Source organism: Sphingomonas xinjiangensis, assembly GCF_014199255.1.
Taxonomy (GTDB): domain Bacteria; phylum Pseudomonadota; class Alphaproteobacteria; order Sphingomonadales; family Sphingomonadaceae; genus Sphingomonas; species Sphingomonas xinjiangensis.
In genome coordinates this window covers 1-54,687 of record NZ_JACIJF010000011.1, presented here as the reverse complement: position 1 = coordinate 54,687, position 54,687 = coordinate 1, and the positions used below count along the sequence as shown (strand labels likewise).

Sequence of the window (54,687 nt, the reverse complement as noted above, 5' to 3'; positions counted from 1 at the left end):
CGGGCGCGCAGGCGCTAGTGGCGCTCGAGGACCGGCTGCTGCGCTTCCCGGTCGCCGCTTAGTCGGTCAGCTGCAGCGCGCCTCCCCGGGACCAATCGCACGGGTCTTGCATCGTGCACCGCCAGTCAGTTCGACATCGCCCGGCCCAAGTATCTCGACGGTAGCATCGCCGCGCGCTTGCCCGCGCAGGCTGCCGGTGCCGGTAATCGAAATGGCTCCGCTCGTGGCACTCAGGCCGCTGGCGTCGATATCGTCGCTGCCGGCGATCGATGCCTTCAAGCGTTGGGCGCTGCCTGCGACCCGCATGTCGCCTGCGCCGGCGATCGAGAGTTCGGCGTCGTTAGCCTTCATGCTGCGCAGGATGAGATTGCCTGCGCCAACGATGGAAAGGTCCACATCGCCGTCTACGCGGTCGACGCTCAGGTTGCCCGCACCAGTGATGGTGGCATCGCTGATGTGCGGTGGCACCACATGGATGCGCGCGGCGCCGCCGCTGCCGCTCTTCTGCCGCGCGATGCGCAAGTCGCCTTTGACTACGCGGATGTCGAGCTTGTCGAGCGCCGTGGGATCGCCTTCGGCGGTCACCGAGTAGCTGGTCCGGTCTTTACATCGATCTCGTCCGGGCCGCGCAGATCGACGGTGTCGAACCCGCTCGCCGCGAAGCTGCGGGTGGCACCGCGGCAGGCAGCACCTTCGTTGCGCTGGGTGTTCGAATGGCAAGCAGCGAGCGGCAGCATTGTGACATCAGCAACAGGCGCATGGTTTCTCCAGAACTGTATTGATGAGGCAATACACTGGCTCTGAGGCAAAGAAAAGGGCGGCCGTCGCCGACCGCCCTCCCACTATTTAAAACGCAGATCAGGCCGGAACCTTGTCCTTGTTCCAGATCGCCGCGGACTTGCGCAGAATATCCAGGATCTTATTGAGCGCGGCGGGTTCGTCGGTTTCCTCCATCGCCGCGAGTTCGCGGGCGAGGCGCGATGCGGCACCTTCGAAGATCTGCCGCTCCGAATAGCTCTGCTCGGGCTGGTCGTCGGCTCGGAACAGGTCGCGGACCACTTCGGCGATCGACACCAGATCGCCCGAATTGATCTTGGCTTCATACTCCTGGGCCCGGCGCGACCACATGGTGCGCTTTACTTTGGGCTTGCCCTTCAGCGTCTCAAGCGCTTCCTTGAGCGTCTTGTCGCTCGATAGCTTGCGCATGCCAACGCTCTCGGCCTTGTTGGTCGGCACGCGGAGCGTCATCTTTTCTTTTTCAAAGCGGAGCACATACAGCTCAAGCTGCATGCCCGCGATTTCCTGCTTCAACAGCTCAACCACACGGCCCACGCCGTGCTTAGGGTAAACGACATAATCGCCGACATCGAAGGACAGCGCCTTGGCAGCCATGTGCGAGGAACCTTTCGTGTAACCGGCCCCGAACTGTTGCGGTGTCGGCCCCCCGCGCTCGAAGGCAAGGGGCAGGCGTTTCCGGGGCGACTCGTATTCTTCTCCGGGCGGAGGCGGATTTCGCCTACGTCGTGGTCCCTTTAACACGCTCGTAATAAAATTACCAGCCAAACGTCGCCGTCCGCGCCCGAAAATGCGCGGTTTTCGGCGGTTCGACCGGTACGGTCGCTGCCAGTGCTGACGGCTTAGGAGCCGGTGCCGGGCTCCGAAGAGAAATACTTGTCGAACTTGTCGGTTTCGTTCTTCATCGCGTCGGCGTCGGCCGGCGCTTCACCCTTCACTGTGATGTTGGGCCACTGCTCGGAATAGGTGCGGTTGAGCTCCAGCCACTTTTCCAGGCCGTTCTCGGTGTCCGGCAGGATGGCCTCGGCTGGACATTCGGGCTCGCACACGCCGCAGTCGATGCATTCGTTGGGATTGATGACGAGCATGTTCTCGCCTTCGTAAAAGCAGTCGACCGGACAGACTTCGACGCAATCCATGTACTTGCACCGGATGCAGGCGTCGGTGACGACATAGGTCATGGGAGTGCGGGCCTCTGATCGAACGTCTGGAAAGCCGCCCTGCTATGCGTGAGCGTCTGCCCCGTCAATCGGATGCAGCATCCTGCGACACGTTTGCAGGGTTGGGCGCGAGGCTTTGGACCCCATCGGTGGCAAGTTCCTGATAACAGGCACGGCCTTCCGCAGGTGGGCCGCGGCGCGCGGGAAACTGTTCGACGCGCACGACGCGAATCTTGCCGTAAAGAGGAAAGGCGAGGACCGATCCAATGCGTACCGGCGCCGCCGCGCGTTCGACACGGCGCCCGTCGATGCGCAGCGTACCCTTTTCGGCGATCGCCTGCGCGGCGCTGCGCGTCTTGGCCAAGCGCGCAAACCACAGGAAGCGATCCACCCGCATGGGGCCGTCCTTATCCATCACGGAGGCCGGCAAGGGCTGCAAAGGCGTTGTTGCTAGGGGGCGCTTTCGGCTTTGCCGCCGGCGTGAGCCCCTGCCAAATCCATCGCGGGGGTTCGCCTTCCTGCGTGCGGGCGGTGCGGAACCCGAGTTGCGCCATGAGCCGCGCCAGCGTTTCAGGGTTCAACCCGATGGAGGTGGCGAGCGCGGGGTCAGGAGTGAAGGGCTTGCGTCCCTGCCGGCTGTCATGCGCGGCGCGCGCAATACGTTCGACCAGGTCAACGCGTACCGCCTGAGGTCCTAGGGGGCGGAAGCCATGGGGAAGATCGGCGCCGGGAGTGCCACGCGCAAGCACGGAGGCACCGTCGCGCGGTGCCTCTGCCAATCCCATCAACTCGCGGCGCCAGCGGGCAGCGCCGGGCTTGAGCAGGGCCGGCGCGAACAGATCGAGCGTGCCAATCGTCACCCCAAGCTTGCGCAGCCGCTTGCGCGCGTCACCATCAAGCGCTTCGACCAGATGCGCAGCCGCGCGACGCGGCATCAGCCCACCCGCGTCGAGCAGGGCATGGGCAAGCGCTCGCAAAGGCCCCCCGGCGTGTGGGTCGCGCAACGTCACGTCTAACTGCGCAAAGACGGGCAGGTGCTTGGCGAGCTGAGCGGCGAACCATTGATCGAGCCGCGCCTGCACCGCGATGCGTACGCGCGCCTCCAGTACATCGAGCGCGCGGTCGAGGACGATCTTCGGCCGCGCGATGCTCGTGCCCGCAGTGAGCCGCGCGACCGGAACTTCGCCCCAGAACACTGTTTGGTTCAAGGCTTTGGAACCGCCGTTCATCGCGCCGGCCTGGAGATTAATGGAGACCTGCCCGTCGACAGGCACGGGGCGGACGGGGGAGAGAGAAAGTTCGGTGTCCGGCGCCTCTGCCAGTGCCTCACCGCGGCGGCGATATTCGCTGGATAGGCGCTTTTCGGCCGCAGCGAGCAGCATCCGCTTGTCGGCCGCCCGGGCGTCCGGCGACACGCTGAAGTGGAAGCCGCTAAGCGTGCCCAGCGGATGATCCTCAACGCTGACCCCTCCTTCCGGCCCGATGGTGACGGGCAGGTCAGTGGCGTCCGCGCCGATCTGGCGCAGGAGCACGGTGGTGCGGCGGTCGACGAAGCGCTGGGTCAGGCTGGCGTGAAGCGCGTCCGATAGCTTCTCCTCGACGGCGCGAGTGCGTTCGGCCCAGTGGGTCGGGTCTTGGAGCCAGTCAGCGCGGTGCGCGATATAGGCCCAGCTGCGCGCTGCGGCGATACGCCCGGCAAGCACCTCGACATCGCCGCCCATATGGTCGAGCCGCTGTAGCTCGTCGGCGAACCATTGGTGGGGCAGATGACCGGCGCCTTCCGAGATGTGGCCGAAGACACGACCAACGAAGCGAGCATGCGGATCGACGCCGAGTTTCCGGAAATCGGGCAGGCTGCAGGCGGCCCAAAGCCGCGCAACCATGCGCGGAGAGCGGACGCGGGCACGGATCCAATCCTCCTCGGCCAAGCGCTTGAGAACGGCCAAGTCAACCGCCTGCGGTGCTGCGCGCAGCACTTCGGCTTCCGGCTTGGCTTGCAGGCTGGCGACCAGCGCGTCGATGCTGGCGAAATCGGGCTCCCCTTGGCGCCAGAACAGATGTTCAAGGCGGGGCACCTGATGCCCTTCGATCGCGAGCACTTCCTCGGGCGTGAAGGCGCTAGGGCCTTCCTCGCTCAACGCGCCGAACGTACCGTCGCGCTGGTGCCGTCCGGCGCGGCCGGCGATCTGCGCCATCTCCGCGATTGTCAGCCGGCGCTGACGGCGGCCATCGAACTTGTTGAGCGAGGCAAAGGCGACATGCGCCACGTCCATATTAAGGCCCATACCGATCGCGTCGGTGGCTACCAAATAATCAACTTCGCCCGCCTGAAACATCGCGACCTGCGCATTGCGCGTGCGGGGTGAAAGCGCGCCCATCACCACGGCAGCACCGCCGCGCAGGCGGCGAAGCGCCTCAGCGACGGCATAGACCTCTTCGGCGCTGAACGCGACGATCGCCGAGCGGCGAGGCAGCCGCGACAGCTTCTTGGCGCCAGCATAGCTCAGCGTGGAAAAGCGGGGCCGCCCGATCACCTCGGCATCGGGCACCAACGCTTTCAGCATCGGCTTCAGGCTTTCCGACCCAAGAATCATGGTCTCCTCGCGCCCCCGCGCGCGCAACACCCGATCGGTGAAGACATGGCCGCGCTCCGGATCCGCCCCCAATTGTGCCTCGTCCAGGCCGACGAACGCCACGTCGCGCTCCAGCGGCATGCTTTCGGCGGTGCATAGCAGCCAGCGCGCCTTGGGCGGCAGGATCTTCTCTTCGCCCGTGATCAGGCCGACATGTTCGGGGCCCTTCATCTTGACGACGCGGTCATAGACTTCACGGGCAAGCAGCCGCAGCGGGAAGCCGATCATGCCGCTGGCATGGCCGCACATCCGCTCCACCGCGAGATGGGTCTTGCCGGTATTTGTCGGGCCCAGCACCGCCGTGATGGGAGAACGCGCGAACTGGCTCATGTCAGGCACAAGATCGTTCCGAGTCAGCCCTTAAGCAACACCCCCTGATTGTTCATTTTCCTTAACCATGTAGCTTTTACGCAGAATTGTTGTGTTGTTTTCCATTCGCCGCGGACCCGAAACGGACCATCGCAGGGGCGAATCGAGGGCAGGCTGCTTAATTTGACTTTAAGCCCGTTGCTCCACAGTGATTCGCCTTGAGCCGGGGGTTGCGGCTACAGCGTAACAAATGGGGGCATCACGCCTTGTTCCTGCGGAACGACCATGGAATGGATCTAGGTGGCGGCGGCACGTCCACGCTGGCGCGCCCGCCTGTAGCTGCCACCCCGAGCGCCGCGCTGGCGCTGCGTCCGCGCCGCTTCGACTTCGACCCGGCACCCGATCTTGGTGCGCGGATCGGATCGCTCACTTGGTTTCGCGGGGCAGCAACCTGCGTCGGCCTTTGCACGCTGACGTGGCTGCTCGCGCCGGGGCTGGAAAACCCGATTTACGGTACCGTTCCCGCTCCGCTCAAAGGCGCGGAATGGGAGGCCGCTCGCGCCCAGGCAATCCGGCCGCTCGGTCAGGGCGCCACTACCGGGTACCGGGTCGCGGCGACCCGGCTAGTTGCGCCCCTGGCGGATACGCCGGAGCGCCCGATCTTGGAATCAACCGCTAAGCTCGCCTCGGGCGACGCGCTACTTGGGGTGCTGCAACGCTCCGGCGTTGGCGCCGCTGATGCTGCACGCGTAGGTAGCTTGGTCACTCAAGCACTGGCGCTCGGCGAGATTCAGCCCGGCACCATGCTGGACCTAACGCTGGGACGCCGCGCCGATAAATCACAGCCCCGTCCTCTCGAAAAGCTCGCCTTCCGGGCCAAGTTCGATTTGAAATTGGAAGTCGCGCGCGGCGGCGGCGATCTGGCGCTGAAGCAGATTCCCATCGCGATTGACCATACCCCGCTGCGTATCCAGGGTGCGATCGGGTCGAGCCTGTACCGCTCGGCGCGGGCGGCCGGAGCGCCGGCAAAGGCGGTGGAAGCTTATATCAAGACGCTTGCCAGCCGCGTGCCGGTGTCGCAGCTCGGATCGGGCTGCACGTTCGACATCATCGTCGGTCAGGCGCGCGCCGAAACCGGCGAAGTGCGGCTGGGCGCTCTGATGTATGCCGGGCTCTCGGGGTGCGCCAAGAAGGTGCAGCTGCTGCCCTGGGCGAATAACGGCAAAACCGAATGGTTCGACGGATCGGGCCGGGGCAACAGCACCGGGATGATGGCAATGCCTGCGCCGGGCCGTTTCTCCTCAAGCTTCGGCATGCGCCGGCATCCAATCCTAGGCTATGTCCGCATGCACCGGGGCGTCGATATCGCCGCGCCCTGGGGCTCGCCGGTTTTCGCTGCCAGCGATGGCACCGTGCAGATCGCCGGGCGCAGCTCCGGTTATGGGAACCTGATCAAGCTGAACCATGGCAATGGCTATGGCACCGGCTACGGCCATCTCAGCCGCATCCTGGTGCGGCCGGGCCAGCATGTTCGCAAGGGGCAGCAGATCGGCGCAGTGGGGAATACTGGCCTGTCGACTGGGCCTCACCTTCATTACGAGATGTACAAGAACGGCGTAGCGGTGAACCCGCGGTCCGTTTCGTTCAATTCGATGCGCCAGCTAAGCGGCCAAGATCTGGGCGCATTCAAGGCCAAGCTGAGCCAGCTGCTGGCGGTCCCGGTCGGGCATGGTGCGCAGACGGACGAGGATTGAGGCTTAGCGGCTGGCTATCGGTCGGCTGATCTACCTGCAAAGTTGCAAGCAAGTCAGGGCAGCGCTGAATAGGTGTGGGCCGAACGTTCCTTGTTCCAGACGCCAGCCCATGCCGCGAAGCATGCTCGCTCGATGCTCCTGCTTGCGAGAGAGCTAAACCAGGCCGAGCGGGTGCCTACTTGCCCTGCGAGCGCCACCGACGGATCGTGCGTTCCAGCATCTGATCCTCGCCGCCTGTCTCGCGCCACAGCTGCGAGAAGAGCGGGTCTTCGGAAGCCGGACGCTTTGTTTCTTCAAGTCCATCGAACAGCAGGCGGACGGGGGTGGCGACGCCCTCGCCGACTGCAATGCACTCTCGGTTGCGTAGCGCGGGAATCGAATCGAGGAAGCCGCGCGCACCTTCGGGCATCGCCGCGCGGACGAAAGCCTGGTCCCGCTCGTTATTGAGGCGCATCGACAGGATGGTGCCGCACTGCGAAAGCACGCCCTCGGCCAGGTCGGACGGGCGCTGGGTGATCAGGCCGAGCGACACGCCGTACTTACGGCCTTCCTTGGCAATGCGGCTGAGGATGCGGCCGACCGAAGAGCCATTGGCGTTGCGCTCGTTGGGAACGTAGCGGTGCGCTTCCTCGCAGACCAGCAGCACCGGTCGTTTGTTCTCGCCGCGCGACCATATCGCGAAATCGAACACCATACGGCTGAGCACCGCCACCACTACCGACGTGATTTCGCTGGGCACCCCCGACACATCGATGATCGAGATTGGCTTGCCTCCGCCAGGTAGGCGGAAGATTCGCGCGAGGAACGCCGTCATGGTGTCGGCGACCAGCATGCCCGAGAACATGAAGGCATAGCGCGGATCGGACTTGATCTCGTCGATCTTGCTGCGCAGGCGCAGATAGGGCGCGGTGTCCGTCGCCTTGTCCATCTTGCCCATCTCCAATTGCAGGATCTGTGTAAGGTCGGACAAGAGATAAGGGACCGGCGCGTCGACGGTAAGCTTGCCGATCTCGGCGGCAAGGCGGTTCTTTCCCTTTGCGAGCAGCAGGCACTTGGCCAGGATGTCGGCATCGACCTGGCGATCGCCGCCGCTGGCAGTGAGGAAGACCTCGCAATGCTCCTCGAAGTTCATGAGCCAATAGGGCATTTGGAGGTTCGAAACGTCGAACAGCGCGCCCGTCGTTTTGAACGCACTGGCATATTCGCCGTGCGGGTCGATCATGACGATATGACCCTGCGGCGCCAACTCGCAGATGCGGTGCAGGATCAGCGCCGCCGCGGTGGACTTGCCGGTGCCGGTCGAGCCGAGCAGTGCGAAGTGCTTGCCGAGCATCGCATCGATATAGAGGGCGGCGCGGATGTCCTTGGTTGGGTAGACGTTGCCCACCTCGATGTTGGCGCGGTCATCGGCGGCGTAGATCTGCTTGAGGTCGGGCGTGGAGACCGGGAAGATCGGGCAGCCTGGTGTCGGATAGCGCGTGACGCCGCGGCGGAATTTGTAGAGCTTGCCGGTGAGGCGTTCCTCGTCGCCTTCGCCCAGGAAATCGATGTCCGCCATGATGCGGTCGCCGCTGTCGAGCTTTAGTGAGCGGACATTGGCGATTAGCCAAGTACCGCCGACGCGCATCTTAACCTGGCTGCCCATCTGGCCCGCATGGGCGACGGCGGCGTCGCTGCTGTCAGCCAAAGCGTCTAGTTCGACGGGATCGAGCATCACCCGGCTGGCAGCACCAGCGACTTCGAGGACGGCGCCGATCGGCTTCAATGCGGCGCGCCCTACCAGCGCATCGCTGGCCGGGAATGCGTTCGCCGGATCAAAGACACGTCCGCCGAAATGGCCGTCCATTGGATACTCCTACACGATTCGGCAGGAATATAACTAACGGAGGTAAATATTGCGTATGATCCAGGCGCTTAGAAGCGCCGCCACAAAGCCCCTGCGCCCCAACCGAGTAGCACCGACAGCAGCACCGCTGTCACACCGTAGATCAGTGCGTGACGCTCGGCCGAACGCGCAACGAAACGTTCAAAGCCCGATTTTCGGATGTCGATGGGCCGCACTGCCGCAGCGAGCACGCGGCCATCGCGGATCAGAAAGGTTTCGGCAGTGAACTTGCCGACCGGAACGCGTGCAGGAATCTGGAGGCGGGCGCGATACAAGACCCCGCCGGTGATTTCCACTGCGCGAGGCGCTTCATAGTACAGGCCACCACGCGTGCGCAGGTCCACAAGACCTGCGTCGAACCGTGCTTGGACGTCGGGCGACGCACTGGACGCGGGCGAGAGCTGAAGGCTGCTCACTCCCAGTTCGTAGATCGCGCGAGTGCGCTCGTCGACTAGCTGCTGAATCGGTCGCGATGACGCGACCGCATAGAAACTGGGCGCCGACCGGTAGCGCATACTGTCTGAGTTGACCCAAATACCGGCTAGCTTCTCCTTTTCGCGGACCAGCACCGATTGCGTCGGTCCTTTCACAACCACGACGATGTCCGTGCCCTCGCCCGATCGCGCAGGCGGCGGGTCCGGGTACAGGATCGCGCCGAACAACAGGAGCTCGGCTCCGGTGAAGCTGTAGGCGATCTCGATAGAGCGTTCGGAGACGTCGGGGACCAAGACGGGCTGGGCCTGCCCCATCAGCAAGGGCGCGGCGGCGAGCGCAAGCCAGACACGCTTCATGACAACTCGACCGAGTAGATCTCGTCGGGCCGCCACACCAGGCCGAGGAACATGCGCGACGCGACAAGCAGTACCATAACCGCGAGCGCCAGGCGAAGATACTCGGGACGGACCTTCTGCGCGAAGCGGGCACCGAGCTGCGCGCCGGTAACCGACCCGAGCAGCAGCAGCGCCGCCAGCACAATGTCGACAGCCTTGGTGGTGGTGGCGTGCACCAGCGTAGCGGCGGCGGTCACGAACAGGATTTGGAAGAGCGACGTGCCCACCACCACCTGCGTTCCCATACCAAGCAAGTAGAGCATCGCGGGAACGAGGATGAAGCCGCCGCCGACCCCAAGCAGAACCGTCAGGACGCCAGTGAAGAAACCGAGCAGCAGCGGCGCGAGCGGCGAGATGTACAGTCCCGAGCGATAGAAGCGCCAACGCAGCGGCAGCATCGCGACCAGCGGATGATGGCGGCGCTTGCGGGGCTTGGCGACACGCGCGCCGCGCGCCACCCGGACTGCGCCGACCGACTCATGCAACATCAAGCCGCCGATCGAACCAAGCATCAGCACGTACAGAATGCCGATCACGGTGTCGATCTGGCCGGTTTCCTGCAGAATTGTGAACAGCCCCGCGCCAGCGATGCTGCCTAGGACACCGCCAACTACCAGCACGGCCCCCATATGCATGTCGACACCGCCCCGGCGGAAGTGCGCGAATACTCCCGAGACGCTGGCACCGGTGACCTGGCTTGCCGCGGATGCGGCAGCGACCGTGGGTGGGATGCCGTAGAAGATGAGCAGAGGTGTCGTGAGGAAGCCGCCGCCCACGCCGAACATTCCGGAGAGCAGGCCTACCCCGAAGCCCAACGCGACGATCACGAGTGCATTCACCGACAGGTTGGCGATGGGAAGGTAGAGATCCATTGCCTTGGGGATACCGCGTTTGCGCCTCTATGCAAAAGCTGCGCTTACGCGCCGACGCAAAACTAGAAGTCGCTTCCGAGCGTCAACGCGATGCCCGAGCCGGGCCGAGCCTCGCCGGCGATGCGCTGCCGCCAATCCAGCGCTAGGCGCATGGTCTGACGTGCGACCGGTAGTGTCAGCGTGACAGAGGGGCCGATGTCCAGCCTGTTCGCGTCGCGCTGCGCGGCTCCCCAAACCCCACCTCCGATGGACAGCCGCGCCGCGCCTGAAGCCGCGAGTTGTCGCGTCAGCCGTGCAGCCCCATCGGCATAGGGCTCCAGCCTGGTGCGCTGTATGATGCCGGCTTGACCATAGGTTTCAAGGCGGAAGCCTGGAGCGACCGCATGATCGGTCCCGCCGACGACGCCGGCACCAAACCCGGCTTTGATGCCGTCAAGCCCGGCACGCCTTTCCACAACCAGCCGGAGCGGCGCTTTGGTGGGTTGCCAGTCCAGACCCAGCGCCGCCTCGGCACCGCGTCCCCGCAGAGGCGCAGTGACTCGCCCGAAGACCGCCAGTCTCGCGGAAGGTGAAAGCAGCCAAGCCACGCGGACACCGGCTTGGCTGCCACCGAGCTGGCTACCGCCCGGCGCGGCGCCTAGCCCGGTGCCGGACCGCGCAACCGCCCAGGCTGCGGCGGACCAACGGTCGGGTAACGGATGTAGGTGATCGGGCCACAACGCGAGCGCCGCGTACGAAGCTGGCGCGGCCGGTACCGATGGCCCAAGCACGGTGAACCGCGGCGCGAGTGTGGCGATCTTCTCAAGCTCGGCGGGCGGATCGGACCTCCACACCGGCACGTCTGTGTCCGCAGCCGCCACCACGGCGAACGTCTTGAGTGCGTCCGGACCGGTCTGGAGGCCCCGTCGCACGGCGGGTGCAATTGCGGCTTCGTGGGCGGCGTATGCTGGGATCGGGACCGGTGGAAGTAGTTGGATTTGTCGGGGCAGCAACGCCGCTGTCGGCCAGAGTTGAACCATACGGATGCCGATCCAACAGCTCAGCACCAGCGCCAGGAAGCGCAGGGGCCGGCCGCGGATCACGCGCCGACCAGGTTCGCGTCGTCGGGAAAATGATGCGCGGTCTTGTCCCAGCGTGGCGCGGCGCCCGCCAGAATATCGATGTAGAGGGATAGTGCCCGCTGCGCCGCGAACAAGCTGATGTAATTGGCAACCAGCGTCCGCGGAATGGAAAGCAGCGCTTCGCGCCAGCAGTACGCACGGTGCACAAACAGCGCGCGTACGGCTGTCCGCCAGGCAAGCAGCCCCGCGTTCATCAACAGGATCCATTGCAGCGTGGATGATAAGCTTTGTGCGCTTCCCCCGAAGAGCGCGTGCCCTGTCCAGGACAGAATCCAGAGGATCAGAGCGCCGTACGCAACGACAAGCACGGGGATCGCGAGTGTTGCTCGGCGATCGCGCATCCGCATCCAGTGATCGCCAATGTGCAGTGATCGCGCCCAGCCTGTCCGGTCCCAGCCGGCGAGCGCAATGCCAGTCATCCAGCGGGCCTTCTGCCGGATTGCGGCGTGAACCTGGTGCGGGAAATAGGCCCGGACCGCCACTGCGTCGCCGGTTCGCGGATCGGTCGTGCGCGCGAGAATCGTGCGCCCGCCCATGGCACCGATGGTCAGGCCTAGCTCATAATCCTCGGTAAGGCTCGACGCATCGAACGGCAGGCCAGAGCGCCGGGCGGCGATCGCATCCATGAAATCACGCCGGATCGCGCAGCCGACGCCCGCCAGCGGCAATCCCGCGCCGATCGCCTGGCGCACGAGCAATTGCTTGCCATGTGCTTCGGCGAATTCATCAAGATAATGGCCCGACACGAAAAGCGAGTCCGGGTGGCGCAAGGGGAGTACTGGGATTTGCACGGCGGCATAGCGATCGATCAGGTCCGCAACGACCGCAAGCTCGCACGGGTGAACGATGTCTTCGGCATCGTGGAGCATGACGGCGGCAAAGACGCGCCCCTCGCAGGCCTCGTCCGCGCGCATCGCGCCCCAGATCGCGTTCAGGCAAGCGGCTTTGGTCGTAGGCCCCGGGGCAGAGCCCACGACTATGCGCACGCGCGGATCGGCGAGCATCACGCCCTGCACCGCGGCAATCGTCGCGAGATCATTGGGGTAGCACCCCACGTATATGCGATAGTTAGGATAATCGAAGCGGGCGAGCGTCGCCCGCAGCATCTTGTCGATAACGGCAGACTCGTCCCATGCAGCAACAAAAACGGCGATGAGAGGAGCAGCGGTGCTATCGCTCTCTAGGGCGTCAGGCCGGTATGGTCTGCGCCCTTGCGATACGTCGCAGGTCAGTAGCCGGCATCCAAAAATCAGATCAACGAGAAGGTCATCCAATCCGCCAATTGCGAACCAAATGGCGGCGAACAATGTTGATTCACGTGCCAACACGTCGATGACGGACAGGATCATGACCAGCCCCCTAGTCGTTTTGTCCGATTCGGAGCCTGTTTATCCTTCTATTGTTACGGGATCAGCAAGGCGATTCTTTCGTGATAGCCTCTGTATGATCCAAATCGGACTAGAACAGCGGCGTCGCGGCTTCGGCTGGAGGCGCTACTCGCAGCAATGGAAAAATAGCGAAGTACTGCGGGACCAAATGCTTAGCTACGCGTTAGGACCAGCGGTCCTTACCCTTTTGGACTGTGTCAAAGAGGACACCGGCCGCGCCGCCCGCATCGGCGCGGCCGAACCCTCGGGCTGCAGTCCGCTGCCCAGAGTGGCGATGCGTTACCAGTAAAAGCCGGGCAACACGTTGATCACGGTGCCCCGGCGAGTGTCGACCAGCAACACGTCATTATAGTGACGCACCCAACTTTGGTGCCGGGCGGCGCGCGGCAGGTGATAGCGCCAAGGATCGGCAATTACGTAGCGCGTGCCGTAATAAGGCGAGCCGATCCGAAGCCCCGGACGGAACCGAGTATACCGGAAGGGCGCGTTCCAAGAGCCCCGCGCGAAAACGGCGCGGTTGTTCGTTCGATAGCGGCGCCAATCGTCGCGGCCCCAGGCGCGGTCCCGATCCCGCAGGTCTTCACGATATTCGCGATGTGCCTGACGCACGTCGCGGCGTTCCCGTCTAATATCGCGCGCGTCGCCGCGCCGATACGCATCGCGCAAATCGCGCCGTTCTTCGCGGATGTCCTGGCGGTCGCGCCGCAATTCGCGATTAGATTGCGTGCTGGCCGCGGCGGGTGCGGCAGCCGTCGGCAGCGCGACGGCGGCAAGCAGCGCAGCCGTGATGAATTTTCGCATGTCATCCTCCTTGCGTGACGCCGGCATTTCGCCGGCACCACGTTGATTTGGAGAACCTGCGCTGAATGCCGCGCGAACGCGTTGGTCAGCCGGCAGACAGAAAGATTACTGGCCGCCACCACCCGCGCCGCCGGCGCCACCCATGCCTGGTGCGCCTACCGTGCCGATATTGCCGAATAGGTCTTCGAAGAAGCCGCGCTCACGGCCCAGTGTCGGCGTGGTCTTGCCGTACGGGCTGACATTGGCGATCAGCTTTTCGTCCATCCGGTCGACGCCAAGGACGTTGCCGGCACCGTCGAAGCGCACGCGTAGGGTCAGCTGTGATCGGGCCTTAGGATCCTGAAAGCCGAAATTGCTGCTGTCGCGGGAGACGTAATACCATTCGCCCTTATTGAACTGGCTCGTCAGCGTGGGCTGGCCGAGCGTCTGTAGCACCGACTGGCGCGTATCGATGCCCGGCTGGATCGCGTCCACTAGTTCCTTGTCGACGACATACCCTTGATGCGTGCGAGTCGGTGTGCAGGCAGAGGCACCCAGAGCAGCGGCGAGCAGCGCGGCGCTGACGGCCAGGCGGGCAGGGTTGGGCATCGAAGTCTCCAGACGAACTACGCGAAGGCACGCGCGTGCGGATTGCATCGCACGCCATTCGCCTCAATATGCGGCAAAATGCGGCCAAACAAGGCCGCTTCCCGGCTTCAAGTGACAAGGCACGACAATGCGCATGTTTCAGCGGCTGTTCGGCAAGCCCGACCGCGGCACTGCCCCGCTTCTCTACGATCAGGTGGTCGCGCTTGGCCGCGCGCCGCACTGGTATGCGCAAGGACAGGTTCCTGATACGATCGACGGGCGGTTCGACATGATCGCGGCGGTGCTGGCGATGGTGCTGTTGCGCCTCGAGACGGAGCTAGCCGGCATCGCGCCAAGCACCGCCCTGGCCGAATGCTTCATCGAAGACATGGACAGCCAACTGCGCGAGATCGGTATTGGTGACGTCGTTGTGGGCAAGCACATGGGCAAGATGATGGGTATGCTCGGCGGTCGGCTGGGAGCGTTCCGCGCCGGGCTAGCCGATGGGTCTCTCCGTTCGGTAGTCGAGCGCAACATCTATCGGGGGCAGCTCCCCGAGGCGGGTGCAATCGACCATGTCGCGGCACAACTGCTCGCATTGCGCCACCGGCTGGATGACGCTCCAGTCACCGATCTTTTGGCTGGAGAGCTGTCGCGATGAACGTCGAATTTTCCCGTCCCACGCGCCTTGACCAGATCGGCGCGGGCGAAAGCAAGGTCGAGATCCATGCCGAGCCGGCGGAGCGCGCGGCGCTTGCTCAGCGCTTCGGGATGGTGTCGGTCGAGCGCCTTGACGCTCAGTTCGCATTGCACCGAGGCGCATCGGGTATCATCGCGCGGGGGCGGGTCCTGGCCGAGGTCACTCAAGCGTGTGTCGTCACGGATGAGCCGCTGCTGGTGCGGGTGGACGAGCCTTTCGCCATACGGTTCGTGCCTGAGCCCGAAGATGGCGCCGGTGGCGAGGATGAGCTCGAATTGAGTGAGGACGAATGCGACACCGTCTTCTTTACAGGCGGCACCATTGACCTGGGCGAAGCGGCGGCCGAGACCCTTGCGCTTGGCCTTGATCCCTATCCTCGCAGCCCGAACGCGGCGGCGGTCCTGCGCGAGGCTGGGGTGATCAGCGAAGACGAGGCGAAGGCACTTGCTCAGTCTAGCGGGCCGTTTGGAGGCCTAGCAGCCCTGAAGGACAAGCTCTCCAACAATTGAGCGACGGCTGATCGCTGCTAGCCCGCAGGGTGGCACTTGCCTCGCATGGCCATCCGCTTCAGGATGGCCATGCGAGGCCGGGAGACGGTAGCTGGAGCCATATGCCCGCAACACCTCGAACGGAGTGCCGCATGACTCCTGCCCGTTTCGTAGACCCTGTGGCGGTTCCCCGCCGCGGCCTGGTGTTGGCCATGCTGCTGCTTGTCTACACGTTTGATTTTCTCGACCGGCAGATACTCGGCATTCTCGCCGGGCCGATCAAGGCGGATCTGCGACTGAGCAACACCGAATTCGGAGCGATCGGCGGATTGGCCTTCGCGTTGCTTTATGCGGTTCTTGGCGTGCCGCTGGCTTATCTGGCCGATCGAACCAGCCGGTCAGGGGTGATCGCCGCCTCGCTTGCCGTGTGGAGCGCGTTTACCGGCCTGTGTGGGATCGCCACAGGCTATTGGCAGCTGTTCCTGTTTCGGCTCGGCGTCGGTGTGGGCGAAGCTGGCGGTGTGGCGCCATCATATGCAATAATCTCCGATTATTTCCCTCCCGAACGGCGCGCTCGTGCGCTCGCCATCTACTCGCTCGGCATACCTGTCGGGCTGGCCTCGGGCACCTTACTGGGCGCCTATATTGCTGCGCTGGTGAATTGGCGGGCGGCATTCATCGTAATGGGCATTGCCGGGCTCATCGTCGCGCCAGTCTTGCGCCTAGTGGTGCGGGACCTGCCGCACGCACGCTCGACCGAGGCCGCGCCTACCAGCGCCGCCTTCGGCATCCTTGCTCGTAAACCTGCCTTCTGGATGATGGCGCTCGCGGCATCGTTCAGTTCGCTGTGCGGCTACGGCCTGGCGCTGTGGACGCCGTCGGTGTTCATGAGCAATTTCGGCTTCGATCTGGTGGGTACCGGCCAGTTCACGGCTTCCCTCCTTCTGATTGGCGGGACCGCTGGCGTGTTTGCGGGAGGGTGGTTGGCTGACAGGCTCGGCAGTGCAGACCGGGCATGGTATGCGCGGTTGCCGGCGATCGCCTGGCTGATCACGGCACCTTTGTTTGCCGCTGGACTGCTCACGCCAAACCCCACGCTTGCCTGGCTGTTGCTGCTGATCCCCAATGGGCTGAACATCCTTTGGCTCGGTCCGGTGACGACCGCCGTTCAGCACATGGTGCCGCAGCATATGCGGGCCACGGCATCGGGGAGCTTCCTGCTGATAAACAACCTGATCGGCTTGGGGCTGGGCCCGCTGCTGATGGGGTATCTTTCGGAGGTGCTCAAGGCGAGCCACGGCGCCGAGGCGCTTCGCTATGGTGCCGTGTTCTGCCTCGGCTTCTACGTGCTTGCGGGCATTCTGGCGCTGTTCGCCATGCGGCCGCTGCGCCGCGGCTGGATCGCTTAGGTAGATGACCGGGCGGTGAAGTGCCGGCTGGGGCTGGTCCCGCGCGCATCTTTCCCGACTCGCGCCGCCGCTCGCGCTGATCCATCAGGAGATCGTTCCGAGAGCAAGGCTCTTCGGGTCGCACGGGAGCCGGGCAGCCGAGAGGCTGTCCGGCTCTTTCCGACTCAGCGCTCGCGCGTGGCCGCGAACTTCACCTTGGAATACCGGTCGGCGATGTAGCCGACTTCCCAAGCCGATTTGGCGAGGAATACCGGGTTGCCATCGCGGTCCTTGGCCATCGCCGCGCGATTGAGATCAGTGAACTCTTTGAGCGCCGCGGGATCTTCGGACGATATCCAGCGCGCGGTCTCGAACGGCGCCATCTCCAGCCCCGCGGCGACCTTGTACTCCGCCTCCAGCCGGCTGAGCAGGACGTCGAGCTGCAGCTGGCCGACCACGCCGATCACCCAGTTGGAACCGATCTCGGGATAGAAGACTTGAGTCACGCCCTCCTCGGCCATGTCGTCCAGCGCTTTGCGCAGCTGCTTGGTCTTCGTCGGGTCCTTGAGCGCCACGCGGCGCAGAATTTCCGGCGCGAAGTTGGGTAGCCCGGTGAAGCGTACATCGGCCTTTTCGCTCAGCGTATCGCCGACGCGCAGCACCCCGTGGTTGGGGATGCCAATGATGTCGCCGGGGAAGGCTTCGTCGGCCAGTTCGCGCTCGCGGGCAAAGAACAGGATCGGAGAATGGATCGCGATCGGCTTGCCATGCCCGGTTGGCGTCAGCTTCATGCCGCGCTTGAAGGTGCCAGACACCAGCCGCATGAAGGCGATACGGTCGCGGTGATTGGGGTCCATATTGGCCTGGACCTTGAACACGAAGCCGGTGACCTGCGCAGCGTCGGGCGAGACCGGCGCGGGTTCGGCCGGCAGTGCGTGCGGCGGGGGTGCGAACTCCGCGAGCGCCTCGATCAGCGAATCGACGCCGAACTCCTTAAGCGCCGAGCCGAAATAGACGGGCGTCAGATCGCCGTTGCGATACGCCTCACCATCGAATTCGGGGTATCCGGCCTGGGCAAGCTCCACATCCTCGCGCAGCTTGGCGAGGTTTTCGGGCGATACGATGGCATCGAGTTGCGGGTCGTCAATGCCGCTGGTCTGAATCACCTTGCCTTGAAACTCACGGCTGTCGCCCTCCGGGAGCAGCAGGCGGTTGGTCGCGAGATCGAAGATGCCTTCGAAGGTGCCGCCCATTCCCACCGGCCACGTCATCGGCGTCACGTCGAGAGCGAGCAGGTTGGCGACTTCATCAAGGATGTTGAACACTTCGCGGCCTTCGCGGTCGACCTTGTTGACGAAGGTGATGATCGGCACGTTACGCAGTCGGCAGACCTCGAACAGCTTCCGGGTCTGGCTTTCGATGCCCTTCGCGACGTCGATCACCATCACCGCCGAATCGACCGCGGTCAGCGTACGATAGGTATCTTCGGAAAAGTCCTCGTGCCCTGGCGTGTCGAGCAGGTTGAACGTGATGCCGTTGCGTTCGAACGTCATCACCGATGAAGTGACCGAGATGCCGCGCTGCTGCTCAATCTTCATCCAGTCGGAGCGGGCGCGCCGGGCCTGGCCGCGCGCTTTCACTTCGCCAGCCAAGTGGATCGCACCGCCGAACAGCAGCAGCTTTTCAGTCAGCGTGGTCTTGCCCGCGTCAGGGTGAGAGATGATCGCGAAGGTACGGCGGTCTTGGGAAGGCATGGGCTGCTCTAATCTGCGGCTGCCCTCAGTTCCAGCATAGAGTGGCGGCGGCACGGCTGCGGGGGTATAAGAGCGGCATGCACCTTCCCGCCTCCGCCAAGCTCTATCTGCGTCCGACGCGCTTCGTCGACTCGCCGGTCGGACGTGATGGGGAGGTTGCTCGGCTTGCAGGCGGGCTAACGTGGTTTGGCGGATATGAGCTGATCGCCGTGGAGGGTGGCAAGCGGGTGCTACAGCGCGACATCGCGGTTGGCGAGGTCGCTGAGGACGAGCGGCTGGCGCAGATCGCCGCGCGCATTACGGCACCGCGCGCGCCGCTTCAGCTTGGCGAGCGCGTTCTGCGGCTGGATCAATCTCAGGTAATGGGGATCCTCAATGTGACCCCGGATAGCTTCTCCGACGGTGTCCATCATGTGGGCGATCCGGCGGGCGCTGCGCAAGTCGGGGTGGACATGAGTGTGGCGGGGGCGGCGATCATCGATGTGGGCGGCGAATCCACGCGGCCCGGTTCGGCGAGCGTGTGGGAGGGTGACGAGATCGCCCGCGTGGTGCCAGCAATCGAGCGGCTGGCGCGCAGCGGCACGGCGGTGTCGGTCGACACGCGCAAGGCATCGGTGATGGAGGCTGCGCTGGATGCGGGGGCACATGTCGTCAACGATGTGGCGGCACTGCTGTATGACGAGCGGGCGCTGGCGGTGGTGGTGCGCGCGGGGTGCCCGGTGGTGCTGATGCATTCGCCCGATCCGGCCAAGGGGCCGCATGGGGGAAATGGCTATCTCGACGTTCTTGTCGACGTATACTCGTGGTTGGAAGCGCGGGTCGACGCAGTCGCTGCGGCGGGGGTGGACCGGGCCAAGATCCTGATTGATCCGGGCATCGGCTTTGGCAAGGGGCTGCAGGAAAACCTGGCGCTTCTCAACGGGTTGGCCATGTTTCACGGGATCGGCTGCGGCATCGTGCTGGGGGCGAGCCGCAAGCGGATGATAGGCGCGCTGTCGAACGAGGCGCCCGCCGATGCGCGGCTGGGCGGATCGATCGCGCTGGCGATCAAGGGCGCGGAGCTGGGCGCGCAGCTGATCAGGGTGCACGACGTGTTCGAGACCGCCCAGGCGCTGCGGGTATGGCGCGGCTGCAAGGACGCAGGCCTGATCCCGCGCTGAGGAACGGCGTGCGGCGTCATGCGCTTGGGGCTCCGTCATTTCAGGAGGTCGTATGCGTCTGATTGCCTTGCTGGCCCTGATCACTTCGCCGGCAGCCGCCCAGACGCCGGACACCAGCCTCGCAGCGGCACGGCAAGTGATCGAGCGCTATTACGCGGCGATCGAGCGGGGTGATTTCCAGACGGCGTATCGCAGCTGGGACGGAGACGGCGCAGCGAGCGGCAAGCGCTTCGGGCCCTTTCGCGCGGGTTTTGCCGCGACGGCGCATAGCCGCGTCGTCACGCGCGCGCCGATCAACGGCGATGCAGGCATGAGCCAGCGCTGGATCGATGTACCGGTCGACGTTTATGCCACGTTGAAGAACGGGCACCGCCAGCATTTCCGTGGACGCTACACGCTCCACCGCGTCGTCGAGGGCACGGGTGCGCCGGCGAGCAAGTCCCGGTGGCATATTGCCAAGGCACGGCTGATTGCAGTGCGCTGAGCCTCAGGCGGCGCTCTGGTCGATCCCCAGTTCGCCAAGCTTGCGGTACAGCGTCGAACGACCGATGCCAAGACGGCGGGCGACTTCGGTCATGCGGCCGCGATAATGACCGATGGCAAGGCGGATGACGTCGGCCTCGATCTCTTCAAGTGCGCGCAAATTGCCGTCGGCCCGGAACAAGGTCACCCCGCCATTTCCCGATGGCTGCGCGGGAACCCCGTCCGGGCGACCGGCGGCAAGCTGGGCGATCTGCGGGAAATCGGCGCGCGTGAGGCCATCGCCGTCGCACAGCACCGCGGCGCGGAACAGCGCGTTCTGGAGCTGGCGGACATTGCCCGGCCATTCATAGGTTTGCAGCAGCTGAAGCGCATCGTCGGTGATGCCGAGCGGCCGCAATCCAGGCTGCTCGGCGATGCGCGCCAGCAAGTGGCGGGCGAGCGCCGGCACGTCGCCGGCCCGATCCCGCAAGGGCGGAATTGTGACCTGGACGACGTTGAGCCGGTAGTAGAGATCTTCGCGGAAGCGCCCTGCCTCGACTTCGGCGGTCAGGCTCTTGTTGGTGGCGGCGATCACTCGGACATCGACTTCGCGGGCATGCCGCGCGCCCAAAGGCTGGATGTCGCCCGATTGCAGCGCGCGCAGCAGCTTCACCTGCGCTTCGAGCGGCATCTCACCGACTTCGTCAAGAAACAGCGTGCCCCCGTCGGCATCGGCGAAGCGGCCGATCTTGCGCTCGAACGCGCCGGGAAACGCGCCCCGTTCGTGCCCGAACAGCTCTGATTCAACCAGATTGGCGGGGATCGCGCGGCAGTTGAGCGTCACCATCGCCTTCTTGTTGCGCGGGGAGGCGGCGTGAATCGCCTCGGCCACCACTTCCTTGCCGACGCCGCTTTCACCCTCGATCAGCACGGGGACGCGGGCGCGGGCGGACTTCGCGGCGATGGCGAGTGCGGCGCGGAATTGCGGCGCGGACCCGACGATTTCCTCGAAGCCGAGCGTTGCGGTGAGCTTCTCGGTCAACGGGCGCAGTTCGCCATCGCCCTGACCCCCAACCGCGGCGTCGAGCGCGGCGAGCAGGCGTTCGGAGGCGAGCGGCTTGACCAGAAAATCGGTGGCGCCAGCGCGCATCGCGCTGACCGCGGCGGAGACCGAGCTGTTGGCGGTGAGCACCAGAATCGGCAATTGCGGACGCCGCGCGCGCAATTCGCCGAGCAGGGCAGCGGCGTCGGCATCGGACGCCGCGGAATCGAGCAGGATGGCGTCGAGCGCCATGCCGTCGGGCGTGCCGAGCGTGGCGATCGCCGTCTCGTCATCCCCGACGCAGACCGTGCGCCAGCCGCGGCGCGCGGCAATGGCGGTGACGAGCCGGCGCTGGGCCGGTTCATCGTCGATCAGCATCAGGAGGCGCTGGCCATTGCGCGTCATCGCATGCGTTCCCGTGTCCCGAGTGTCTCAAATCAGGTCGCCTTTGTTATCCACGATGCGTAAAGGTGGGCTTAAGCTTGGGTGGAACCTGGACCGAGCAGCAGACTTGAGGGCAGGAGGCGGCGCGGTTAAGCTCCGTTTAGAGCAGCAGAGGAGCCGAGCATGGCCGACACCGGCGAGATCACCGACATCAACGAACATCAGGCCACCTATGGCGGATTCACGGCGATGATGACCTGGGGCACGGCAGCGGCAGTGGCGCTGGCGGCGCTGGTCGTTTTCCTGATCGCCACCTAGGTGAAGATCGCGGTCCTTAGGGAGACGGCAGCCGGCGAACGGCGGGTCGCCGCTTCGCCCGAGACCGTGAAGAAGTACAAGGCGCTGGGTGCGCAGGTCGCGGTGGAAGCCGGGGCGGGCGTAGGCGCTGCGGTTGCGGACCAGGCCTTTGCCGATGCAGGCGCGGCGATCGGGGACCGCGGCGAGGTGCTGGCCGATGCCGACATCGTGCTAGTGGTGCAAACGCCGGCCCCCGAGTCGCTGAGCGGCCTGAAGCCGGGCGCGTGGATCATCGGGCAGGCCAACCCATTCGGCGAGCGGGCGCGAATCGAGCGCTATGCCGCGATTGGCGCCGAAATGCTGGCGATGGAGTGGATGCCGCGCATCACCCGCGCGCAATCGATGGACGTGCTGTCGTCGCAGTCGAACCTGGCGGGGTACAAGGCAGTGCTCGACGCGGCGCACGAATATGACCGGGCCTTTCCGATGATGATGACGGCTGCCGGCACCGTCAGCGCGGCGCGGGTGTTCGTTATGGGGGTGGGCGTCGCCGGGCTCCAAGCGATCGCCACCGCGCGGCGGCTGGGCGCGCAGGTGTCGGCGACCGATGTGCGCCCCGCGACCAGGGAGCAGATCCTTTCGCTGGGCGCCAAGCCGGTGTTCGTGGAAAATGTCGCGGGGATCGAGGGCGAAGGCAGCGGCGGCTATGCCAGCGAGATGTCGGACGACTACAAGGCGGCGCAGGCGGCTTTGGTGTCGAGCCACATCGCCAAGCAGGACATCGTCATCACCACCGCGCTGATCCCCGGGCGCCCGGCGCCCCGGTTGATCAGCGACGCGCAGGTGGCGAGCATGAAACCCGGCAGCGTGATCGTCGATCTGGCAGTGGAGCAGGGAGGCAATGTCGAAGGTGCGGTTGCCGGCGAGATCGTCGAGCGGCACGGCGTAAAAATCGTCGGGCATCGCAACGTGCCGAGCCGATTGGCGGCCGATGCATCGGCGCTGTTCGCGCGCAACCTGTTCAACTTCCTGAGCGCCTTCTGGGACAAGGAGGCGGGGCACCCGGTGCTGGACGCCGAAATCGGCGATGCGATCCGACTGACTCAGGGCGGCAGGATCGTGCATCCGCGGCTGCTGACCGACGTGGTTTGAGGGAGGAGCGCGCATGGGGATTTTCAGTTCGCACGAAATCGATGTTGCCCAGATTGCCGAAAAGTTCGGCTCGATACTGTTGCCGGGTGAGGAAGTGCTGGCCGCATTCCGGTCGGTGCGCGACCATGCGTTCCTGACCGACCTGCGTTTCGTGCTGGTCGACGTGCAGGGCGTCACCGGGTCGAAGGTCGAGATAATGAGCGTGCCCTACCGCTCGATCGTGCGGTTTTCGGTCGAAACGGCGGGGACGCTGGATCTGGACGCCGACCTGAAGATCTGGGTGTCGAGCACGGCGGCGCCGTTGCAGATGAAGATTTCCAGGAAGGCCGACCCGGAGGCGATCCAGCGGTTGCTGGCGCAGCATGTGCTGGGGCGGAAATGAAGCGCTTGAGCTCGGCAGCGCGGGTGGGTGGCGCGGCATGAACAATCCTCCCCTGCAAGGGGAGGTGGCGCGCGCAGCGCGTCGCAGGGGTGTCGACTTTGCCGCTCCTGGTCTTCCCCGGTACGGGGAGGGGGACCGCGCGAAGCGTGGTGGAGTGGGCTCTCCCCGGGCACTGCGGCCCGAAGCGGCTCTGGCACGTCAGCGACGGCGCGCCATGGCGCTGCCGGGGATCATCCTTTGGGAGCAGCTTCGTGGCAGGAAGCTGGGGCCCAACTTCCGACGCCAGCAGTCGATCAGACCCCATGTGGTCGATTTCTATTGTGCCGCACGGGGCCTTGCCATCGAAGTGGATGGCAAGGTGCATGGTCGAAGGGACCAGCCGGCGCAGGACTTGCGGTGCGACGAATTTCTTAAAGAGAACGGGTACAGGGTGCTGCGCTTTGCAGCGGCCGACATCTTGCAGGATTTGGAGGCGGCAACCGCCTCCATCGTCTCGCTTGTGCCGGCCCCCCTCCACCATGCTTCGCATGGTCTCCCTCCCCGTTCCGGGGAGGATTAGGAACATGGACTTCATTTCGATTCTGTCGATCTTCGTGCTGGCGTGTTTCGTCGGCTATTATGTCGTCTGGTCGGTGACCCCGGCGCTGCACACGCCGTTGATGGCGGTCACCAATGCCATTTCCTCGGTCATCATCGTCGGCGCGCTGATCGCGGCGGCGGCGGTCGGGTTGGGGAATGGGGGAACGGTGTCCAAATGGCTGGGGCTGCTGGCGGTGGTGCTGGCGAGCATCAACATCTTTGGCGGGTTTGCGGTGACGGCGCGGATGCTGGCGATGTACAAGAAGAAGGTGCGCTGAAATGGAGCATGCCAATTCGGTAAGCCCATGGGTGTCGCTGGCCTATCTGGTCGCGGGGGTGTGCTTCATCCTGGCGCTGCGTGGGCTTTCGAGCCCCGTGACCAGCCAGCGCGGCAATCGCTTCGGCATGATCGGCATGGCGATCGCGGTAGTGACGACGCTGGTGACGCATATGCCGGGCAAGGACCTGAACTATGTGCCCGCGAGACATCCCGAATACAGCATCCTGGCATTCGCACCCGACTGGCTAACGGTGGCCGAGATTGTCGGGGCGATCGCGCTGGGGGCGGCGATTGGGCTGGTCACGGCCCGCCGAATCGCGATGACGGCGATGCCGCAGCTGGTCGCGGCGTTTCACTCGCTGGTCGGCCTGGCCGCGGTGCTGGTGGCCTGCGCAGCATTCCTCAATCCGCTGGCGTTCGGGATCGCCGAAATGGTGGTGCCGATGATCGGCGACCCGTTCGGGTCGATCCACCCGGTTAGCCGCATCGAAATGGCGCTGGGCGTGGCGATCGGCGCGATCACCTTTTCCGGGTCGGTGATCGCGTTCCTGAAGCTGAACGGGACGATGAGCGGCAAGCCGATCCTGTTGCCGATGCGGCACGCGATCAACCTGGGGCTGCTGGTGGCAATCGTCGCGCTGATCGCCTCGTTCACGCAGACCCAGTCGCCGGCGAGCTTCTGGACCATTACGGTGCTGAGCTTCGTCATCGGCTTCCTGCTGATCGTGCCGATCGGCGGGGCGGACATGCCGGTGGTCGTCAGCATGCTCAACAGCTATTCGGGCTGGGCGGCGGCGGCGATGGGGTTCACGCTGCACAACAGCGCGATGATCATCACCGGCGCGCTGGTCGGGTCGTCGGGCGCGATCCTGTCCTACATCATGTGCCGGGCGATGAACCGCAGCTTCATCAGCGTGATCGCGGGCGGCTTTGGTGGCGACAGCGGCGGCCCGGCAGGGGCGGCGGCGAGCGACCGCCCATGGAAGCGCGGATCGGCCGAGGATGCCGCGTTCCTGATGAGCCAGGCGGAGCAAGTGGTGATCGTACCCGGTTACGGCATGGCGGTGGCGCAGGCGCAGCACGCGCTGCGCGAAATGGGCGACAAGCTGAAGGCGCATGGCGTGCGGGTGAAATACGCGATCCACCCGGTGGCCGGGCGGATGCCGGGGCACATGAACGTGCTGCTTGCCGAGGCGAACGTGCCCTATGACGATGTATTCGAACTGGAGGACATCAATTCGGAGTTCGCGCAAACCGACGTGGCCTTCGTGATCGGCGCCAACGATGTCACCAATCCGGCGGCCAAGACCGACAAGTCCTCGCCCATATATGGCATGCCGGTGCTCGACGTGGAGAAAGCCAAGACGGTATTGTTCATCAAGCGGTCGATGGGCGGGGTGGGCTATGCCGGCGTCGACAACGAGCTGTTCTATCGCGACAACACGATGATGCTGCTGGCCGACGCGAAGAAGATGGTGGAAGAGATCGTCAAGGCGCTCGACTGAGCCGGCTGGGGGCAGCCGGCGTCGAGGGCGCAAAGGGGAAAACATGGCCAATATCGGAGCGATCGTCGGTGGCGGCTTCGGGCTGATCCGGCGCAGGCCGGGCGCGGTGCTGGCCTGGGGCGCGATCTACGCGCTGGGGACGGCGGCGCTGGGTTATGCGCAGTTGCGCCTGGCAGGGACCGTCGACCCGACCGCCGCGACGCAATGGGACGTCGCCAGCCTGGGCCGCGGCCTGGGCGTGCAGATCGGTTTTGGCCTGGTGTCGCTGATCCTGTCGAGCATTCTGTCGGCAGCGGTGTTCCGCGCTACGCTTTGGCCGGAAGACCGCAGCGGAATGGCGTCGCTCCGCTTTGGCATGGACGAAGTGCGGCTGATCGGGCTGACGCTGATCCTGTACGTGCTGGGCATGGCCGCGGGGCTGGTGGGCGGACTGGGCCTGACCTTCGTGACCACGCTGGTCGGATTTCTGTTTGGCGGCAGTCCGGCGATGGCAGGCTTGTTCGCGACACTGATAACCATGGGGCTGATAGGGCTGATCCTGTTCCTGATGGTGCGGCTGTCGGTGGTATACCCGCTGGTGCTGATCCGGCGACGGATCAGCCTGGACGCGAGCTGGGACCTGACGCGGGGGCATTTCTGGTCGCTATTGGGTGCTTATGTGCTGATGGCACTGGCGACGGCGGCGCTTTTCTTCCTCGCCTTCCTCCCGTTCGTCGGGTTGGGCTTGCGCACGGGCGCCTATGCGCCGGGTGGCAATTGGCCGCTGCTGCTGCAGCAGCTACAGGCGAACCATCCGCAATCATTGTTCGCGGTGATCGCCGCTACGTTCGTGATCACCGCGCTGGTGAGTGGGATCATGCTGGTGGTGTGGGGCGGCTGGATCGCGAGCGCGGCCAGGGAGCTGTTGAAGCGGTCCGAACCGGCTGAAGCAGGCGTGTCGGATGCGACTGGTCCAGAATGGAGCAGTCGCTAACCAGCCTGGCGGAGCAGGGGCGCCGAACCTTCCGAAATGGAGGAAATCCGACTCAGCCGTTTCCGAGCTATGCGGCATCTGGGAACAGAAGATGAACTTCGACCAAGCGATGGGGATAGCTGGCGATGCTGTATGAGGCCGAAGCACAAGCGTATGATTTGAGCGCGCCGCGGGCGCTGGTGATCGCGGATGACGAGCATGCGGCTGACGCGGCAGCCAGGGCGCTGCGCTTGGCTGGATGCCGGACCCAGGCAGCGATATCCTTTGCCGCGGCGGCGCGTGCGCTGAGCGAGCATGCCACGGTGGACCTGATCCTGATCGAGGCGGCCGGCGTTCCGGACGCGCTGTTCGACGTGGTGCTGGCCCGGGCCGATACGGTCGCGCAGGGGCGGGCGATCGGCGTGGTCGCAACCGTGCTGCCCGAACAGATCGACGCCGCCGCCGGGCTGCTGCTGGCGCCGCGCACCCAGCTGCTGTGCGGCCCGAGCGAGAGCGAGCGGGTGTCGGCGGTCGCGGCGGCAAAGTGGATGACGCGGGGCGCCGTGCACGACGTGTCGCGCGACGCCGATCTGATGCCGCTCCACCGGCTGCACGAGGAGGTAGCGCGGCTGGCCGACACGCTGGCGCGGCTGACCCGGGAGGAGGCGCGGCAGCAGTCCGCCGGGGTGCAGGGGCCGGTGCACGGCTATCGCGGACAGGCCGAAGAAGCGGTGGCGATCGACGCGCCGCAGATTCGCGCGGTGATCCGGGCGCGGCGGATGCGCAACCAGTTCTTTGGGCCCGAGCTGTTCGCCGATCCGGCCTGGGACATGCTGCTGGACCTGTTCGCGGCGGGGATCGAGCGGCGGCAGGTCTCGGTATCGAGCCTGTGCATCGCAGCGGCCGTGCCGCCGACCACCGCGCTGCGCTGGATCGGGACGCTCAACGAAGCCGGGCTGTTCGAGCGGCAGGCAGACCCAAGCGACCGGCGGCGCGCCTATATCGGGCTGAGCGCAAAAGCGGTCGACGGCATGAAGAGCTATGCCGGCGCGATCCAGCGTGCGGGGCTGCCGCTGGTGTGAGGGGGCTTGCCCCGACCGCCGAGTTTTGGCATCGGCGGATGCAGCGGGCGCTTAGCTCAGTTGGTAGAGCATCTCGTTTACACCGAGAGGGTCGGCGGTTCGAGCCCGTCAGCGCCCACCATCCCGTTCACATCGTCATCGAGTTCCGTCGATCGGCCCTAGCCGAACTGACCTTTAGAGCGCGCGGACCAGGCGGCGCGCCGGAGCGATCCAGGCCGGGTCAGTGACGACCTGTAGCCGGCTACCGGCGCCCAGGGGGAGCAAGTGGAGCTTGCCGCCATCGCGACCGATCAGCCGGGCGAAGAGGAAGCGGCCTGCCGGGCGGGGCACGAGCACATCGCGGTTCATCGCCTGGCCGAACTGCGCGGGATCGAGCGGCTGGCACCAGATCGCGTCGCCGGGACGGTAATCGCCGAGCGCGCCCGTGACGGTGACCGCGACCATGCCGGGTTCGCCCTGTGGCGGCACCACCGTGGCGGCACGGCGCGGAGCTTGGGCACCGGAAGCGTCGAGGATCGCGGCGACAGGAATCCCGGGCCGGTCGGGCAGGCGCACCAGGTCGGCGGCGGTGACATCAAGCGCCGCGGCGATGCGGTTGAGCCAAGCGACCGAGACCGTGCGCGTGCCGGTTTCGAGACGGCCGATCGTCTGCGCAGTCGTCGGCGGTTCGCAGCGGGCGGCGACATCCTCCAGCGTCAGCCCCTTGGCGCGGCGCACCTCACGAATGGCAGTGATCATCTCTAAACCCCTTGCTACGAACCTATCTGGTTTTTCCGCTTTCCTACAGACCTGCTGTTGTGGCAAGAGGTTGCGAATCAGAACAAATGGAGAACTGTCATGCGGGAGCTAGTCGAGCGCGGGTGGGACGAGGGGCGGGTGGAGCCGGGGCCGCCACGCCGGGGTGGACGGCGCGTCACCGTGAATTTGGGCGAGTCCCCGCTTGGCTGGCTGCGGTCGCGCGGGCATGTCGATGCGCGGCAGTTCGAAGCCGGCGAGCGGCTGCGGGCCGACTATGAAATGGCGTCGCTTGGTGCACGGGTGACGATGCGCTGGGATACAAGCCCGCGCAGCCCCGGACGCGGCGGACCCGAGGCGCTGGACCCGACCCTGGCGCAGATCGCGGCCAAGCGGCGCTTCGATGCCGCCCTTGCGGCGGTCGGGCCCGGGCTCGGCGATGTGCTGTGGCGCGTGGTGTGCGCGGGCGAAGGGCTGGCGGTTGCGGAAAAGGGGTTGGGCTGGCCAGCGCGCGCGGGGAAGCTGGTGCTGGGGCTGGCGCTCGACCGGCTGGCCGCGCAGTATGGACTACAGCGATGACCGCATGACTTACGATATCGGCAATTTAGTTGTCGATTAAAAGCAACGTTAACGCGGCGGTTAACCCCGTTTTCGCCGGAACTAGCTGCAGGCCTATGCGATCTGTGCGCAAGGATTCAGGGGGATGTATGTCTGCGAAGAGTGACGAGCGCCGGCAGGCGCCGCGATCGAAGCTGTTTCAGCAGGCCGAGATGCGCGGGCCCGAGGGCGATGTGCGCGTGCACGTGCTCAACCTGTCGACGCTGGGGGCGCTGGTCTATAGCGACCAAGTGCCGATGGCGGGTGAGCAGGTGCGGCTGACCTGCGGCATGCCATTGGGCATCTGCCGTGTCGCGTGGGTGAACGGGCGGCGGTTCGGCGTGCAGTTCCTCAAGCCGGTGCCGCATGCCGTTATCGAGCAAGTGCTGCGCATCCAAGACGCGCTAATCGTCAGCGCCAGCGAGCGGTTGGGCGTGCCATGCCGCAAGATGCTGGTAGCGGCGGAGTGATCCGCGCCTTGGCGCATGCGGAGGGGTTCGCCGTGAGGCTTTTCAGCGTGGGGGGCGACGCGTTTTTAGGCCGCCTGCCAATGCCGGCTTTCATCGCACGCGCCGCAGGTAGCGGATACGCCTGATCGTTCAGTCGACTTGCACTCGGTGCGGACATAGACCTCGGGCCGCCTGCGGCATTTCTCGTCTCAAGCCACGATCCAGTGGCGCTCGCCAGCGAGATTTGCTGCGCGAGTCGCAGCCAGACGAGCCGTCGCAATCTGGTACGTCTCGCTCAGCCGGGCGTCCTGCATCCGCAGTTCGCGGGCGGCGCGCCCCGCCCCGGGGACGGTGGTGGTGTTGTGCGTCTGCCGCGGGTGATGCACGCCTGATATGTCGCCGAGAAGGTCCGATCACGTCGCCTTGCGGCCTGCCATAAGCGCTTCCGCCGCTTCCCGTAGCGAGGGTCAGTGCCTGAGGTGAGCGCGAAGAACCGAATCACGGACCCCTTGGTGGCCTACCTGTTCCTGACACCTGTGCACGACGAATGACGTCGAGCTAGAACCGGCGCGGTGACGGTCCCCAGATGCCGTGGGCGGCGCCGCTCGCGTTTAGCGCAAGAACCGGCGGGCTCCCGCAGCGCGTGCTTATCGGCGGCGTCATCGGCCAAACTCAGTAGCAGCCGCGAAGATACAAGCTCTGGATCGGTGCCCGGAAGCCGACGTTCGCTTCTCCTCCGCGCTATAAGGAAAACAGGCACCTTGCCCGCCATCTCTTGGCCCTTTGTGGGCAAGGGCTGTCAGCGTTCGGTGGCCCTTCCTTTTCTAATCCCTTGCCCGGCCGCGATGTTCCAGTTTTCAGCTTTCAAGAGTGCAAAGCCGAGGGGGCGCTTCATAGCGTTCGTCGCGCTGCCCGCGATCGGCTTTGCCGTGGTCCTGGTGCTGTTCGGCCTGTGGAGCTTGTGGATCACCGCGGAACGAAGCGACCTGGCGACGCGCGACAGACAGGTGCGCGAAGTGCGTCTCGCGATCGGGGCGACCCTGGATGAGCTGGCGCAAAGTCAGGCCGGCGTGGCGATCTGGGACCCCGCCGTAGCCGAGATCGGCAAAGCGAAGCCGGACCTGGACTGGCTTGATCAGAATGTCGGCACGTGGCTGAACTATGTCTTCGACCACGAGCAGGACCTGATCATCGACGGAGACGGGCGTCCGGTTTACTTCATGGAGAACGGGGCCAGGGTACGGCCGGAGAAGTTCGCGCGCGTGGAGGCAGGGCTGCGCCCGTTGATCGAGGCGGTGCGCGGTGCGAGCCGCGAGCCTGCCAACCCGCATGAGCGCCTTCCCAACCAGCCGCCCCATCCCAACAGCACCGCGCGGACCTCACCCGTCGCGATACACGCCACCGATCTGGTCGAGATCGGCGGTAAGGCAGCGGTCGCGAGCGTCATGCGCATGGTGCCGGATTCGTACGAGTCCCGGGCCCCAGCCGGGTCCGAGCCGCTGCTCATCAGCGTTCGCTATCTCAACTCGAGCCTGATGCGCGATCTGGAGCGTGTGCGGGGCCTCGCGGGCGCGCGGGTTACCCACGCACCGGTGAACGGCGCCTCCGGCGAGTACAGCGTGCCGCTTTCCTCGTCTCGCGGCCAGCGTATCGGCTTCTTCACCTGGCGCCCCGAGATGCCGGGCAAGGCCATCCTCGCATCGATGCTGCTCAAAGGCGGCGGCGCGCTTGTCGCGCTGCTCGCGCTGCTCGCAGCCATGATTGCCAGCATCGGCCGGCTGATGCGGCGGGATGCAAGATCGATCGCAGTGCTGGAGAAGGCGCGTCTCGAACTGCAGGCGAAGGAGGCGCAGGCGCAGTATCTGGCGAACCATGATCCGCTGACCGGGCTTCCCAACCGGGCTGCGTTCAGCCGGTTCGTCGAGGAAGCCATCGCGGGCATGGGCGAGCAACGTCTGGTGGGCGTGATGCTGATCGATCTCGATCGCTTCAAGAACGTCAACGATACGCTGGGCCATCTCGCCGGGGACAAGTTGATCCAGGCGGTGGCGGTGCGACTTGCTGATCGCGTCGGCGACGACAGCGTCGTGGCGCGCCTGGGCGGCGACGAATTCGCGATCTGCCTGCCGGATTACCGCGACACGGCGCAACTGGCAAAAGTCGCCGACCTTCTGTTGACGGATTTGCGGGCGCCGTTCGACCTTATGGGATCGTCGGTGCGCGTCGGCGGCAGCATCGGAATCGCCGTCTGCCCGGCGCAGGGGGTCGACCGGACCGAACTGCTGCGCAAGGCGGACATCGCCATGTATCGCGCCAAGGAAGGGGGGCGCGACGCCTATCGCTTCTTCAGTCCCGAGATGGACGAGAGCATCGCGAGCCGGCGTGTCATCGAAGACGATCTGAGAGCTGCGCTTCACGCGGGCGATCAGCTGTTCGTGGCCTATCAACCCAAGCTGGACTCGTCGGGCGCACGGATCATCGGCCTGGAGGCATTGGTACGCTGGCGGCATCCGACCCGGGGGGAACTCGCACCCGACGCGTTCATCTCGGTGGCCGAGGACTGCGGGCTGATCAATCCTCTCGGTGAATGGGTGCTCGGAGAAGCGTGCAGGGTGGCGCGACACTGGCCAGATCTGTCGATTGCCGTGAATGTTTCCCCCATCCAGTTCGGGTCGGCAGGAGTGGCGCGATCGATCTGTTCGATCGCGCACGCTGCCGGCGTGAGCCCGCAGCAGATCGAACTGGAGGTGACGGAGAGCATCCTCGTCGAGAACGACGACACCGTGAGAGCCGCGCTAGAGGAGCTGCGGTCCGCGGGGTTCCGCATCGCGCTGGACGACTTCGGAACGGGCTATTCAAGCCTAAGCTATCTGAAGAAATTCAAGGTCGACAGCATCAAGATCGACAAAAGTTTTGTGAAGCGCCTTGGCCACGATCCCGAGGCAATCGCCATCGTGCAGGCGGTGATCGCCCTAGGACATGCCATGGCGCTTTCCGTCACTGCCGAAGGCGTCGAGACCGAAGAACAAGGGTGCCTGCTCCGCGTTGCAGGATGCAACGAGCTTCAAGGTTTCCTTTTTTCGAAGGCGGTGATCGAAAGCGAACTGCATACGCTGATGAATGGTGTGCGCACCCCGTCTGAGGCGCGGGGTTTCGCACGGTCGCTTTCGGCCTAGAAGCCTGTTCCGGGGCTCGGTGAGTTCAGACGACGCCGTTCAAGGCGTCGAGGTGGTGTACGGCAGCTTCCCGCACGTCCCTCCCCCCTAAAGTCGGCAGTTCTCTTGAAGGCGCCCAGTCCGCTGCCCCACTGGCCGCCAAGCAGCACCTGCACAAACGGGCGGTTTCGGGGTGCAGCGAGAGCGAGTTGAACGATCGCCTGGGGGGCAGCTGCCATTGTCGGGTGGTGGGGTATGGGAGCTTAAGCCTACCTCATTCGCCCACCCGTATCCGCCGGAAGCGGGCTTCTACCAAGCTGAAGATACCAAACAGGATCAGCCCCGCAGCGACCAGGCTGAGGAGCCAGGGGCCATAGGGCTGGTCGCGCAGGGTGCGCAGCGCCTGACCGGTGCCGCCGGCTTCCGCGGCACGGGCGTGCCAGGCGGCCGCGAGCAGGAACCAGCCGGTAATGAGGAACACCAGCGCGCGGGCGGCATAGCCGATCTGGCCAGCCATGCAGGCATAGCGGGGAAGCGGCACGTCGCCGCTCATTTCCTCGGCGAAGCGGTTCTGCCATGCCTTCCAGGCCTGGGCAGCGGCACCGGCGATCAGCAGCAGGCCGACCGCGCCGAGCAGCCATTGCCCAGCGGGCTGATCGAGCAGCCAGCCAGACCAGCTGCGGGCGCTTTCGTCGCTGCTGCTGCCGTTGCTTCCGCCGCTGGACTGATCGAAGGCGAGGCGGGCAGCGTAGAAAGCCAGGCCGAAATGGACGATCGCGCTCCAGCCGAAGCCGACGCGCTCGACCACCGCCTTGGCGTCGGTGCCGCGGCGATCGGGATCGAGCAACGCTTCGCTGGCGCGCCACAGGGCATAGCCGGCAAGTCCCAGTGCGACAAACGCGAGCAGGACGTGACCGAGTGGTTGATCGGCAAGCGAGCCCATCGCCTGCTGGTTGTCCTTGGGCGCGCTGCCCAGCCGCGCGGCGTCGAGCGCGAACCAGCCGACCAGGAGATAGACCAGCCCGCGCGACGCGAAGCCGAGACGGGCGGCGAGCGTGGCGGCGCGCTTGGGATTGTCGGGCATGGTTCCTCCGCAGGATGGCCGCGACGTGCGGCGCCTTGGGCCTTGGTAACTCGGAAGCGCAGCGGGAGTTGCGGCACGGTTCGTCGCCGTCCGGCTCGGTTCGGCGATTCCGCGCGCAACCGTGGCGCGGCCACATGGTTAGCGCAGCCATGCCCCCGGCCGACATACCGGCTGGAAAATTGCCCTGTCTGCCATTTGCCCTTGGACGCCATGAAACATCTGTTCCCCCGCTCGCTCATCGATTGCATCGCACAGGGCCGCGCGCCCGAGCCCCACGAGCTGGAAGCCGTGGCGGCGCGGTTGTGGGAGGAAGGCTTTGGCCATGGCAGCGGGACCGACTGGGCGACTTGCCCGTTGAAGGATGCGACGCGGGCGGCGGCGGACGCGGCGCTCAGCGGCACGGCGAAGCCCGCGAACGGCAGGAGAACGCGATGACCGACAGACGAACTGGTATGCCCACCGACCATGTGGGCGACAGCGACAAGCAGGGCGTGGGCGTACAGGGCCTGGCCGGCGAACGGACCGAAGACCGCGGCGTCGAGCGGCCCGAAATGCAGCGCGAGGTGGACACCGGCGAGCGAGTGATCACGGTGGAGGAAAGCTCCGGCACGGCCTTTGCCGAGAGCCATGGCGCGGCCGAGCAGACGCTGCCCGATCCCGACGCGGATGGCGGGGTGCAGAACAATGCCCTGCCGGAGAGCAGCAGGGCTTAGGTTACGGGCCCGCGCGCGCGGTGCGGTAGAGAAAGGGGCTTAAATGTTCGCGATGCTGATCGCGGCCGGCATGCCCGCGGGACTCCCGGTGCCGGACCGCGCGGTGACCTTTATCCGCGACACGCTCGAGATCGGACGGTATCGCGCGGCCGCCGCCGATCTGAACGGTGATGGCGCGGCGGAGATCATCGTCCGCGCCGAGGCGTCGAACTTCTGCGGCAGCGGTGGGTGCACGCTGTACGTGCTGAGCCCGCGCGCCGGCGGCTATCGCATCGTCACGCGGATGACGATCACTCAGCCGCCGATCCGCGTGCTCGCGACTTCCACGCGCGGGTGGCGCGATCTGGGGGTGCGGGTCGGCGGGGGCGGGATCACGCGGTGGTATGAGGCGCGGCTGCGGTTCGATGGGCGATCCTACCCGCGCAATCCCAGCGTTGCTCCCGCACGGCCTGCCGAAAACGCGCAGGGGCGGACCGTGCTGGACTGATCGCCAAGGTGAGCCTCAGGCTTCGGCGAACACCTTGGTACCCACCACGCCGATGATGATCAGCGTAATGAAACCGATCTGAATGAGGTTCAGCTTCTCGCCGAAGATCAGCGTGCCGAAGATCGTCACGCCGACGGCGCCGAGACCAGTCCAAACCGCATAGGCGGTGCCCGCGGGCAGGCCCTTCATCGCCATGGCGAGCAGGCCCATGTTCACGAAGCTGAGGGCGATGGGAACGGCGGATGCGGCCCAATTGCCTTGGACGGCGGCCCATTTGAGGCTGAGCGCCCAGATGATTTCAGTAACAACGGCGACGCCGAGGATGAGCCACGCCATTGGGCTTTCTCCTGATGCGGGCTCGGGAAAAGCGCGCGCCGGCCGGAAACCCGTAAGAGGCCGATGCGCGAGGCGCGGCTCCTGGAGCCGCGAAGCGGGTGCGGATAGGGAATAGGCGCGGCGCCGTCCACCCATGACCTGGTGCTCTTCTGTGCCGTGCGCGGCAAACGCGCCAGCGAGTCAATGGGTTAGCTACATGCAAGGCGTGCGGGCACGCCGGAATAGGTAGAATACCGGAGCCGCATATTACCGGATGTTTCTGCGTCGATAACGATTTTGTCCAACATCTTCCTACAAGAGAAGATGTTTGGTTGTGATCGACGGTCTCGATCAGAGCGGAACCATAACAAGAAACAGAAACGGGGCGAAGCGCTCCGCTCGGGCATGGAGTGCATGTTTTGCTGAACAGTCTACCGATCTCTCGCAAGCTGGCAGGGGCGTTTGCCGCCGTCATAGTGATCTTCGCCGTGGTGGGGTCACTGGTGTTCCTCAACCTAGCCAGCCTGACCGAGGCGTCGCAGGACAAGGAACGCTCGCTGCGGGCGCTCCAACTCACCGAGACGATGATGAGCCAGGTGCTGGAGCAGCAGAACGGGGCACGTGGCTACGCCATTCTGGGCAAGGAAGAGTTCCTGAAGACCTATCGCGAGAATGGCGACAAGTTCTTCGAAACGGTGCGCGCGTTCAAGGAAGTGTCGCGTTCGGAGGAGCAGCAGGCGCGGGTGGAGGTGCTGGCGGGGCATGTGCGGACGCTGCGCGGCAAGCTGGACAACATCGCCGAACTGGCGGCCAATCCCGCGACGCGCGCTGAAGCGCAGCAGAAGACCGGCGTGAAGATGCTCGGCGATATCCGCGCGACGCTGAAGGAACTGGCTGCAGTCCAGGAGGCGCGCGTCCAGGACAGAATAGCAGCCGAGGAAGCGGCGGCGGCGGCGTCGCGGCTGGCGATCTGGACCGGCGGGTTCGCGTCGCTCGGGCTGGCGCTGTTCCTGGCGTGGTTCCTGTCGCGCAACGTCGCCAAGCCGATCGGCGCGCTGACCTGCGTGATGAAGGCACTGGCGAGCGGCGACAGTGGCGTGCAGGTGGAAGGCACCGCGCGCGGCGACGAACTGGGCGGCATGGCCAAGGCGGTGCTGGTGTTCCGCGACGCGGCGGTCGAGAAGCAGAAGGCGGATGCCGCGAAGGCCGAGGCGGATGCCGAACAGCAGCGTGTCGTTCAGGCGCTGGAGAGCAATTTGAGCAAGCTGGCCGCGGGCGATCTGCGCGCGACCATCACCGAGCAATTCTCGCCCAGCTACGAATCGGTCAGGACCAACTTCAATGCGGCGCTGGCGAGCCTGCGCGATCTGATCGGGTCGGTCAGCGAAAGCGCGGCGGCGATCCGTACCGGGTCGGGCGAAATCGCCCAGGCGTCGGAAGATCTGGCGCGCCGTACCGAGGCGAACGCCGCGAGCCTGGAAGAAACCTCGGCCGCGGTGACGCAGATGGACGGACGCCTGCGAGCGACCGCGGATGCCGCGAAGCGCACGGTGGTACGGGCCGACGGTGCGATTTCGACCGTCGAAGGCGGCCGGGCGATCGCCGACGAAGCGGTGCAAGCTATGGCGCGGGTGGCGGACGGGGCCAAGGGCATCGACAGCGTGATCGAAGGCTTGGACAAGATCGCGTTCCAGACCCGCGTGCTGGCCATGAACGCGGCAGTGGAGGCCGGGCGAGCCGGGGAGGCCGGACGGGGCTTTGCCGTCGTTGCAGATCTGGTGTCGGCGCTGGCGATGCGGTCCGAAGAGGAAGCGGCGCGCGCCCGCGACCAGCTGACTGCCACTCAGATCGATATCGTCGCGGCCGTGACGATGGTGGAAAAAGTTGACGGCGCGCTGGCCAACATCTCTGGCGACGTGGCCGAAGTGCATAGCCTGCTGGGGCAGATGGCAACGGACAACCAAGCGCAATCCACTGCCATCACGGAGATCAGCGTGGCGATCGGGACAATGGACCAGTCCACGCAGCAGAATGCCGCCATGGTCGAGCAGACCTCTGCCGCCGCGCGCAACCTGTCGAGCGAAGTGTTGGCGTTGGCCGAGCAGGCGGCAAAGTTCGAGACCGGCGGAGGGGCGGCTGGCCCCAAGTCCTTCAAGCCGATTGCGCCGGGGCGGGCCAAGCCGGCGGGGGGGTATCACTCGCCCGTGAAGCCGCTGCCGGTGTCGATTTCACCCCAGGCGGGCGACGACTGGACCAACTTCTAAACGCCGGTCCATCTGCAACGAGACTGTTCCCCGCCCTCGCCAGGGCACAGTCGCAATGCGGTTCAAGGGGCGCCTCCGCTCACCGACCGCGTGGCAGCTGAGCCCCGGCCGTGGCCGGGGAACCGACTGTTTGGGTTAGCTGCGGCAGCTCCTAGCGGTGCAGCCCAGACCCCTCTGTGGGGAGGGGGCGGGTGGCGCGTTCGGCGATGGCGTTCCCTTGCAACCTGAACGCCCCTCGGCAGCCCTCCGGCCTGCCACCTCCCCCCTCGGGGATTTGAGAAAGCGTTAGCCAGGGGTTGAAGCGGCGGCGTCGAGGCTTGGCGCCGCCGCTTCCGCGTGCGTGCCCAAGAAGCGATTGTACGCCCAGCCGATGCCGATCAGGGCGATGCCGAGCGCGAGGAAGGACAGGATCCGCAGCACGCCGTCGAGCGCGGCGGCGTCAACCAGGAACACCTTGAAGGTGACGGCGGTCAGGAGCGCGAGGCCGGCGATGCGCAGGTCGCGCGCGCCGGTGGCGATACCGCGCCACAGCCAGAACAAGGCCGCGCCGAGCAGCACTGCCGAATAGCCGCCATTTTCCGGGGTGGAGACCGCGCCGGTCATGAGGCTGCCATGCGCGGCCTGGCGCACGGCTGCGAGCAGCGCGACCAGGGTGGCGAGCGCCGCGCCGGTGCGGATCGGACGCGTCGGGGCGAGCGTCCATAGCCAGGCTGCGACCGCAGCGGCGTGGAGCACCGCGGCATTGAGCAGCGGGATGCCGCCGACCTGTTGCGGCACGAACACTGGCGAGAGCAACAGCAGGTCGAACCAGACGAAGCGGGCGAGGCCGAGGGTGAGGAGCACGCCGCCCAGGCTGGGAAAGCGCCTTGCCCGCAGCAGCAGCCAGCCGGCGGCAAGGCATGCCTGAGTGAGCAGGGCGCGTTCGAGGAAGCCCGCCGCGGCGAAACGATCGAGCGTGGCGAGGGCGAGGGGTTGCTTGGTGAGCGCGTAGAGCAGCAGCACCGCCACGGCGATGGCGAGGCTGCCGACCAGCCGGCGGGCGTTGCCGAGCATGCGCGGATCGAGGAGGCTCGCGACCAGCGCGGCGGTGGGCAGCGCGAGATCGCGCAGGAGCAACCCGGTGTGCGGCAGGCGCAGATAGGGCAGGCGGTCACCCATTACCGAGGCGGCGACAAGCTCGGTCAAGGCGAGCAGCGGCAGCCCTGCGGAGACCAGCGCCGCGGCGAAGGGGAGCACCGGCAGCTTGAACAAGGCACGCGCCTGAACGAAGCGCGCCCATCCGGCGAGGCCGAGGATCGCTAAGGCGAGCGGCAGCGACAGCCAGGCATGGGGCAGAAATTGGGCGAGGCCGAGCACGCCGAGCAGCGCGGTGGCGAGGCTGGCGAGGATCAGCGCGGAATCGTTCCCGGCAGAGCGGCGGTGCCAGGCGAGGTGCGCGCAGGCGGCGGCGGCGAGCAATTCGAGCACGCCCCAGGCGGGCGCGGCGAGCAGCGACGGTGCAGCGGCATGCGCCACCAGCAGCGGCCCCGCGGTGCCGCCGAGCGCGAGTTCGGCCCAACGCGGGCTGCGGCTGGCGAGCCAGTGGCCGGGAAGCGCGAACAGCAGGGTGGCGGCCACGGCAGCGAGCGGCGTAATGCTGCGCTCAGGGTGGAGCAGCGCGAGCAGTTCGAGGACGAGCAGGAAGCCCAGCGCAGCCAGCGCGGCGGGAAGGTACAGCGGTTCGCGCCACGACAGGAACAACGCGGCGGCGGCAAGGACGAGATAGAAGCTCCAGGCGAGCGCGCCGAATTCGAGCGAGGGCGCGAGCGCCACCAGCTGGACAAAGCCGGCGACGAGCGGGGCCAGGCGCAGCCAGGGATTGCGCGTGCCGGTGGCGGGCAGCGCGACGCTGGCGCAGGCGGCGAGCAGCATGGTGAACGCGCCGACCGCCGACCAATCCCCCGGTCGGTCGCCGAGCGCGGCAATCAGAAAGTTGATCCAGCCGAAGCCGGAGATGGCGGCGGCAAGCGCCAGCCAGCCCCAGCCGCGGCGGATGGCGAGCCCGAACAAGGCGGCGATGAACAAGGCGAGATAGAGGAGCAGCGGGCCGATCCCGGCGGCGTCGAACCCCGCGAGCAATGGCGCGACGAAGCCGCCGACCAGCGCCATCGCCGCCGTGGGCGGGCCGTGGCGCAATGCGAGCGCCATCGCTCCGGCAGTAACGGTGACCACCAGCACGAACGCGGGCAGCGGGCTGACCAGATGGTAGAGTGCCGCCGCCATGTAGAGCGTGCCGTACAGGCTGGCGATGCCCGCGCCGGCCAGCGCCTGCGCGACGCGCGGATCGTCGCGGGTGGCGGCGAGCCTCCGTGCGGCTTCGCTGCCGGCGATGAGGAGCAGGCCGAACAAGGCGGCGAGCAAGGTGCGGGTGCCCGGGCCGAGCAGCCCGCTCTCGATCGAATAGCGCACCAGGAAGAAGCCGGCGAGCACCAGCGCGGCGCCGCCGATCCAGATCGGCAGCCGGCCGCCGATCAGCGCTTCCAGGCTGAAGCGCGGCTCGACGGGCTGGGGTTCGCGCAGCGGCGCGGAAACGGGTTCCGGCTGTGGCAATGGGACATGCTGTTCGGGCGCCGGCTGTGGCACCGTCTCCGCGGCTTGCGAGACACGGCTGGCCAGCATCGCACGAGCGCGTGCGGCGGGACTTTCCTCGGGCGTCGGCAGGGCGACTCCCCGCGCCTCCACCTGGGCAAGGCGGGACTCGACGCGAGCCAAGTCCTGTTCCACACTCCGCAATCTTCGCAGGACCGAAAAAATGGCCGCGACGGCGCCAAGGGCGATGAGGAGCGTAAGCGCGTTCACTCCCCGCCTCTTGGCACAGGTGATTGCCCTTGTCGCGGGGCGTGGCTTTGAAGCCGGCTCGATGGGGGCGTCGGGTCGGTCATGGTTGCGAGAGGAATGCCTGATGATCGTCTTTGGTTCGACGCTTTCGCCCTATGTGCGCAAGGTGATGGTGTTCGGCGCCGAAAAAGGGCTGGTGCTGGAACTGAAGGGCGCGGGGATGGGCCGGGGTGGAGAAGATTTCGCGGCGGCGAGCCCGTTCGGGAAGATGCCGGGGTTCCAGGACGGCGATTTCCGGATTTCGGACTCCACCGCCATCGTCACGTATTTGGAGGCCAAGTTCCCAGAGCCGGCGTTGATCCCAGCCGAGCCGGAAGATCGGGCGCGGACGATCTGGTTCGACGAATTTGCCGACACGCTGATGATGGCGGCCGGCAGCGCGATCTTTGGTGAACGATTCGTGCGGCCGCGGGTGCTGAAACAGGAAGGTGACCTGAAGGCAGCGGATGATGCCGAGCATCGATTGCTGCCGCCCTTATTCGACTATCTGGAAGCGGTGGCGCCGGAACAAGGTTACCTGGTCGGGGATCGGCTAACGCTGGCGGACATTGCCGTTGCGAGTCCGCTGGCGACCTTGAGATGCATTGGCGTGCAGGCGTGCGAGGTGCAATATCCTCGAACGACGGTCTGGCTCGAGCGCATACTGGCGCGGCCGAGCTTTGCCGACATCGTCATCAAGGACGCGGCGCTGGTCAAGGCGCTGGGCGGCCCGGCGGTTGCTGCGGCATAGCGGCGGACGGAAGGAATCTGTGGCGGATCGGCCATGCCGCGCCTAGATCGCAGGGCATGCAGTTCAGCTTCATCAAGTGTCACGGATCTGGCAACGACTTTCCGCTGATCGACGCGCGCGCGCTGTCGCTGAGCGACGCCGGGTGGGCGGGGGTGGCGCGAGCGCTAGCCGATCGCAGCGGCCCTGTGGGCGGGGACGGGCTGTTGCTGCTGACGGCAGGCGATTCCGAGTCGGCATTCGGCATGCGGATGTTCAATTCGGATGGGTCGGAGGCCGAAACCTGCCTCAACGGGTTGCGCTGCACCGCGCGGCTTGGGTTTGAAGTGCTGGGGCTGGAACAGGCGACGGTGCGGCTGAAGACCAGCGTTGCGCAGGTAGTGCGCGACGCCGAATTGGCGCCGGGCGTGACGACGATCCGCACGGTGGCGGGCCCCAATTCGGTATCTGCAAGCGATGTCGGGCTTCGCATAGACGCGGTGCAGGTGATCGATGCCGTGGTGCCGGGGCTGCCGAGCACGCGTACATTCACTGCTGTGGCGATGCCCAACCCGCATCTGGTGACGTTTGTCGACCAAGTGGACGAAGCAGAACTGGTGGCGCTGGGGACATGGTGCGAGGCCGGGCCCGCGCTAATTCCGGCGCGAGCGAACGTGTCGTTCGTGGAGCTACGCGGACAAGCGGACCTGTTCGTGCGCACGTTCGAGCGGGGCGTGGGGCTGACCGACAGCTGTGGCAGCGCGATGGCCGCGTCGGTACTGGCGGCTGCGCTGACCGGACGCGTACCGTTTGATCGGCAGTTGCGGGTGTTCAACAAGGGCGGACTGGTCCGCGCCGAGGCGAGCGCGGAGCGAGTGGTCACGATCTCCGGCAATGCCAGCTTCCTGTACGATGCCAGTGTTCGAGTGGACGTGGCGACATGCCGAGCTGAGGTGCCGGTGATGCACGCCCGGCGTGAGGACGAGGCGGACGCATGGGCCGCTGCGGTCGATGCGCTCGCGTGAGCGGGATCAGCCGCCCAGTTTGGTGAGCACGAAGGCGATGAGGAAGCCGAGCACGGCGATCAGCCCGGAATAATCGTGTGTCGCTTCGGTCGCTTCGGGGATCATGGTGTCGACCAGCATGGCCAGGATCGCACCGGCAGCAACCGCGGTGACGCCCGCGAGCAAGTCGGGAGAGGCGCCGGCCAGCGTTGCATAGCCGAGCGGCGCCGCCATTCCCGAAGCAAGCGCGATGCCGCCCCACACCCCGAACACATAAGCCGGCGAACGGCCCGCCCGCTTCATGCCGGCGGCGCTCGACAGCCCCTCGGGCACGTTGGACAGGAACACCGCGGCTAGGGTGACCAGACTGACGCCCTTCCCGCCGAGCAGACTGGTGCCGATCACCACCGACTCGGGAATGCCATCGAGCAGCGCGCCGACCGCAATGGCGAGCCCGGAACCCTGGTCCGCGCCCTGCTGGGAAGCATCAGGGTTCGTACCCGAACGCTTGCGGTGGCGCGCACCGCGGCGCGATATGAGGACATTGGCGAGGGTGTAGGCTGCCGCGCCAGCAAGAAAGCCGGACGCCGTCGAATCGAAGCCGCCACGGGCATAGGCTTCGTCCATAAGGTCGAAGGCGACCGCCGATATCAGCACGCCGGCGCCGATCGCCATAATTGCCGCGATCAGCCGCTGCGGCAGGGCGACGAACCAGGCGATGCCGGCGCCCAGCACCAACGCCGAGCCACCAAGCAGGCCCCATAGGCCGGCGGAAAGTGCACCGGGCATCGCCTCAATTCAGGTTGCGGAAGCTGTTCTGGCGGAGAACCTGATCAACGCGGTCGACCAGCGCTTCTGGCGTGAAGGGCTTCACGAGATAATCATTGGCGCCAGCGCCCATCGCTTCTTCGACTGCGGCATCGCCGCCGGTGGCGCTCAGCATCAGCACGGGGGTGAGGTAGAGCTGGGGAAGGCGGCGGAGGGCGCGGAGAATATCCAGGCCTTGCATGCCCGGCAGGGCGCGGTCGAGAATCACCAGTTCGGGTTTTTTGAAAGCGATGGTGTCGAAGGCCAGCGTGCCATGGGTGATCACGCCGACGAGATGGCCGGCGTCGCTGAGGATTTTCTGGACGATGTCGCCGATCAGGCTGTCGTCCTCGACATAGATGATGCGTGCCATGATCAGATCTTGGCCAGCATCTGGTCGACGCGGAAAACGAGTTCGTCGGGATCGAAGGGCTTTTTCATATATTCGTTGGCGCCGGCGAAGCGGGCCAGTTCTTCGTCGCGGCTGGAGCGGCGGCCGGTGAGCATCATCACCGGCAATTCGACGAAGTCATTGATCTTACGCAGTTCCTGCACGAGCAGCACCCCCGAGAGCTCCGGCATGTTGCAATCCAGGATGACCAGATCGGGCCGCCTGGCCTTGATCACCCGCAGCGCTTCCGCGCCATCGGACACCAGCCCGGCACCATGACCCGCGGCGATCAGCGCGTCGCGGGCGACTTCCCCCGTGATCTCGTCGTCGTCTGCGATGATGATGCGTGCCATGTGCCGGACTCGTTTTCTCGACTGTTTAAAGCAATTCCCTCCATCATAGGCGCATGCTCAAGCAAAAAGACGCTCGGCTGGTCGATTTCGATGCCTCGACACACGCCAGCGCAGGGGTGAACGTGGTTACCCTGCTATAACGGTGAGGATATGAAGGGGCGCGACACAGCCGTGAACGGATTATCCAAGAGGCGGACGTCGATCCTGTTGATCAATGGCTTGTTGATGCTGTTGTTCTGCGCCGGATCCGGCATGTGGCTGGCCGTCCAGAAATATCAGGCCGACAAATGGGTGCGGCACACGTCCGAGGTCAGCCACGAGCTGTCGCGCGTGCGCATCCTGATGCTGCGCGGCGAAGTCGCTCGGCGCGGGTACCTGCTGACCGGGGATGGGCGCAGCCGCGCTGCCGCGGAGTCCGTGGAGCGCCGGATGATGCGCGAACTGCGTGGGGTGAGGGCGATGGTCACCGACAATGCCGCCCAGTCGGCACGGCTGGATCGCATCGAGATGCTGCTGCGCGAGCGGCTGAACGAAATTCGCCAGACCATCGCCCTGGGAGCGGCGGGCCGCCATGCCGAGGCGGCGGTGGTGATCGGCAGCGAACGCAGCCGGCACCGGATGGAAGAATGGGCGCGGCTGATGGACGCAGCCGAGACCACTGAGCGGCAATTGCTGGCCGAGCGGCAAACCCGGTCGATCGGGTATCAGCAGCCGGTACAGATCGCGTTCGGGTTGAGCGCGGTGCTGGTGCTGGTGCTGGCGCTCTTGATCGCGCGGGAGCGGCGCGAGCGCCTGGAAGCGATCAGCGCGGCGAACCAGCGGATGGAAGAGGACATCGCCCGGCGCGAAATGGTGGAGGCGCAGCTGGCACTGCTGGCCGAAAACGCGACCGACGCGGTGCTGCGCATCGATCTGGCTGGCATGTGCACCTATGCCTCTCCGTCGAGCGAACATGTGCTGGGCGCGGCACCCGAGACGTTGCTGGGACTGCCGATCAGCGTGGGCGCCAACGTCCATCTGGACCATCAGAGCGAACTGATCGAGTTCCACCATCTGCTGGCAACCGGCCAGATCGAGCGCGGCGTCATCACCTATCGCGCCGAAAAGCTGAACAAGCCGGGCGAACAGGTGTGGATCGAGGCGCATAGCGGATTGGTGCGCGACGAAGCGGGCCAACCGACCGAGATATTGGCGTCGCTGCGCGACGTGACCGACCGCAAGCGGATGGAACTGGAACTCGAAGCCGCGCGGGTACGCGCTGAATCGGCGGCAAGCACCAAGTCGAGCTTCCTGGCCAATATGAGCCACGAGATCCGCACGCCGATGAACGGGGTGCTGGGGTTCGCCGACCTGCTGCTGCACGGGGACTTGAATCCCGAGCAGCAGCGCCAGGTCCAGCTGATCGTCGACTCGGGCAAGGCGATGATGCGGCTGCTGAACGACATTCTGGACCTGTCCAAGATCGAGGCCGGGCAGATGCAGATCGCGCCCGAACGCGTCGACCTGGGCCATGCGCTGCGCAACTGCGCCAAGCTGATCCGGCCCGCCGCCGAGCAGAAGGGGCTGGAGCTGCGCCTGAACATCGCGCCCGAGCTGCCGCCCTTTGCGCAGATGGACGGGCTGCGGCTGCGCCAGATCGTGCTGAACCTGCTGGGCAATGCCGTGAAGTTCACCCAGGCCGGCAGCGTGACGATCGACGCGCGTTATGCGGCGGGCGAGGACGAGGGCGAGGGCGAGGACGGCGCGGCGCGGCGCATGCTGGAGATCGCCGTGTCCGACACGGGCGTCGGTATCGCACCGCATCGGCTGTCGGCGATCTTCGAGCAATTCGTGCAGGCGGAGAATTCAACCGCGCAGCGCTTTGGCGGGACCGGGCTGGGGCTGGCGATCAGCAGCCAGCTTGCCGAGCTGATGGGCGGGAGGCTGACCGTCGAGAGCCAGATCGGCCTTGGCACCACCTTCACCGTCCGGTTGCCGTTGAGCGAAGCGGCGGCGCCCGAAGCCACAGCATCGACCGAAGCGGCGGCGTGCGAGGGAGGGCGCCCGCTTCATGTGCTGCTGGCTGAGGATCATGACGTCAACCAGGCGCTGATGGAAGCGATGCTGGCCCAGATCGGCCACCGCGCCACGGTGGTGGAGGACGGCGCCAAGGCCGTCGCGGCGGTGCGGCAGGCGGCGAACGCGGGTGCGCCGTTCGACCTGGTGCTGATGGACATGCAGATGCCGGTGATGGACGGGCTGGAGGCGACGCGCGCCCTGCGGCGCGCGGGTGAAACGCTACCTATCGTGGCGCTGACCGCCAACGCCTATGCCGACGACGTTGCAGCGTGCCTGGCCGCGGGGATGCAGGCGCATCTGTCGAAGCCGGTGCAGCTGACGCAGCTGGCCAACGTCATCGCACATTGGGCGCCATCGGCGGCGCCGGTCAAAGCGGCGGTACCCGAGCTGGCGATCGGCCCGGCGCTCCAGGCCCGCTTCGACGCGCGCAAGGCCGAGCTGCTGGCCTGTGCCGAGCAGATCAGCGCGGGCCAGCGCTTTACCGACGCAGAGATCGCCGAACTGCGCGCGCTGCTGCACAAGCTGGCCGGATCAGCGGGCATGTTCCGCCAGATGCAGCTGGGGGAGCGGGCAGCCGAGCTGGAGGACGCGCTGGAAGCCGCGCCGGCCGAAGCGCGCGCCGGGCTGGTGCGCGAAGTAGAGACCGCGTTGCGAAAGGCGGCGTAGGGGGCAAGAAGGTGGGGGGCGTTGATGCCGGTCCTGGCGGGGACCATAGGGACAACGGCTGGCGCGATACCCCACCACCAGCTTTGCTGGCAGTCCCCCTGCCCCTGCGCGGGAGGATTCTAGCTGGCGCGGTAGTCGACGAGGCTGGCGAGGTGCTGGGCGTCGGGCAGCCGGGCGGTGCCGCTTCGTAAGTCGAGTACGCCGTCGCGGCGCATCGATTGCAGCGTGCGGTTGATATGGACGCTGGTGAGGCCGAGCGTGTCGGCCAGCACCTCCTGCGTGAGCGGCATCGGGAAGCCGGTGCCGTTGACGAGGTCTGCGGCGGCGAGCCGCTCCTGCACCTCTAGCAGCCAGTCGGCGAGGCGTTCATACGCGCTCAAGCGTCCAAGGCGGGCGATCTGGCGGTAAAGGTGGGTCTGTTCGGCGGCAGCAGCGGCGGCATAGGCCCGATCCAAGGGGCTGCCAGGCGCAGCGGTTGGGGCTGGAGCGACCGTGACTTCGGTCAGCGCCGTCACCGGGGCGGCGGGCGCGTCGGGCCGCGCGGCGGCGATCACATCGCCAGGCAGCAACAGGCTGAGAAGCTGGCGGCGGCCATCGGAAAAGATGCGGACGCGGGCGGCCCAGCCGGCGACGAGCAACAGCGGCCGGCCATCGAACTGGCTTTCGGTGATTTCACGATGCGCGCCGATGCGGCAGCGGAGCGATTCGGCATCGCGCAGCCCGTTGCGGTCCGCGTCCGACAAAGCGGCCAGACGGGACAGCCGTGTCACCACGGCGGAAAAGGCAAAGCCGGAGCGGTAGGCGATATTCATGCCAGGTCAACGCCTTACGAAGCAACTCGGTCCACCGAGTCGGCGCGTGCAGTATCCCATGAGGGGACATGGATGTCGCACGAAACCTGGCCGGGCAGGACATCAAGGGTGGCGCGGGCGCCGAGTTGATAGGGCAGCGCCTGTTCGATGAACTCGCGGCCAAAGCCTTGCCGTAGCGGCGCGGCGCCCAGCACGGCCATGCCGCGTTCGTCCCAGTTGAAGTGAAAGCCGTCGGGCGCCACCCGCCAGCGGATCGCCAGCGTGCCGCGTTCGGGCAACAGCGAGAATATGCCGAACTTGATCGAATTGGTGGCGAGTTCGTGGAGCGCCAGGCCGAGCAGTTGTGCGGTATTCTGAGGCACGCGGACTTCGGGTCCTTCGCAGGTCACGCGCGGATCGCCCGCGGCGTGAATGCTTTGCAATTCGTCATGGACCATGGTTTGGAAGTCGAGCGTGGCGTCCGGACCGACGCCGTGCACCAGCTGGTAGCGGGTAAGCACGTCGAGGCGACCGTTGAAGTGGTTGGCGACATCTTCAAGATCGCCGCCGGCGGCAACGGTGCGCGCGAAGATCGAACGGACGATGGCGAGCATGTTGCGCACCCGGTGCTGTAATTCGTCGCGCCACAGCTGTTCGCGCGCAAGCGAGGCCTGCGCACCGGCATCGGCGGTTGTCAGCGCGCGTTCCGCGTCGGTCAGCCGTGCATCCATATCGGCGCCGTTCGGGGGGGGAAACGCGTCGAGCGGGCCGGGTTCTTCAGTCATGCGCACGGCCATTCTGTGTATGGGCAAGGCCACAACGTTCCTGCGCCGGGAGCGTGCCCAACAAAGTGCGCAAAGTTAATTCATCTGCTTCGATGAACTGGGATTCGTCTTTGCGCGGGGTCAGAGGGGGCCGTAGCACGGTGTCGACCGCTTCCCTTCCCCGAGAAAATCCGATGGCCGACAGAGTCGCTCCCGATCCGCAGTTCGAGTCGCTGCTGTCCTATATCCAGGAAAGCCGCGGCGTGGATTTCCGCGGGTATAAGCGCACCAGTCTGCGCCGGCGGATCGCCTTGCGCATGGAAGCGACCGGGGCAGAGGACTTCGCGGCATATCGCGTGCAGCTGGAAGTGCAGCCGGGCGAATTCGCGGAACTGCTCAACACGGTGCTGATCAACGTCACGTCGTTCTTCCGTGACGCCGATGCGTGGGAGGTGCTGCGCGAGCAGGTGGTCCCGGCCATTATAAAAGCGGCCGAGAAGAATGTCGGCATCCGCGTGTGGAGCGTGGGCTGCGCATCGGGGGAGGAGCCGTTTTCGATCGCCATGCTGTTCGCCGAGGCGCTGGGCGTCGCCGAATTCTGCGAACGCGTGAAGATCTATGCCACCGACCTGGACGAAGAGGCGCTGAGAAGCGCCCGGCAGGCGAGCTATGGCCCGCGCGACGTGGAGAATGTGCCGCCCGATTTGCTCGAAAAATATTTCGAGAAGACCAAGAACCATTATCTGTTCTCACGCGAGCTGCGCAAATGCGTGATATTCGGTCAGCACAATGTGGTGCACGATGCGCCGATTTCGCGCATCGACCTGCTCACCTGCCGCAACCTGCTGATCTATCTGGAAGCAGAGACCCAGAGCGTGGTGCTGCCGCGGCTGCATTACGCGATGAACCCCAACGGCTATCTGTTCCTGGGGAAGGCCGAGACGCAGCTGGCGCGATCGGCGCTGTTCCGGTCCGTGAAGGCAAAGTACCGCATTTTTACCAAGGTGCCGCAGGAATGGCGGCGGTCAATCGGCGGGAGTTTCAGCAGCAGCCGGCCGCGCATGGAGCCTTCGGGCGCGGATGCGCGGATGTGGAGGCGGTGATCAACGGCAGCGGGACCGCCTTGCTGGCGATCGACGAGATCGGTGCGGTGATGCTGGCCAACACGCCGGCGCGCCATCTGTTGGGCGTGGGCGAGGCCGATATCGGGCGGCCGTTCCAGGACCTGCCGATCTCGTACCGCCCGATCGAATTGCGCGGGCCGATCGACGAAGCGTTCCGCCAGCGCCACCGCGTGCGGCTGGAGGATCAGGAATATCGCTTGAGCCAGAACCAGGTGCTGCGGCTGAGCGTCGATATCCGCCCGCTCCAGCGCCCCGATGGCAGCGTGCATGCGGTGCTGTTGGCGTTCCACGACCAGACCCGGCTGTTCACGCTGCAGCGCGACCTGGAAGCGGCGCATCAAAGCCTGGAAACCTCGATCGAGGAATTGCAGTCGGCGAACGAGGAGCTGGAGACCGCCAATGAGGAGTTGCAGTCGAGCAACGAGGAGCTGGAGACCACCAACGAGGAGTTGCAGTCGATCAACGAGGAACTGGAAACGCTGAACGAGGAAGCGCGCTCGTCCTACGAAGAGATGGGGTCCGGCAACGAGGAGCTGCGCATCCAGGCCGAGCAGGCATCGAATTACCGGCTGTACCTGGAATCGGTGCTGCGCGCGATGAACGGCGGCCTGATCGTGATGGACGAGAAGCGGCGCATCCTGAGCTGGAACCGGTGGAGCGAGAATGCCTGGGGGCTGCGCGCCGAGGACGTGCTGGGCACCAATTTCGACACGCTGGACATCGGATTGCCGGTGCAGGCGATGCGCGACGTGCTGGGCAGCGTGCAATATGGCGATGAGGACCAGGCCGAAACAGTGGTGGAGGGGCTGGACCGGCGCGGGCGGCGGATCGTGTGCCGCGTGCGGATCTCTGGCCTGCTGGACGACAATGGCGGGTCGCAAGGGCTGGTGCTGGTGTTCCGGGACGTCAACGACGAGCGGGTGCGCGAGGAATATGCCCGTCATCTGGGCGAAGTGATCAGCAGCGAGCGCAACGAAATTTATCTGGTCGACCGGAGCAGCCTGCGCTTCGTGATGACCAACGAGGGCGGGCAGCGACGGCTGGGCTTTGCGCTCGACCATCTGAGCCGGATCGCGCTGCCCGACGTGATCGAGGACATGGGCGTGGCGCAGGTGCACGCGGCGCTGGCGCCGCTGCTGACCGGTTCCACGCGGCAAGTGGCGTTCGAGTGCAGGCTGCGCACTGCCGAGGGCCAGACGTTCCGCGGGACCGTGCAGGTGCAGGCATTCGCCGACGGATCGCAGCCGATGCTGATCTTGAGCGTGCGCGACGCGGACGACTCCGCGGCGGCGGGAGAAACGGGCGGCTGAACCTCGGGAGAACGAGGTCCTAACGCGCCGTTAACCGAGACGCATCTATTTGGGCGGGATCGGAAAAGGCAAGTCGAAGGCCGGCGTGATGACGAACAACAGCAAGCAGATCCTGGACTCGGTTGCCGAACATGCCGCGCGGGTGAAGGCCCGGCTGGCGGAGACGCATGCCGCGATAGCGCGCGCGCGCGCGGATGCTGCCGAGGGGGATGCTGGGGCGGCCGACGGCTCGGACGATGCCGACGGCGCGGGCAGGAGCAATGTGATCGCGCTCGTGCGCTGCTAGGCCTCGGCTTCGGTTTCGCTGCCGTTTTCGCGAAGGCTGGCCATCGCTTCTTCGAGCACCTTGATGAGCTGAGCCGAATCCTGCGAGGCGCTTTCCAGCGCTTTTCGGAATGGGTCAGGCCGCGCTGGTGGGCGCTGTCGCTCATCTGCGCGAACAAGCGGATGCGGTCGCGGTGGGTGCGTACGGCGACCCCCAGCGCGCGTTCGAGTTCGTCATTCTGCGCCGCGGCCAGCCCCAGGGGCGTGTAGGCATGGCCGACCTGGCAGCGGAAGCGCAGCTCCTCCTGCACCTTGATCTCGTTCAGCACGCCCCCGCAATCGGGGCAGGAGATGCGGCTGGCCTGGCCAGGCGTGACGATGTCGGGTTCTGCCACGGCAAATTCCGGTGCGGCGATGCGGTCCTCGGTACCAAGTTCCTCGGGCAGCGGGATGGACGGCGCGGCTTGCTCGGCAGTTAAACGAGCGAGCAGCGCGGGTAGATCCGCCAACGCAAGGGCATGATCGACATGGTCGCGCTTCAAGGCGTTGCACGGCATGGACGGCCATTCGGCATCCTCGGGATCCTGGATCACCGACATGCCGCCAGCCGCCTTGATCGCGATCAGCCCCTCGGTCCCGTCGTCGAGCAGGCCGGTGAGCACCACCCCGATCACGCGCGAACCGTAATGCACCGCGGCCGAGCGGAACAGCGCGTTCACCGCCGGGCGGGTGCGGTTCTCATAGGGGCCGCGCCGCATCAGCACGCGGCCGGGGCGAATCAGGATGTGATGATCGGGTGCGCCGACATAGATGTGCCCGGCCTCGAACGCCTGCCCGTCCATCGGCGTGAGGACCGTGAGCGGGCTGACCTTGTTCAACAGCTGCGGAAGGACGCTGCGGGCCGAGGGCGAGATGTGCTGGGCGATGAACACCGCGGCGGGCAAATCGGCGGGCAAGGCCGCGCACAGCCGCTGCAACGCGTCGACCCCGCCGGCGGAAGATCCGATAACAATGATGTTCTTTGTCGCCATTGGATGCACCTTTCCCGGCCAACGCAACGAAGGCTGTGTGGCGAAGGTGCAAACCTGCTGAAATAAATCAGCGACGATTCCTGCAAACATGCGTTACATTGCGGGAAACAATCGAGAAACCGATGGCGCAGTCCGCAGACAACCATGTGTCACACCGGTTGCTCGATGAAAACGAGCAGCTTCGCACCGCGTTGGAGTGTGCGCTGGAAGAGAATGCGCGGATGGCCGAGGAGCGCGAGCGGTCGCTGCACCGCATGGCCGTGCTGTCGAGCGAGCTGCGCGCCGCGCGTGCCCTGAAGGCCCGTTCGTTAGCGGAGGCAGAGGCCGGTACCCAGGCGGACGGGGACACGGTGGAGGCGCTGCGCCCGCGCGCCAAGCAGGGCGAAGTGGAAGAAGAGCTGCGCGTCGCGCTGGAGGAATTGCAGGTCCTGACCGAGGAACTGGAAGCCGCCAACGCCAGCCTGCACGAGACCAACCGCCAGCTGGACGTGCGGGTGGAAGAGCGGACGCGGCGGCTGAACCACACCAACGAAGTGCTGCGCACCACCGAAGCTTCGTTCCGCACCATCGCCGACCTGGTTCCCGACCTGTTGTGGCGTACCGATGCGCTGGGGCGCGCGACCTGGTTCAACGAACGCTGGGCGCGCTATTCGGGGCAGCTGGACGAAACGCCGCTGGGCTGGGGCTGGCTGGAGGCGGTGCACCCCGACGACCGCGCCGCCGCCCGCGCAGAGTGGGAGCGCGCGGTGGCCGGGGAGGGCGACTATCAGCAGGAATTCCGCATCCGCCGCGCCGCGGGCGATTATCACTGGTTCCTGGTCCGGGCCGACGCGATGCGCGATGGGGACGGGCGGATCGTCAACTGGTACGTGGCGGGGACCGACATCCACGCCCAGCGCGAGGCGCTGGAAGCCTTGCGGCAGAGCGAGCTGCGCTTCCGCACACTGGTGGAAGGCATGTCGCCGCTTGCCTGGCGCGCGCAGATCGGCGGGCATTGGACATGGTGCAGCCGTCAATGGACCGCCTATGCCGCGGCCCCTTTTTGTTTGGGGGGAGAGACGGCGAACTGATCGAGGATGTGGAAGGTGCACTGTGGACGCGCGACCTGATCGAGCGGCAGCGCGCAAAGCGCGTGCCAGAGCTGGTGCGGGTGGTGGTGGGCGTCGACCCGCCGGCGAGCGCCACCGGCGACGCGTGCGGGATCGTCGCCATGGGGCTGGGGCGTGACGACTGCGGCTATGTGCTGGAGGATGCGAGCGTTTCGGGGCTTCGGCCCGAGGGCTGGGCGAACGCGGTGGCGGCGTGCGCGGCGCGGCATCGGGCGGACTGTGTGGTGGCCGAGGCCAATCAGGGCGGCGACATGGTGGTGAGCGTGCTGCACAGCGCGGACGCCGGGCTGGCGGTGCGCAAGGCCTATGCCACCAACGGCAAGGCGGCGCGCGCCGATCCGGTGCAGTTGAAGTACGAGGCCGGGCGGATCTTTCATATCGGGGCTTTCCCCGAACTGGAGGACGAATTGTGTGGGATGCAGATGGGTGGCGGCTACGAAGGACCGGGGCGCTCGCCCGATCGCGGCGACGCGCTGGTATGGGCCGCGACCGAGCTGATGCTGGGGAAAGCGCGTGGCGCGCGGATCAGCTTCCTGTAAGCGTGAATGGATAATTCGGGAGTTCGAATTTGATACCGCGCGAATTGCTAGACACTGCCGAGGTGCCGGGCGGCGAGCCGCTGCGGCTGTTCAAGCGGGGCGGCGACTTCATGATCGTGCTGGAGCGCAACGAGCTGATGAACAGCCGGATGAGCGGTTCGGAAGAAGCGCTGGCCGAGATGACGATCGCGCGGCTGGGGGTGAAGGACCCCCATGTGCTGATCGGCGGGTACGGCATGGGCTTCACGCTGCGCAAGGCGCTGGCGTTGCTGGGACCCGAGGCCGTGGTGAGTGTGGCCGAGCTGGTGCCCAAGATCATCGACTGGGCGCGCGGGCCGATGGCCGAACTGACCGCGGGCGGGCTGGACGATCCGCGCACCCATGTCGAGATCGTAGACGTGGCACGGGCGATCGGGCGCGCGCAGGGCGTGTATGACGCCATCCTGCTGGACGTGGACAATGGCCCCGACGGGCTGACGCGGCCGGGCAATGACGGGCTATATTCGATGTCCGGGCTGAAGGTGGCCAAGGCGGCGCTGAAGCCCGGCGGCGTCCTGGCGGTGTGGTCGGCCGCGCCGGACGCGCGGTTCGCCAAGCGGATGCGAGACGCCGGGTTCCTGGTGGAGGAAGTGGCGGTCCGCGCGCGGCAGAACGGCAAGGGGCCGCGGCATGTGATCTGGTTCGGGGTGCGGGGGTGACCTTCTTCTCCCTCTCCCCTCTGGGGGAGAGGGGCTTGGATCCTCGGTTTAGCTTTGCGGCTTGTCGGTTGGGACACACTTCCCCTCTCCTAACCCTCTCCCCGGAGGGGAGAGGGCTTTTAGGGCTTCGCTGATGGCTTGGGCTACGCCTTCGAGGTTGGTGGCGGTGTCGTGGTTGGTGAAGCGGATTACCGTGTAGCCTTGGGCTTCGAGCCAATGGGTGCGGCGGGCGTCGTAGGCGTCGCGTAGTGCGTGGGTGTCGCCGTCGACCTCGACGACCAGCCTGGTCGAGCGGGCGGCAAAGTCCGCGATGTAGGGGGCGATCACCACCTGGCGGGCGAACTTGACGTTATCGAACTGCTTGGCGCGAAGCATGCGCCAGACGGGGCTTCGGTGTGGGTCGGTTGCGCGCGCATGGCTTTGGCGCGGGCGAGGAGCGCCGGGTTGGTTCGGGGCATTTTAGTGCTCCTGCGCGGAACTGGCGCGATGCTCTTGCAGTGAACGGCTGACGTCAAGCTCCCTCTCCCCCTTCGGGAAGAGGGCTTTTGGAGCAGGAGATTCAGATGAAATGGTGGGGGCGTAATACCAGCTTGCGTTGAGGTTGACTCACGAAGGAGATTCCCAAGGCGGTGAAAGTCTGAATCATTGGCGTCCTGCATCAGGAGGACGCGATG

58 protein-coding genes, 1 tRNA gene and 1 pseudogene (1 of these 60 only partly in view) are annotated in these 54,687 nt (G+C 66.0%); 33 read left to right on the top strand and 27 right to left on the bottom strand.

Going from position 1 to position 54,687, the window contains the following annotated elements; all coding sequences use genetic code 11:
• A protein-coding gene (pdeM, locus tag FHT02_RS15745; protein ID WP_184089742.1) for a ligase-associated DNA damage response endonuclease PdeM crosses the window boundary here: on the top strand, positions 1-62 show its 3' end. It extends 601 nt beyond the left edge of the window; only the last 62 of its 663 coding nucleotides appear in the window; the start codon falls outside the window, past its left edge; it ends in the stop codon at positions 60-62.
• Positions 63-66: 4 nt separating this feature from the next.
• Here pdeM and FHT02_RS15740 read toward each other — a convergent pair whose 3' ends face one another.
• From FHT02_RS15740 to FHT02_RS15715, 6 genes are all read right to left on the bottom strand, one after another.
• The gene (locus tag FHT02_RS15740; protein ID WP_184089739.1) at positions 67-585 is read right to left on the bottom strand and encodes a GIN domain-containing protein; all 519 of its coding nucleotides are present in this window, start codon (positions 583-585) and stop codon (positions 67-69) included.
• Positions 582-737, bottom strand: coding sequence for a hypothetical protein (locus FHT02_RS15735; RefSeq protein ID WP_184089736.1), 156 nt, complete (start codon positions 735-737; stop codon positions 582-584). The genes FHT02_RS15740 and FHT02_RS15735 overlap by 4 nt, the downstream gene beginning before the upstream one ends.
• Before the next feature lie 121 nt (positions 738-858).
• Complete coding sequence (locus FHT02_RS15730) at positions 859-1,392, bottom strand: CarD family transcriptional regulator (protein ID WP_184089733.1); 534 nt, start codon at positions 1,390-1,392, stop codon at positions 859-861.
• 245 nt (positions 1,393-1,637) lie between these two features.
• Positions 1,638-1,976, bottom strand: a complete 339-nt coding sequence (gene fdxA / locus FHT02_RS15725; RefSeq protein WP_184089730.1) for a ferredoxin FdxA — start codon at positions 1,974-1,976, stop codon at positions 1,638-1,640.
• Between the two features lie 64 nt (positions 1,977-2,040).
• The gene (locus tag FHT02_RS15720) at positions 2,041-2,352 is read right to left on the bottom strand and encodes an RNA-binding S4 domain-containing protein (RefSeq protein WP_184089883.1); all 312 of its coding nucleotides are present in this window, start codon (positions 2,350-2,352) and stop codon (positions 2,041-2,043) included.
• A 10-nt stretch (positions 2,353-2,362) separates the two neighbouring features.
• Entirely contained in the window at positions 2,363-4,918 is a 2,556-nt protein-coding gene (locus FHT02_RS15715; RefSeq protein WP_184089727.1) for a helicase-related protein, read from the bottom strand.
• 197 nt (positions 4,919-5,115) lie between these two features.
• Here FHT02_RS15715 and FHT02_RS15710 point away from each other — a divergent pair, with 197 nt between their 5' ends.
• Entirely contained in the window at positions 5,116-6,651 is a 1,536-nt protein-coding gene (locus tag FHT02_RS15710; protein ID WP_246352450.1) for a M23 family metallopeptidase, read from the top strand.
• Positions 6,652-6,826: 175 nt separating this feature from the next.
• On the opposite strand, the gene FHT02_RS15705 is transcribed toward FHT02_RS15710, so the two are convergent.
• From FHT02_RS15705 to FHT02_RS15675, 7 genes are all read right to left on the bottom strand, one after another.
• Entirely contained in the window at positions 6,827-8,497 is a 1,671-nt protein-coding gene (locus FHT02_RS15705; protein ID WP_184089721.1) for an ATP-binding protein, read from the bottom strand.
• Between the two features lie 68 nt (positions 8,498-8,565).
• Positions 8,566-9,327 carry a TIGR02186 family protein gene (locus FHT02_RS15700; RefSeq protein ID WP_184089718.1) on the bottom strand — a complete coding sequence of 254 codons (762 nt, stop codon included), beginning with the start codon at positions 9,325-9,327 and terminating at the stop codon, positions 8,566-8,568.
• Entirely contained in the window at positions 9,324-10,238 is a 915-nt protein-coding gene (locus tag FHT02_RS15695; RefSeq protein ID WP_184089715.1) for a sulfite exporter TauE/SafE family protein, read from the bottom strand. Before FHT02_RS15695 ends, FHT02_RS15700 begins: the two co-directional genes overlap by 4 nt.
• Positions 10,239-10,300: 62 nt before the next feature.
• The gene (locus tag FHT02_RS15690) at positions 10,301-11,149 is read right to left on the bottom strand and encodes a hypothetical protein (protein WP_343056972.1); all 849 of its coding nucleotides are present in this window, start codon (positions 11,147-11,149) and stop codon (positions 10,301-10,303) included.
• Positions 11,150-11,316: 167 nt separating this feature from the next.
• Positions 11,317-12,708: a glycosyl transferase family protein gene (locus FHT02_RS15685; RefSeq protein WP_184089712.1), complete on the bottom strand. Its 1,392-nt coding sequence runs from the start codon at positions 12,706-12,708 to the stop codon at positions 11,317-11,319.
• Positions 12,709-13,026: 318 nt separating this feature from the next.
• Positions 13,027-13,548, bottom strand: a complete 522-nt coding sequence (locus FHT02_RS15680; protein WP_184089710.1) for an RcnB family protein — start codon at positions 13,546-13,548, stop codon at positions 13,027-13,029.
• A gap of 105 nt (positions 13,549-13,653) precedes the next feature.
• A complete protein-coding gene (locus FHT02_RS15675; RefSeq protein ID WP_184089707.1) occupies positions 13,654-14,136 on the bottom strand; it encodes an outer membrane protein assembly factor BamE in 483 nt (160 codons plus the stop codon).
• Positions 14,137-14,263: 127 nt separating this feature from the next.
• On the opposite strand from FHT02_RS15675, the gene FHT02_RS15670 reads away from it, so the two are divergent.
• From FHT02_RS15670 to FHT02_RS15660, 3 genes are all read left to right on the top strand, one after another.
• On the top strand, positions 14,264-14,776 hold the full coding sequence (locus FHT02_RS15670) for a ubiquinol-cytochrome C chaperone family protein (protein ID WP_184089705.1): 513 nt from the start codon (positions 14,264-14,266) through the stop codon (positions 14,774-14,776).
• Positions 14,773-15,324 carry a YceD family protein gene (locus FHT02_RS15665; RefSeq protein WP_184089701.1) on the top strand — a complete coding sequence of 184 codons (552 nt, stop codon included), beginning with the start codon at positions 14,773-14,775 and terminating at the stop codon, positions 15,322-15,324. Before FHT02_RS15670 ends, FHT02_RS15665 begins: the two co-directional genes overlap by 4 nt.
• A 131-nt stretch (positions 15,325-15,455) precedes the next feature.
• A complete protein-coding gene (locus FHT02_RS15660; protein WP_184089698.1) occupies positions 15,456-16,712 on the top strand; it encodes a spinster family MFS transporter in 1,257 nt (418 codons plus the stop codon).
• 164 nt (positions 16,713-16,876) lie between these two features.
• Here FHT02_RS15660 and FHT02_RS15655 read toward each other — a convergent pair whose 3' ends face one another.
• Positions 16,877-18,445, bottom strand: a complete 1,569-nt coding sequence (locus tag FHT02_RS15655; RefSeq protein WP_184089695.1) for a peptide chain release factor 3 — start codon at positions 18,443-18,445, stop codon at positions 16,877-16,879.
• A 77-nt stretch (positions 18,446-18,522) separates the two neighbouring features.
• On the opposite strand from FHT02_RS15655, the gene folP reads away from it, so the two are divergent.
• Together folP and FHT02_RS15645 are read left to right on the top strand one after the other, a co-directional pair.
• Positions 18,523-19,605, top strand: a complete 1,083-nt coding sequence (gene folP, locus FHT02_RS15650; protein WP_184089692.1) for a dihydropteroate synthase — start codon at positions 18,523-18,525, stop codon at positions 19,603-19,605.
• A 52-nt stretch (positions 19,606-19,657) separates the two neighbouring features.
• The gene (locus tag FHT02_RS15645; protein ID WP_184089689.1) at positions 19,658-20,089 is read left to right on the top strand and encodes a hypothetical protein; all 432 of its coding nucleotides are present in this window, start codon (positions 19,658-19,660) and stop codon (positions 20,087-20,089) included.
• A gap of 3 nt (positions 20,090-20,092) precedes the next feature.
• On the opposite strand, the gene FHT02_RS15640 is transcribed toward FHT02_RS15645, so the two are convergent.
• Positions 20,093-21,514 carry a sigma-54-dependent transcriptional regulator gene (locus FHT02_RS15640; protein WP_184089685.1) on the bottom strand — a complete coding sequence of 474 codons (1,422 nt, stop codon included), beginning with the start codon at positions 21,512-21,514 and terminating at the stop codon, positions 20,093-20,095.
• A gap of 162 nt (positions 21,515-21,676) precedes the next feature.
• Here FHT02_RS15640 and FHT02_RS15635 point away from each other — a divergent pair, with 162 nt between their 5' ends.
• From FHT02_RS15635 to FHT02_RS15595, 9 genes are all read left to right on the top strand, one after another.
• Positions 21,677-21,811, top strand: coding sequence for an aa3-type cytochrome c oxidase subunit IV (locus FHT02_RS15635; RefSeq protein WP_184089682.1), 135 nt, complete (start codon positions 21,677-21,679; stop codon positions 21,809-21,811).
• A complete protein-coding gene (locus FHT02_RS15630; RefSeq protein WP_184089679.1) occupies positions 21,812-22,942 on the top strand; it encodes a Re/Si-specific NAD(P)(+) transhydrogenase subunit alpha in 1,131 nt (376 codons plus the stop codon).
• Positions 22,943-22,955: 13 nt separating this feature from the next.
• Positions 22,956-23,324 carry a PH domain-containing protein gene (locus tag FHT02_RS15625; protein WP_184089676.1) on the top strand — a complete coding sequence of 123 codons (369 nt, stop codon included), beginning with the start codon at positions 22,956-22,958 and terminating at the stop codon, positions 23,322-23,324.
• Complete coding sequence (locus FHT02_RS15620) at positions 23,305-23,883, top strand: endonuclease domain-containing protein (RefSeq protein ID WP_343056971.1); 579 nt, start codon at positions 23,305-23,307, stop codon at positions 23,881-23,883. Before FHT02_RS15625 ends, FHT02_RS15620 begins: the two co-directional genes overlap by 20 nt.
• A 4-nt stretch (positions 23,884-23,887) precedes the next feature.
• Positions 23,888-24,181, top strand: coding sequence for a proton-translocating transhydrogenase family protein (locus FHT02_RS15615; protein WP_184089670.1), 294 nt, complete (start codon positions 23,888-23,890; stop codon positions 24,179-24,181).
• 1 nt (position 24,182) lies between these two features.
• Positions 24,183-25,688: an NAD(P)(+) transhydrogenase (Re/Si-specific) subunit beta gene (locus FHT02_RS15610; RefSeq protein ID WP_184089667.1), complete on the top strand. Its 1,506-nt coding sequence runs from the start codon at positions 24,183-24,185 to the stop codon at positions 25,686-25,688.
• Between the two features lie 43 nt (positions 25,689-25,731).
• Positions 25,732-26,661, top strand: coding sequence for a hypothetical protein (locus FHT02_RS15605; RefSeq protein WP_184089665.1), 930 nt, complete (start codon positions 25,732-25,734; stop codon positions 26,659-26,661).
• A gap of 125 nt (positions 26,662-26,786) precedes the next feature.
• On the top strand, positions 26,787-27,722 hold the full coding sequence (locus tag FHT02_RS15600; protein ID WP_184089662.1) for a winged helix DNA-binding protein: 936 nt from the start codon (positions 26,787-26,789) through the stop codon (positions 27,720-27,722).
• Between the two features lie 45 nt (positions 27,723-27,767).
• Positions 27,768-27,843, top strand: a tRNA-Val gene (locus tag FHT02_RS15595).
• A gap of 53 nt (positions 27,844-27,896) precedes the next feature.
• Here the strand turns inward: FHT02_RS15595 and FHT02_RS15590 are convergent.
• Entirely contained in the window at positions 27,897-28,460 is a 564-nt protein-coding gene (locus tag FHT02_RS15590) for a helix-turn-helix domain-containing protein (protein ID WP_184089659.1), read from the bottom strand.
• 99 nt (positions 28,461-28,559) lie between these two features.
• On the opposite strand from FHT02_RS15590, the gene FHT02_RS15585 reads away from it, so the two are divergent.
• Both FHT02_RS15585 and FHT02_RS15580 read left to right on the top strand, forming a co-directional pair.
• Positions 28,560-29,036, top strand: coding sequence for a DUF6456 domain-containing protein (locus FHT02_RS15585; RefSeq protein ID WP_184089656.1), 477 nt, complete (start codon positions 28,560-28,562; stop codon positions 29,034-29,036).
• Positions 29,037-29,164: 128 nt separating this feature from the next.
• On the top strand, positions 29,165-29,524 hold the full coding sequence (locus FHT02_RS15580; RefSeq protein WP_184089653.1) for a PilZ domain-containing protein: 360 nt from the start codon (positions 29,165-29,167) through the stop codon (positions 29,522-29,524).
• A 188-nt stretch (positions 29,525-29,712) separates the two neighbouring features.
• Here FHT02_RS15580 and FHT02_RS15575 read toward each other — a convergent pair whose 3' ends face one another.
• A complete protein-coding gene (locus FHT02_RS15575) occupies positions 29,713-29,889 on the bottom strand; it encodes a hypothetical protein (RefSeq protein ID WP_184089650.1) in 177 nt (58 codons plus the stop codon).
• Between the two features lie 459 nt (positions 29,890-30,348).
• On the opposite strand from FHT02_RS15575, the gene FHT02_RS15570 reads away from it, so the two are divergent.
• Positions 30,349-32,679 (top strand): putative bifunctional diguanylate cyclase/phosphodiesterase, encoded by a 2,331-nt coding sequence (locus FHT02_RS15570; protein WP_184089647.1) that lies wholly within the window; start codon positions 30,349-30,351, stop codon positions 32,677-32,679.
• Between the two features lie 253 nt (positions 32,680-32,932).
• Here FHT02_RS15570 and FHT02_RS15565 read toward each other — a convergent pair whose 3' ends face one another.
• On the bottom strand, positions 32,933-33,742 hold the full coding sequence (locus FHT02_RS15565; protein WP_184089645.1) for a DUF1206 domain-containing protein: 810 nt from the start codon (positions 33,740-33,742) through the stop codon (positions 32,933-32,935).
• Positions 33,743-33,952: 210 nt separating this feature from the next.
• On the opposite strand from FHT02_RS15565, the gene FHT02_RS15560 reads away from it, so the two are divergent.
• The 3 genes from FHT02_RS15560 to FHT02_RS15550 are packed head-to-tail and all read left to right on the top strand — an operon-like array spanning position 33,953 to position 34,942.
• The gene (locus FHT02_RS15560) at positions 33,953-34,177 is read left to right on the top strand and encodes a hypothetical protein (RefSeq protein ID WP_184089642.1); all 225 of its coding nucleotides are present in this window, start codon (positions 33,953-33,955) and stop codon (positions 34,175-34,177) included.
• Positions 34,174-34,455, top strand: coding sequence for a hypothetical protein (locus FHT02_RS15555; RefSeq protein WP_184089639.1), 282 nt, complete (start codon positions 34,174-34,176; stop codon positions 34,453-34,455). Before FHT02_RS15560 ends, FHT02_RS15555 begins: the two co-directional genes overlap by 4 nt.
• Before the next feature lie 43 nt (positions 34,456-34,498).
• Entirely contained in the window at positions 34,499-34,942 is a 444-nt protein-coding gene (locus FHT02_RS15550; RefSeq protein WP_184089636.1) for an FG-GAP repeat protein, read from the top strand.
• Positions 34,943-34,957: 15 nt separating this feature from the next.
• On the opposite strand, the gene FHT02_RS15545 is transcribed toward FHT02_RS15550, so the two are convergent.
• Positions 34,958-35,278, bottom strand: coding sequence for a DMT family transporter (locus FHT02_RS15545; RefSeq protein ID WP_184089634.1), 321 nt, complete (start codon positions 35,276-35,278; stop codon positions 34,958-34,960).
• Between the two features lie 398 nt (positions 35,279-35,676).
• Between FHT02_RS15545 and FHT02_RS15540 the strand changes: the two genes are divergently transcribed.
• Complete coding sequence (locus FHT02_RS15540) at positions 35,677-37,521, top strand: methyl-accepting chemotaxis protein (RefSeq protein ID WP_246352448.1); 1,845 nt, start codon at positions 35,677-35,679, stop codon at positions 37,519-37,521.
• A gap of 285 nt (positions 37,522-37,806) precedes the next feature.
• Here the strand turns inward: FHT02_RS15540 and FHT02_RS15535 are convergent, their stop codons facing one another.
• On the bottom strand, positions 37,807-40,272 hold the full coding sequence (locus FHT02_RS15535) for a DUF2339 domain-containing protein (protein WP_246352447.1): 2,466 nt from the start codon (positions 40,270-40,272) through the stop codon (positions 37,807-37,809).
• A gap of 40 nt (positions 40,273-40,312) precedes the next feature.
• Between FHT02_RS15535 and FHT02_RS15530 the strand changes: the two genes are divergently transcribed.
• Both FHT02_RS15530 and dapF read left to right on the top strand, forming a co-directional pair.
• Entirely contained in the window at positions 40,313-41,128 is an 816-nt protein-coding gene (locus FHT02_RS15530; protein ID WP_343056970.1) for a glutathione S-transferase family protein, read from the top strand.
• Positions 41,129-41,184: 56 nt separating this feature from the next.
• Positions 41,185-42,129 (top strand): diaminopimelate epimerase, encoded by a 945-nt coding sequence (dapF, locus tag FHT02_RS15525; protein WP_184089631.1) that lies wholly within the window; start codon positions 41,185-41,187, stop codon positions 42,127-42,129.
• Positions 42,130-42,135: 6 nt separating this feature from the next.
• Here dapF and FHT02_RS15520 read toward each other — a convergent pair whose 3' ends face one another.
• From FHT02_RS15520 to FHT02_RS15510, 3 genes are read right to left on the bottom strand one after another with little or no spacing between them, the layout of a single operon-like run.
• Positions 42,136-42,897, bottom strand: coding sequence for a ZIP family metal transporter (locus FHT02_RS15520; protein ID WP_184089628.1), 762 nt, complete (start codon positions 42,895-42,897; stop codon positions 42,136-42,138).
• 4 nt (positions 42,898-42,901) lie between these two features.
• Positions 42,902-43,288 (bottom strand): response regulator, encoded by a 387-nt coding sequence (locus tag FHT02_RS15515; protein WP_184089625.1) that lies wholly within the window; start codon positions 43,286-43,288, stop codon positions 42,902-42,904.
• Between the two features lie 2 nt (positions 43,289-43,290).
• Entirely contained in the window at positions 43,291-43,659 is a 369-nt protein-coding gene (locus FHT02_RS15510) for a response regulator (RefSeq protein WP_184089622.1), read from the bottom strand.
• Between the two features lie 171 nt (positions 43,660-43,830).
• Here FHT02_RS15510 and FHT02_RS15505 point away from each other — a divergent pair, with 171 nt between their 5' ends.
• Entirely contained in the window at positions 43,831-46,383 is a 2,553-nt protein-coding gene (locus FHT02_RS15505) for an ATP-binding protein (protein WP_184089619.1), read from the top strand.
• Between the two features lie 119 nt (positions 46,384-46,502).
• Here FHT02_RS15505 and FHT02_RS15500 read toward each other — a convergent pair whose 3' ends face one another.
• Together FHT02_RS15500 and FHT02_RS15495 are read right to left on the bottom strand one after the other, a co-directional pair.
• Positions 46,503-47,195 carry a Crp/Fnr family transcriptional regulator gene (locus FHT02_RS15500; RefSeq protein WP_184089616.1) on the bottom strand — a complete coding sequence of 231 codons (693 nt, stop codon included), beginning with the start codon at positions 47,193-47,195 and terminating at the stop codon, positions 46,503-46,505.
• Positions 47,196-47,209: 14 nt separating this feature from the next.
• Positions 47,210-47,959, bottom strand: a complete 750-nt coding sequence (locus FHT02_RS15495) for a sensor histidine kinase (protein ID WP_184089614.1) — start codon at positions 47,957-47,959, stop codon at positions 47,210-47,212.
• A gap of 173 nt (positions 47,960-48,132) precedes the next feature.
• Here FHT02_RS15495 and FHT02_RS15490 point away from each other — a divergent pair, with 173 nt between their 5' ends.
• The 4 genes from FHT02_RS15490 to FHT02_RS15475 all read left to right on the top strand — a co-directional run bounded on the left by FHT02_RS15490 (position 48,133) and on the right by FHT02_RS15475 (position 51,115).
• Entirely contained in the window at positions 48,133-49,041 is a 909-nt protein-coding gene (locus tag FHT02_RS15490; protein ID WP_184089611.1) for a CheR family methyltransferase, read from the top strand.
• Positions 48,954-50,372 carry a PAS domain-containing protein gene (locus tag FHT02_RS15485; protein WP_184089608.1) on the top strand — a complete coding sequence of 473 codons (1,419 nt, stop codon included), beginning with the start codon at positions 48,954-48,956 and terminating at the stop codon, positions 50,370-50,372. The genes FHT02_RS15490 and FHT02_RS15485 overlap by 88 nt, the downstream gene beginning before the upstream one ends.
• A gap of 88 nt (positions 50,373-50,460) precedes the next feature.
• Positions 50,461-50,658: a hypothetical protein gene (locus FHT02_RS15480; protein ID WP_184089908.1), complete on the top strand. Its 198-nt coding sequence runs from the start codon at positions 50,461-50,463 to the stop codon at positions 50,656-50,658.
• A 109-nt stretch (positions 50,659-50,767) separates the two neighbouring features.
• Positions 50,768-51,115: a hypothetical protein gene (locus FHT02_RS15475; protein ID WP_184089905.1), complete on the top strand. Its 348-nt coding sequence runs from the start codon at positions 50,768-50,770 to the stop codon at positions 51,113-51,115.
• 69 nt (positions 51,116-51,184) lie between these two features.
• Here the strand turns inward: FHT02_RS15475 and FHT02_RS22255 are convergent.
• Positions 51,185-51,667, bottom strand: a pseudogene (locus FHT02_RS22255) (chemotaxis protein CheB); the annotation flags it as partial.
• A gap of 122 nt (positions 51,668-51,789) precedes the next feature.
• Between FHT02_RS22255 and FHT02_RS15465 the strand changes: the two are divergent.
• Genes FHT02_RS15465 through FHT02_RS15455 form a run of 3 tightly spaced genes read left to right on the top strand, consistent with a single transcriptional unit; the run spans position 51,790 to position 54,013 of the window.
• Positions 51,790-52,737 carry a PAS domain-containing protein gene (locus FHT02_RS15465; protein ID WP_184089605.1) on the top strand — a complete coding sequence of 316 codons (948 nt, stop codon included), beginning with the start codon at positions 51,790-51,792 and terminating at the stop codon, positions 52,735-52,737.
• Entirely contained in the window at positions 52,710-53,315 is a 606-nt protein-coding gene (locus tag FHT02_RS15460) for a phage terminase large subunit family protein (protein WP_425506446.1), read from the top strand. Before FHT02_RS15465 ends, FHT02_RS15460 begins: the two co-directional genes overlap by 28 nt.
• Before the next feature lie 29 nt (positions 53,316-53,344).
• Positions 53,345-54,013 carry a spermidine synthase gene (locus FHT02_RS15455; RefSeq protein WP_184089599.1) on the top strand — a complete coding sequence of 223 codons (669 nt, stop codon included), beginning with the start codon at positions 53,345-53,347 and terminating at the stop codon, positions 54,011-54,013.
• A gap of 48 nt (positions 54,014-54,061) precedes the next feature.
• On the opposite strand, the gene FHT02_RS15450 is transcribed toward FHT02_RS15455, so the two are convergent.
• Entirely contained in the window at positions 54,062-54,388 is a 327-nt protein-coding gene (locus tag FHT02_RS15450; protein WP_246352446.1) for an endonuclease domain-containing protein, read from the bottom strand.
• Positions 54,389-54,687: the final 299 nt, after the last annotated feature.

Coding starts and splice junctions, on each gene's coding strand:
- FHT02_RS15735 (WP_184089736.1), bottom strand. CDS start 737: ATGCTGCCGCTCGCTGCTTGCCATTCGAACACCCAGCGCAACGAAGGT.
- FHT02_RS15730 (WP_184089733.1), bottom strand. CDS start 1,392: ATGGCTGCCAAGGCGCTGTCCTTCGATGTCGGCGATTATGTCGTTTAC.
- fdxA (WP_184089730.1), bottom strand. CDS start 1,976: ATGACCTATGTCGTCACCGACGCCTGCATCCGGTGCAAGTACATGGAT.
- FHT02_RS15720 (WP_184089883.1), bottom strand. CDS start 2,352: ATGCGGGTGGATCGCTTCCTGTGGTTTGCGCGCTTGGCCAAGACGCGC.
- FHT02_RS15715 (WP_184089727.1), bottom strand. CDS start 4,918: ATGAGCCAGTTCGCGCGTTCTCCCATCACGGCGGTGCTGGGCCCGACA.
- FHT02_RS15705 (WP_184089721.1), bottom strand. CDS start 8,497: ATGGACGGCCATTTCGGCGGACGTGTCTTTGATCCGGCGAACGCATTC.
- FHT02_RS15700 (WP_184089718.1), bottom strand. CDS start 9,327: ATGAAGCGTGTCTGGCTTGCGCTCGCCGCCGCGCCCTTGCTGATGGGG.
- FHT02_RS15695 (WP_184089715.1), bottom strand. CDS start 10,238: ATGGATCTCTACCTTCCCATCGCCAACCTGTCGGTGAATGCACTCGTG.
- FHT02_RS15685 (WP_184089712.1), bottom strand. CDS start 12,708: ATGATCCTGTCCGTCATCGACGTGTTGGCACGTGAATCAACATTGTTC.
- FHT02_RS15680 (WP_184089710.1), bottom strand. CDS start 13,548: ATGCGAAAATTCATCACGGCTGCGCTGCTTGCCGCCGTCGCGCTGCCG.
- FHT02_RS15675 (WP_184089707.1), bottom strand. CDS start 14,136: ATGCCCAACCCTGCCCGCCTGGCCGTCAGCGCCGCGCTGCTCGCCGCT.
- FHT02_RS15670 (WP_184089705.1), top strand. CDS start 14,264: ATGCGCATGTTTCAGCGGCTGTTCGGCAAGCCCGACCGCGGCACTGCC.
- FHT02_RS15665 (WP_184089701.1), top strand. CDS start 14,773: ATGAACGTCGAATTTTCCCGTCCCACGCGCCTTGACCAGATCGGCGCG.
- FHT02_RS15660 (WP_184089698.1), top strand. CDS start 15,456: ATGACTCCTGCCCGTTTCGTAGACCCTGTGGCGGTTCCCCGCCGCGGC.
- FHT02_RS15655 (WP_184089695.1), bottom strand. CDS start 18,445: ATGCCTTCCCAAGACCGCCGTACCTTCGCGATCATCTCTCACCCTGAC.
- folP (WP_184089692.1), top strand. CDS start 18,523: ATGCACCTTCCCGCCTCCGCCAAGCTCTATCTGCGTCCGACGCGCTTC.
- FHT02_RS15645 (WP_184089689.1), top strand. CDS start 19,658: ATGCGTCTGATTGCCTTGCTGGCCCTGATCACTTCGCCGGCAGCCGCC.
- FHT02_RS15640 (WP_184089685.1), bottom strand. CDS start 21,514: ATGACGCGCAATGGCCAGCGCCTCCTGATGCTGATCGACGATGAACCG.
- FHT02_RS15635 (WP_184089682.1), top strand. CDS start 21,677: ATGGCCGACACCGGCGAGATCACCGACATCAACGAACATCAGGCCACC.
- FHT02_RS15625 (WP_184089676.1), top strand. CDS start 22,956: ATGGGGATTTTCAGTTCGCACGAAATCGATGTTGCCCAGATTGCCGAA.
- FHT02_RS15620 (WP_343056971.1), top strand. CDS start 23,305: ATGTGCTGGGGCGGAAATGAAGCGCTTGAGCTCGGCAGCGCGGGTGGG.
- FHT02_RS15615 (WP_184089670.1), top strand. CDS start 23,888: ATGGACTTCATTTCGATTCTGTCGATCTTCGTGCTGGCGTGTTTCGTC.
- FHT02_RS15610 (WP_184089667.1), top strand. CDS start 24,183: ATGGAGCATGCCAATTCGGTAAGCCCATGGGTGTCGCTGGCCTATCTG.
- FHT02_RS15605 (WP_184089665.1), top strand. CDS start 25,732: ATGGCCAATATCGGAGCGATCGTCGGTGGCGGCTTCGGGCTGATCCGG.
- FHT02_RS15600 (WP_184089662.1), top strand. CDS start 26,787: ATGCTGTATGAGGCCGAAGCACAAGCGTATGATTTGAGCGCGCCGCGG.
- FHT02_RS15590 (WP_184089659.1), bottom strand. CDS start 28,460: ATGATCACTGCCATTCGTGAGGTGCGCCGCGCCAAGGGGCTGACGCTG.
- FHT02_RS15585 (WP_184089656.1), top strand. CDS start 28,560: ATGCGGGAGCTAGTCGAGCGCGGGTGGGACGAGGGGCGGGTGGAGCCG.
- FHT02_RS15580 (WP_184089653.1), top strand. CDS start 29,165: ATGTCTGCGAAGAGTGACGAGCGCCGGCAGGCGCCGCGATCGAAGCTG.
- FHT02_RS15570 (WP_184089647.1), top strand. CDS start 30,349: ATGTTCCAGTTTTCAGCTTTCAAGAGTGCAAAGCCGAGGGGGCGCTTC.
- FHT02_RS15565 (WP_184089645.1), bottom strand. CDS start 33,742: ATGCCCGACAATCCCAAGCGCGCCGCCACGCTCGCCGCCCGTCTCGGC.
- FHT02_RS15560 (WP_184089642.1), top strand. CDS start 33,953: ATGAAACATCTGTTCCCCCGCTCGCTCATCGATTGCATCGCACAGGGC.
- FHT02_RS15555 (WP_184089639.1), top strand. CDS start 34,174: ATGACCGACAGACGAACTGGTATGCCCACCGACCATGTGGGCGACAGC.
- FHT02_RS15550 (WP_184089636.1), top strand. CDS start 34,499: ATGTTCGCGATGCTGATCGCGGCCGGCATGCCCGCGGGACTCCCGGTG.
- FHT02_RS15545 (WP_184089634.1), bottom strand. CDS start 35,278: ATGGCGTGGCTCATCCTCGGCGTCGCCGTTGTTACTGAAATCATCTGG.
- FHT02_RS15530 (WP_343056970.1), top strand. CDS start 40,313: ATGGCCGCGACGGCGCCAAGGGCGATGAGGAGCGTAAGCGCGTTCACT.
- dapF (WP_184089631.1), top strand. CDS start 41,185: ATGCAGTTCAGCTTCATCAAGTGTCACGGATCTGGCAACGACTTTCCG.
- FHT02_RS15520 (WP_184089628.1), bottom strand. CDS start 42,897: ATGCCCGGTGCACTTTCCGCCGGCCTATGGGGCCTGCTTGGTGGCTCG.
- FHT02_RS15515 (WP_184089625.1), bottom strand. CDS start 43,288: ATGGCACGCATCATCTATGTCGAGGACGACAGCCTGATCGGCGACATC.
- FHT02_RS15510 (WP_184089622.1), bottom strand. CDS start 43,659: ATGGCACGCATCATCATCGCAGACGACGACGAGATCACGGGGGAAGTC.
- FHT02_RS15500 (WP_184089616.1), bottom strand. CDS start 47,195: ATGAATATCGCCTACCGCTCCGGCTTTGCCTTTTCCGCCGTGGTGACA.
- FHT02_RS15495 (WP_184089614.1), bottom strand. CDS start 47,959: ATGACTGAAGAACCCGGCCCGCTCGACGCGTTTCCCCCCCCGAACGGC.
- FHT02_RS15490 (WP_184089611.1), top strand. CDS start 48,133: ATGGCCGACAGAGTCGCTCCCGATCCGCAGTTCGAGTCGCTGCTGTCC.
- FHT02_RS15485 (WP_184089608.1), top strand. CDS start 48,954: ATGGCGGCGGTCAATCGGCGGGAGTTTCAGCAGCAGCCGGCCGCGCAT.
- FHT02_RS15480 (WP_184089908.1), top strand. CDS start 50,461: ATGACGAACAACAGCAAGCAGATCCTGGACTCGGTTGCCGAACATGCC.
- FHT02_RS15475 (WP_184089905.1), top strand. CDS start 50,768: ATGGGTCAGGCCGCGCTGGTGGGCGCTGTCGCTCATCTGCGCGAACAA.
- FHT02_RS15465 (WP_184089605.1), top strand. CDS start 51,790: ATGGCGCAGTCCGCAGACAACCATGTGTCACACCGGTTGCTCGATGAA.
- FHT02_RS15450 (WP_246352446.1), bottom strand. CDS start 54,388: ATGCTTCGCGCCAAGCAGTTCGATAACGTCAAGTTCGCCCGCCAGGTG.